The sequence below is a fragment of the Kingella denitrificans ATCC 33394 genome, assembly GCF_000190695.1.
Taxonomy (GTDB): Bacteria; Pseudomonadota; Gammaproteobacteria; order Burkholderiales; family Neisseriaceae; genus Kingella_A; species Kingella_A denitrificans.
The window spans coordinates 472,059-529,729 of record NZ_GL870929.1; the positions used below are offsets into that span (position 1 = coordinate 472,059).

Below are 57,671 nucleotides of genomic sequence, written 5' to 3' on the forward strand. Positions count from 1 at the left end.
TCTCAGGATGTTTCGGACAATACAAAAGCAGTCTGCACCTTGGTGTCGGGTGTGCAGGCTGCTTTTCGCATCCGTTCTTGCTGCGCTATTCCGCCGTCCAGCCGCCGCCCAGCGCCTTATACAGGCCGACCAATGCCTGCGCGCGGGCCAGCCGCGATTGGGTGAGTTGTTCTTGCGCCTGCGCATCGGCAATCTGAGCGGTCAGGGCGTTGTCCAGCGTTTTGTTGCCATAACGGAAGAGTTTTTGCGCGTCTTCCGCCTGCTTGGCAGTTTGACGCTGCGCCGCCTGCAACAAGGCGTTTTGCCGTGCCAAAGCCGCTTGGAATTGATAGGCGTTGTCGGTATCGGCCAAGGCTTGCAGCAGCGCGCGGTCATATTCCAGCAACGCGGTTTGCAGGCGCGCATCGGCGGCGGCAATATTGGCGCGGATGCGGCCGTTGGTGAACAGCGGCACCGAAATGCCCACGCTGAACAGGTTCGACCAGCCTTTCAGCGATTCGTCGCCGCTCAATTCGATGCGGCCGCCCTGTCCCAAAAAGTTGATGCTGAAACGCGGCAGCAAATCGGCTTTGGCGCTGGCCACCTGTGCCGCACGCGCCTGTATTTGGGCGGCACGCGCGCGCAGGTCGGGGCGGCGCTCAATCATGCTTTGCGGCGTTTCGCCCTGCGGTGCGGCAGGCGGATGTGCCAATACGTCGGCCGTGCTGTCGGCCAAACGGAATGTTTGCGGCGGCTGTCCGATTAACACGGCGATGGCGCGGATGTGCCGTTCTTCCTGAGCGCGTTCGGTGCTTTGTTTGCCGCGCATGGCCGAAAGGCGGCTTTGCACTTCGCCTTTTTCATACGCCGTCACATGTCCTGCGCGGAAACGCCCGTCCACATAACGCGCCAGCCGTTCCAGCGCGGCAATGGCCTGCGCGGTGGCGCGTTGCTGTGCCTGCATGGCGCGTGCTTGGAAATAATGCTCGGCAATGTCGGCGGCCAGCAGCATTTGTGCGCCGTAATATTGCTCCTGCACTCCGAGTGCGGCGGCTTTGGCGGCATCGGCATCGCTGCGTTTGCGCCCGAAGATATCCGCTTCCCACGATGCGGACAGCGCGCCGGTGAACATATTGCCGTGGCTGTTCAAATGCTCTTCGCCCAGCCTGCCGCCGCCGGGCAGACCGGACAAAGCGGCACGGGCGCGTTCGGGCAACGGATTGTCCACGCTGCTGCGGCTGTGCGTGGCTTTACCCGACGCTCCGACCGTCGGCCCCAAATCGGCGCGGGCAAGATTGGCTTGGGCGCGCGCTTCGGCCAGGCGACTTTGGGCGATTTGGATGTCGTAGCCATTCGCCAGGCCTTGTTCAATCAGGGCGCTTAACACGGGGTCGCGCCAATTCTGCCACCAGCGGGCAAGATTCTGTATTTCGCCGGCGGCTTGGGCTTGGCTGAAGGCGGCAGGTAGGGTGATACGGCTTTCGGTCTGCACGGTGGTGCTTTGGCAGGCGGCCAGCAGCAAAGCGGCGGTCATCACGGCGGTGTGGCGGATAGTGCGCATGGGGCTTCCTTTTCGGTAAATAGGTATCTGATTGATTTTATTGGGTGCAGGCTGCTTTTTTAGCGCGTTCAAAGCAGCCTGCACTTAACGGACGGGCAAAACGGTGTTTGTTCGGGCAGCGAACCGCGGGGCGGAAGGCGTGGGTATGGCGGCGCAACGCCATGAAAACCGCCCGATTTCTGCCGCGCCAAAGTGCAGGCTGCTTTTTATCCCTGCTGTTCCAGCATTTTGCGGAAACGCAAGAGCGCCAAGCCCAGCAGCAGCAATCCCAACAGCAGCATGGCCAGCATTTGTGGCCAAACAATTTCCAAACCCGCGCCGCGAAACAAAATGTTCTGCGCAAACTTCATAAACTGCGTCAGCGGCCAATATTCGCTGATGTCCTGCGCCACCTGCGGCATATTGACGCGCGGCGACGAACCGCCGGCAAACAGGTTGATGACGATATACACCGGCAGCACGAGCATGCCGAACTGCGCCATGGTCGGGGCCAGTGTGGCAATCATAATGCCCAGCGACGACACGGCGAACAAAAACACCGCCAGCCCGACGGCATACAGCAGCAGCGAACCGTTCAGCGGCACGCCGATGGACAGGTGGACGACAAACCACAGCGACAGCATGGCCGAAATCATGATGACCACGCCGTTGGCCAAAATTTTGCTCATCATCAACTCGGGCGCGGTAACGGGCATTACCAGCAAATGCTCAATCGTGCCACGTTCGCGCTCCCGAATCACCGCCGCGCCCGCCAGCAACATCAGCAGCAGAAACGCCATCGTACCGATTTGCGACGTGGGCATGAACCACGAACTTTCGGTGTTCGGATTGAACTCGGCGTGCACCACGGGCTTGATAACTTCGGGCAGCTCGATACCGGCAAAATCGTTGATTTCGCGGCCGGCGATTTGGTTGATGTAGGACGAGCCCAAGCCCGCCTGCGTCATGGAGGTGGCATCAATCAGCAGTTGGATTTGCGGATGCCGCCCCGCCTGCACGTCGCGCTGGAAATTCGGCGGGATTTCGATGACGAAGGTAAATTCGCCCCTGTTCATCAGCGCATCGGTATCGTGTGGGTCGATGGCTTTTGGGGATTGGAAAAACGGTGCTTGCAGCGCGTCGCGGATGCGGAAGGACAGCACGGATTGGTCATGGTCGATCACGGCGACGGCGGCGTGTTTCACATCGGTGGACATCCGCGACATATCGTACACCGGCATGGTGAAAATATAGGCAATCAGGATAATCAGCACGGGGTCGGAAAACACGCTGCGGAATTCTTTGCGCGTGAGATAGTAGATATTTTTGAGCATCTGCATGATGGGAAGCTCCATTCGTTCAGGGTGCAGGCTGCTTTTCATCGGTTCAAGCGGCAAAAAGCAGCCTGCACTTTATTTCTCCTGCTTTTTCAGTAGCAGGCACGCTATAAACGTCGCGCCGATGGCGAACAGCGAAATGGCGGCATATTCGGTCAGCAAATCGCGCGTGTTCAGGCCGCGGGCAAACGTGCCCAGCGTAACGTTCAAATACCAATACGCCGGAAATATCTGCCCGATGATGCGGCCGCTGCCTTCCATGGACGACAGCGGATACAGGAAGCCCGAATAGTTCATGGCGGGAATCATGGAAATGATGGAAGTGGCGAAAATGGCGGCCAGCTGCGAGCGCACGAAGCAGGAAATTACCAGCCCCAGCGATGTCGAAGCCCACACCAGCAGCATGGTGCCGAGAAACAATGCCCACAGCGAGCCTTTCAGCGGCACGTCGAACCAAAGCAGCATCATCAGCAGCATCACGGCAAAATTCACCGCGCCCACGGCGATATACGGCAGCTGTTTGCCAATCAGGTATTGCGCGGCGCTGGCGGGCGATGCGTAAAAATTGGCAATCGAGCCGATTTCTTTTTCGCGCACCACGCCCACCGCCGCCATCATGGCGGGAATCATCATCAGCGCCATCATCAGCACGCCGGGCGAAATCGAATTGATGCTGTTGAAATCTTGGTTATACAGAAATCTTGGGACGACTTCGGCGGGCGCGCGCAAATCGGCGGGCGTGCCGGTGGCGCGGATATAGTCCAGCGAATAGGCATACACTAGGCTTTGCACATAGCCACGGATATTGGTGGCGTTGAACGGCGTGGCGCCGTCGATATAAAAGCCGATTTCGGGTTTTTCGCGGCGTTCCAATGCGCGGCCGAAGCCGGGCGGAATGTCAATCACCAGCACCGCCGTGCCGTTTTGCAGCACGGTTCGGATGTCGGCTTCGCGCTCAACGGGCGGCTGCTCGATGAAATAGCGCGAGCCGGAAAAATATTCGGTGAACGCGCGGCTCTGCACGGATTGGTCACGGTCATACACGGCGTATTTCAGGTTCTGCACGTCAAACGAAATCCCCCAAGACACCGCCGCCATAATCACGATGGGGCCCATCACGGCGAAAAACAGGCGGATTTTGTCGCGCAGAAGTTCGGCGGTTTCGCGGCGGGCAAACGTGAGCACGGTGGCGAACCAATATTTCAACGAATCCGTATCGTGCGTCATAAGACCTCCTTTGTTGTGATGTGCAGGCTGCTTTTGATGGTGCGCCGAAAGCAGCCTGCATTTGTTTCGGCTACAAGAAAAAGGAAATCAGCCGCTCAATAAACGGATAAACCAGTGGAAGCACAAAAAGGCAAACCAACCCGCCATAGAGCCAGCCGCGATACCAATATTTCATTCGCCTACTCGGATTCCGTATCCATTTGGACGGGAAAAAGGCAATGGCGGTAAACGATGGGACAACAGTCAACGATAACAGCATTCCCAACAGCCCGCCGAGTACATCAATGCCCGATTTCGCTCTCATTACGATATCGACGCATCCGACCGCCAGCACCAGAGACAGCAGCGTAAACGGCGCAGTTACCACAACCCACACTATCCGCGTTATCACGCTGACCGGTTTCACATCTTCGTCCGGCCGTTCGCTGCGGTGCAGGCTGCTTTTGCGTACAGATGTCATGTCGTCTCTTCCTGTTCAAAATATGCAGGCTATTGTGCCAGCCCAACTGCGCTTCAAACCGCCACGCCTGCGGTTTTCGCGTCTTCTTCCAAATAATGGATAAACGCTTCTTCCATATTCGGCCGCCCGCTGCGGGCAACCAGTTCGGCGGGTGTGCCGACGGCCAGCACGCGGCCTTGGTGCATCAGGCTGATTCGGTCGCAGCGTTCCACTTCGTTCATAAAGTGGGTGGACACGAAAATGGTGATGCGGTCGCGGCGCGACAGTTGCAACAGCGTGCGCCAGAACATATCGCGCGCGGCAGGGTCCACGCCCGATGTCGGCTCGTCCAAAATCAGCACTTCGGGCGAATGCAGGCAGGCGGCGGCCAGTTGCAGGCGTTGGCGGATGCCGAGCGGCAGGGCGGCGGGCGCGGTGTCGGCCACGTCGGCCAAGTCAAACTGCTGCAAGGCGTTCTGCACGGCTTCTGCACTTTTGCCGCCCATGCGGTAGAGCTTGGTGTGCAGCATCAGATTTTGGCGCACGCTCAATTCTTCATATAGCGAAAACGCCTGCGACATATAGCCCACGCGCATTTTCACCGCCATGCCGCCTACGTCCACGGGCTGCCCCAAGAGTTCCGCTCTGCCTTCGGTGGCATCCAAAAGGCCGGTCAGCATTTTCATGGTGGTGGATTTGCCGCAGCCGTTGCTGCCCAAAAAGCCGAAGATTTCGCCTTTGGGAATGGTGAAGCTGACATGGTCCACGGCGGTGAAGCTACCGAAGCGTTTGGTGAGCCCGTGCGCTTCAATGGCGGGCGGCGAATCGGGGTCGGGCACGAAAGGGGTGATTTCCAAGCCGCCCGCGCCTTGGCGTTTTTCTTCGGGCAGCAGGCGGATATAGGTTTCTTCCAGCGTTTTGCCGCCGTGCTGCGCCATCACTTCGCGCGTGGGGGCGTTGGCGAGCAGCCGCCCGTCGTCCATCGCCAGCAGGTGCGGAAACTGTTCGGCTTCGTCAATATAGGCGGTGGCGACAATCACGGTCATGCCGCGGTGTTCGTGCTGCAAATCGTCCACCAGCTTCCAAAACTGGCGGCGCGACAGCGGGTCCACGCCGGTGGTGGGCTCGTCCAGAATCAGCAAATCGGGGCTGTGCACCAGCGCGCAGCACAGGCTCAATTTCTGCTTCATGCCGCCCGAAAGTTTCCCCGCGGCACGGTTTGGGAAAGGGGCGAGCCCCGTGGCTTCCAGCAGCCGTGCAATGCGCGTTTTGCGTTCGGCGGCGGAAAGCCCGAACAGCCGCGCGTGAAAGTCGATGTTCTCCCGCACGGTCAGCGTGGGATACAGGTTTTTGCCCAAGCCCTGCGGCATATAGGCAATGCGGTGCGACAGTTCGCGCCGAACGCGCTTTTGCGCCATGTCGCCGCCCAGCACGGACACACTGCCCGTTTGGATAATGCGCACGCCCGCCATCAGCGAGAGCAGCGTGGATTTGCCCACGCCGTCCGGACCAATCAGCCCGACCGCCGCGCCGTTTGGAATGTCCAGCGACACGTCGTCCAGCGCGCGGACTTTGCCGTAGCGGTGGGATAGGTTTCGGATGGAGACGGTGTTCATAATGTTTGGAATCGGTTGGAAGATGGGAAATTTGGAGGAAAAGCAGCCTGCACGTTATAGCGGATTAAAATCGGCACTTCAAAAGCAGCCTGCACTAATTCAACCTTTGGATAGCTTTCAGCCTTTCGACATGCGCGGCTTTCTTGTCTTCCGTTGCCTGCCATTCGGGCTGCTGCAAAACGGAATGGATGCGGGCAAGCGCCGCGTCATCGACAATATTTTTGGTAAAGCCCTGTATATATTCAATGAAATTATGCTGCAAGCACACATTGGCAGGCAATTCGGTTTTCAGTTGGCAGTTGCGGTGCGTAAACACGACAACGGAATGGAAACGGCTTTCAGGCTGCCTTAAAAGCCGCGCCAAGGCTTTGATATGCCCGTAATTTTGGCGGATGGGATTGGGAAAGGCGTATTTTTCAAAACGCGACAAGGTGTGTGTCCATTTTTCCTGTTTTGCGCCGCCGAAAATCCAGCCCTGAAAATATTTGGCCTCGATAACGAACACGCCGAAAGGAGAAACGACAATATTGTCAATCTGCGTCGTGCCGTTGGGCGCGGGGATAATCAGATTGGAAAAATGGCGGTATTGCGCGGCGTCCAACTTGCTCAACACGGCAACTTTGACAATCTGCTCGCCCACATCGCCCTTTTTCTCTGCCATGCTTTTGCTGTTGGTGTTGATGCCGCCCGTTTCGGCTGGTGGCTCGGCGGGGCGCGGTTCGACTGGGCGCGGCTTTTTCCTGCGCGCTGTTCTCGGCGACGGCTCGTCCTTGTCCTGATTCGTCAGGATGTTGAGCACGGCAAATATTAGGGCAATGAAGACCAGGGCGTATGCGAGTTTTTCCATTTGGAAGCAGCTTTAATGGGATGCGCGGTATGTGCAGGCTGCCTGAAACCCCATTTGCCGAAGCCCAAAAGCAGCCTGCACCCTTTTCAATTCACTGCGGCAGCTTCACCGCCAGCTCCGCCGGCCAGCCGCTTTGCGCATTGGTGCGGACGTAGCCGTTGCCGGTCATGCCGCCTTTGAGCAGGCGGTTGTATTTCAGGGCGATGTCGGCGGGGATTTTCAGCTTCACTTTAAACATGAGCTTGGCGCGTTCGTTGGCGGTTTCCACCGCTTTGGGCGTGAACTGCGCATTGGTGGCGATGAAGCTGATTTTGGCGGGGAACACGGCATCCAGCCCGTCCAGCACAATCCGCGCTTCGTCACCCACTTTCAGCACGGCCGCCTGCGCGTTGGGCAGGAAGATGTTCATGCTGGCATCGGACGGGTCAATCAGGCTGATGACCTTGCTGCCTGCGGCAATCACGCTGCCCGTTTCGGCAATGCGGTATTCCACGCGGCCGTCTTTCGGGCTGGTGATTTTCATGTCGCTTTGGGCGGATTCGGCGGTTTTCACCTGCGCCTGACGTGCCGCCACGCCCGCTTGCGCTTCCGCCACACCGGCCTGTGCCTGCCGCACCATGGCCAGCGCCTCCGATTTCGCCGCCTGCGCCGCTTTCACCGCTGCCGCCGCACCGTCCCGTTGCGAACGCCGCCGCTGGGTTTCGGCGGGCGACACCAAATCTTCGCTTTGCAGCCTGCCTGCGTTGTCCAATTCCATCTGCGCCACTTTCTGCTGCTGTTGCTGCGCGGCAATCTGCGCATCGGCACGCGCCACGGCTTCCTGCGCCTGACGCACGGCAGCCTGCGCGCGCAATACGGTTTCACGCGCCGCCGATTCGCCCGCCATCGCCTCTTCCACCTTGCCCGAAGCAATGTCGGACGACAATTCGGCCAGCACGTCGCCCGCCTTCACTTCGCTGCCCTCGTCCACCAGCACGTTCTGCACGCGGCCGGCATACAGGCTGGCCACATCGTAGCGCTCTAACTCCAAGCGCCCGTTGGATACGGCGATATTGTCAGGCAGCGTGTTACCGTTCTGGTGGCGGAAATAGGTGGCGGCACCGGCGGCCAATGCGGCAATCACGGCGGCGGGAAGCAGGAGTTTTTTCATGATTCGTCCTTCCATATCCATCACTATTGGGGTGCAGGCTGCTTTTTAGCGCACCTTGTCTTTCCATTCGCCATAACCTGCGGCATCCATTTGCGCCAACGGGATGAATTTCAGGCTGGCGCCGTTAATGCAGTAACGCAGGCCGCCGCGGTCTTGCGGCCCGTCGGGGAACACATGCCCCAAATGCGAATTGGCGGCGCGGCTGCGGACTTCGGTGCGTTTCATATTGTAGCTGTTGTCTTCATGCTCGGTGACGGATTGCGGCGTTATCGGCTTGGTGAAGCTCGGCCAGCCGCAGCCCGATTGAAATTTGTCGGCGGAAGAAAACAAGGGCTCGCCGCTGACGATATCCACATACAAACCCGGTTGGAACAGATGGTCGTATTCGTGGCTGAACGCGTATTCCGTGGCGGCGTTTTGGGTGACTTCGTATTGCTCGCGCGTTAGAGTGCGGCGCAATTCCGCATCGCTCGGTTTGCGCCAAGTGGCGGCATCGAAACCTTTTTGCGGTGTGGCGGGTGTTTTTCCCGGCAGCGGTTCGTCTGCCTTGCGGATGTCGATGTGGCAGTAGCCGTTCGGATTTTTAATCAAATAGTCCTGATGATACTCTTCCGCTTCATAAAAATTGTCCAACGGGCGGTTTTCCACCACAATCGGGCGGCTGTATTTTTGCTGCTCGCGCGCAATGGCTTCCGCGACCACGGCTTTTTCGGCCGGGTCGGTGTAATACACGCCGCTACGGTATTGCTCGCCCCTGTCGTTGCCTTGTTGGTTCAGGCTGGTCGGGTCCACCACGCGGAAATAATATTGCAGGATGTCGTTCAAGCTTAATTTGTCGGCGTCGTAGGTCACTTTCACCGTTTCGGCGTGGCCGCTGCCCTGTATCACTTCTTCGTAGCTCGGATGCGCGGTTTTGCCGTTGGCATAGCCTGAAACGGCATCGGCAACACCGTCAATACGTTGGAAATAGGCTTCTAAGCCCCAGAAGCAACCGCCGGCAAGATAAATGGTTCGCAGGTTCATGGTGGAAGTGTCCTTATTGGCAGTGGGTCGGTAAAACGGTGTTTGCAGGCTGCCTAAATCGGCATTCGGATTTTGCAGCAGCGCCAGTGCCTGTGCCTCGTTCAGACTGCCTTTCACAATGCGCTCGACATTACCGTCTTTGCCCAGCAGCGCCCAAGACGGATAAACGGCGATATTCAAACTTTTGGCAATTTGGCCGCCCGCATCGGTATAAACCGGCAGATTCCGATATTCCGTGCCGGCAAACCATTGGCGGAACTCGGCTTCCGGTTTTTCATGCAGATAGCCCGGCGAAGCGATGGTAATCAGATTGGCCGACTGGAATCGCTTGTCCTGCGCCCATTGCTCCGTGCGGCCAAGTTCGGACAGGCATAACGGACACCAGCTCGCCCAAAATTTCACCAACGTGGGTTTGCCGCCGTGCAGACGCTCGGCAGCCGGCCGGTTGTCCGCACCATGCAGTTTGCCGATTTGTGCCGCCACTGTTTCCGCCTGCGCACTTTTGAAAGACGGCAATCCCAGCGTCAGCAAAAGTCCGCCGCAAGCCGCGCCCAACAACACGCCGCCGATACGCGGCAAGATTTTTTTTGATTTCATTTTGATGATGCTCCTCGTAGATGTTTATCAGAATGACGTTTGGATTATATGCCTATTATTGTTATTGCGCGACGGGTTGAAAATGGGCAATTAAATGCGGCTATTAAGGTGCAGGCTGCTTTTTTATCGCCTCAATCTCCGTTTTGTTGTTTTTTTATCTATTGCTCATGCATTCCTGCAAGCCAAAAGCAGCCTGCACCCTAGACAAAAATATAGGCTCATGAGAATTTTATATAAATTATTGTATAAAATATATATTTTAACATCACATCATAAAAAACAACTGGCAAGGGCAACGTTTTATTAAGCGATTAAAATTCCATTCTTAATAAATAATTTTTTAAATCATCATGAATAATTTTTATGAAACACGTCCATAAAATTTCAAAATTCAGCAATTCATGATAAAATTTGAGGTTATTTTATTTGCAGAAAACTTTGGCATTCTCACAAAATTTTCTTGCAAATTTTTACTATTTCGACACATGTCACAATTGGAGCAATCAATGAACAAAATTTATAACGTTGTATACTCGGAAGAGCACGGCACTTGGGTGGTGTGCTCCGAACTGGATAAACGCGGCCGCAAAAAATCTTCACGTGCAAGCACCGGCAAACTGCTGGCTTCTGCCGCCGTTGTGGGCGCAAGTTTGGCCTCCCTGCCGGCGCAAGCCTCTACTTGCGGTGACGGTAGCACAGTCACTAGCGGCGGAAGCTGCGACATGGGCGTTTACACGGCTACCGTTAATGACCGCAAAGTTGGACAAGCAGTGGTAGATAACGGCGACACCGTTACGCTAACTACTCCCGACATCAATAATATTACGAGTTTCGACAACGGCCCCAACAATGACCGCCCATTTAGAACCGGTACACTGCGCAACCTGTTTACCGACCCCGACATTCTGCGCCAATTGGGTGAGCTTGAGCGCCTGAATCCTAACCAAAAAGGTGAAACACGCACCGTTAGGGATCCTATCAGCGGCAGTAACCAAACTGTAAACGTATATAACAATATTCTTGGACAGTCTGCGCTGGATATTGAAGGCGTTGTTACTACCGGCAACGATGTCTATGTCGATATGCGTTTGGGTACAGCCACAGGTAACGGCAGCAAAATCATCGCGTCATTGGGCGATGCTAATGCAACAATGGTGGATGAATCCGTTGCCACCAACCGTACAGCCATGCTGCTTTCCGTAAAAGACTCCCGTTTGGTGCAAGCTGAAAACGGCGCATCGGCAGAATGGACATCCAAAAACCGAATCCGTTTTAACCAAGGTGTCATTGCCTCTGACCGATTAAGGATTACCCAGTCATTATTTGAGCCTAAAACCGTCACTTTCATGGGCAACACATACAGACTAAATACAGTACAAGACCTCATTGATTACAATAACAATATTTTGAAACCAGCCATTGGTACTGCCGGTTTTGCTAATCCTGGGGAAACGCAACAAGCCGCTTATGACCGTTGGTTTAATGAAGCCGCACGCAGAAAAGACTATACATTTGATCAAGCCAACCCGATTACTCCAACAGCAGATTCCCAACTGCCTGTCGGAGAGGTTTGGGTTTTGGCTGCGAAAGGCAACGGGTCAACCGCCACATTGAAAAACGGCGGACAAATCGACCACCGCACAGCCCAAAACATGGGCGGCGGCATGCTGGCTGAAGAAGGCGGCAAGGCCATTATCGAAGAAGGTGCGAACTTATCAGGCGCCTTCAACAGCCTGACCGTACGCGGAGCAGGCAGTACAGCTGAAAATCATGGTGTGATTTCTGGCGGTTATTATGCCTCCGATAATTTCGATACCAGCAAAAATGCACAAGCCAAGAAAAACGATTCGTATGTCGAAGCGACAACGGTTAATGCAACCAACAGCGGTGTATTCAAAAATAGCGGTATCATTAACGTTTCTGGCTTCACCTACCCTAACTTGAACTTTACCAACTACGGTATCCGTGTAAACAATAATGCAACCGCCGTAAACCAAGCGGGCGGCATTATCAACGTGGCTGTCAACAAAGCACCCGACAATGCTGTACACGGTGTACGCGTAGAAAATAACGGTACGTTCACGACTGAATCAGGCAGTGAAATTTTCATCGGCCGTACGGCGCAATACGACAAAAATGCGCCAACAACCCTGCTGGGTAACACTTCTGACCAAGTAGGTATCCTCGTCAATGGTAACAATGCCGTTTTAGAAAACAACGGTACAATTACTATTGGTAAGGAAACCCAAGGTGCAACTGCTGTCCGCGTCAGAAATGGCAATGCATCGACTAAAGTTAACTTGGGCACGACAAGCGTTATCAATGTATCCGGTAATGCCACGATGCCTGCAGGCAGCCAGCCGAAACAAAATATTGGTATTCAAGCACAAAATTCCGATAATGCAGAAATTACCAATGCCGGCACAATCAACGTAAATGGCACTAATGGTGTCGGTGAAAATGTTGTGGCAGAAGCAGGACGCACAGCCAAAATCACCAATACCGCCACCAGCAAAATTACCGTAGAAGAAGCATCTACCAACCAAGTGACTCGTAACTATGGTATCTATGCGGAAGGTAAAGGTACCGGTAAAGCAGATGTTGTTGCAGACGGTACATTGACCTTGAAAGGTGACAACGTCATCGGCGCCCACGCACGCGGCAATTCAACAATGGATGTCAATGCGGGTATGAAAACCGTATTCGACAATTCCACCAATGCGAAAAACCAAATTGCCTACCACATCAACGGTGGTAATGCAGTTGCCAATGTTGCCGCTTTGACCAATAGTAACGACATCACTACCGAGAACTCCACCATGTTCCGTGCGGATGCCGGCGGTACGGTTAATGCGACTGACCTCAATGTGACTGCATCCGGCAAAGATGCTGTGATTTTGGCCAGCGATGGTGCTGATGCATCAGGTAAAGCTTCTGCCATCAATGTAAATAACGGTACTTACAACCTGACCGGCAACGGTTCTAGTGTTGCCTTGGTATCCGGTGGTGCAACGGCCAGCCTGAAAGGTACTGCCAATATCGCCGATTCTGCTACTGGTGCGACTATTGGTACCGCAGACGGTAAAAACCACGGCTTAAACAACCAAACAGTTGCCGGCAGCTCGCCGAACAACAAAACCAAATTGGTGTCCGAACTGAATACGACAACCAATGCAGCCAGCGTAATCGGCTATACCGCACAAAATAGCGGTACGGTGGAATATGCAGGCAGCCTGCAACTGAACGGTAGCAACAGCGTTGCCGTACGTACCCTTGATAATGGTACTGCCACACTGAACGGTGCAACAGTAAAAGCCAACGGCACTGCCCTTCTGGCCAACGGCGGCACCAACAATATTACAGTGAACGGCGGCACAGTCAGTGGTACCAACAATGTGTTCAATTCCGTTGCCGGTGTCAACACGCTGAAAGCTGAAAACGGCGCAGTATTGAACGGCACAATGGCTGTTGCAGCTGGCACTTCCAATGTCAGCCTGAACAATGCCACTTGGAACAACAACGGTAACTCGACTGTTACGACCTTGAACAATGCCGGTACTGTAGCCTTTACTGCACCGACAACACCTGCGGCTGGCAACTACAAAAACATTACCGTAAACGGCAATTATACCGGCAACAACGGTAAATTGGTTGTCAATACCCTGTGGAACAGCGATGCGGATAAAGACTCCGACCACCTGATTATTAAAGGTACGGCCAGCGGTAAAACTGTTGTCAGCACGCCAAACGGCATTATCGGCAACATCACGAAAACCACTGCGCAACAGTTCTCCTCTGATGTGGTGACTGTAGAGCAGCCTGCAGCCAATGCTGCAGGTCAGCAAGTTGGTCAACCGGATGGCAATGCCATCTTTACAGGTACTGCCGATACTACCAATGCCGGCCAAGCCCAATTGGTATTGAAGAGCACTGCAGGCGGTAAAAACGTGTACGCATGGACGCTGTATGCTACACCGACACCTGCACCGGCACCAACTCCGGCACCAACTCCGGCACCAACTCCGGCACCAACTCCGGCACCAACTCCGGCACCAACTCCGGCACCAACTCCGGCACCAACTCCGGCACCAACTCCGGCACCAACTCCGGCACCAACTCCGGTACCGGCAGGCCACTACATTTTTGCGCCTGTTGCATCAGCCTACATACTGATGCCGCAAGTGAACCAAGAAATCGGTTACAACACGTTGTCTGCTACATTGCATGAACGCCGTGGCGAAAACCAAATCATGGCTTGGGATGAGTGTGCAACCTGCGGCGACCAGGCCAAAGGCCAAACTTGGGCACGCCTGCTGGGTCGCCGTCTGAACAGTGACGGCAAAGAGCGTTTCAACTTTGAAACCAAAATGGCTGGCGTACAAATCGGTCATGACTTTGCCATCCGCCGTAACGACAAAGGTGGTCATAACCTGACCGGCGTGTTTGCAGCATATACTCGTGCCACAACCGACTTCTTCGACCGTTACCGTGCTGTCGGCGGCGTTGTGGTGGACGACAAATTCACCGGCGAAGGCAAAACCGATGCCGTATCTTTGGGCGTGAGCAACACTTACTACGCACAAAACGGCAGCTATCTGGATTTGGTCGGCCAAGTAAGCTGGCTGCGCAACAACTATAAAGCCCGTGATTCCGTTTCCGTGAAACAAAACGGTTGGGGTGCAGGCCTGTCTGCCGAAGTTGGTCGTCCGTTTGCCTTGGGCGAGCGCGCCGAAAACGAGGGCGGTTGGATGATTGAGCCGCAAGCTCAGTTGATGTACCAATACGTCGGCCTGAAAAACTTCAACGACGGTATCCGCCAAGTAGAACAAAACGGCCAACACGGCCTGCGTGGCCGCTTGGGTGCACGTTTGGCCTACAATGCGCCAAACAGCAACCTGCGCACCAACACGTTCTATGCCGTTGCCAATGTGTGGAATGATTTCATCAAGCCGCGCAACATCCACATCGGTGCGGACTCCGTCAGCGAGAAACGCAACACTACGTGGGGCGAACTGGGCTTGGGTGCGCAACTGCCGCTGGGCAAAAATGCCTACCTGTACGGCGATGCGCGCTACGAACGTAACCTGGGCGGTGCAAAACGCGACGGTTACCGTGGCACAGTCGGCTTCAAATACACTTGGAAATAACCCCCACCGTGCAGGCTGCCTGATTTAGGGCAGCCTGCCCAAAGGAAAACATCAATGAAAAAAACATTTTTATTTGCTGCCTTGGCAGCTTGCTTAAGCACTCCCGCATTGGCAAAAGACTACATTCACAGATGGTGCGCGCCTGAAGAACCTGCCGCTCCCGTTGTGGTTGCAACTCCTCCCGCACCGCAAGTCGAACGTATCAATCTGGCCGCCGATGCCTTGTTCCAATTCAACCGCTCGTCTGTGAAAGACCTGCTGCCGCAAGGCCGCGCAACGTTGGACGAACTGGCCGCCCGTCTGGTCAGCCGCCAAGCGCAAATCGACAGCATTGCCCTGGTGGGCCATACCGACCGCTTGGGCAGCGAGCAATACAACTACAACTTGGGCTTGAAACGCGCAGAAACCGTGAAAGCCTACTTGCAGGAAAAAGGCGTGCAAGACCCCATCAGCACCCGCAGCGCTGGTGAAACGCAACCGGTAACCACCGACTGCCACGGCACCCGTGCAACAGCAGCTTTGAAAGCCTGCCTGCAACCTGACCGCCGCGTGGTGGTGGAAATCACTGGCACAGCCCCTGTTGCGCAATAATCGCGCGCTCAAATCCCTTGGCTTGCTTTTGCTTAAGCCAAGGGCTTTTTATTGACACTCAAAAAGCAGCCTGCAACGCACTCAACACACTTCATCACATCATGCAAAAACACCTCATCCCCCTCGTCCTCGCCCTCATTTTCATCGCCCTCTCCCTATGGGCCGGCATCGCCCCTGCCGACCGTGCCGTTTGGTGGGCGGAAGCCACGCCGCTGCTCATCGTATTCACCGCGCTGCTCCTCACTTATCCGCGCTTCAAATTCAGCAACACCGCCTATGTGCTGATGAGCCTGTGGCTGTTCATGCACACCGTCGGCGCGAAATACACCTTTGCCGCCGTGCCGTTCGACTGGGGCAACCGATTGCTCTCGCCGCTCTTGGGCGAAGGGCGCAACCATTTCGACCGCGTCGGGCATTACATCATCGGTTTTTACGCCTATCCGATGGCGGAATGGCTGTTGCGCAAACGCAAGGCGACCTTGGGCATTGCCTTGTTTTTTGGGCTATTTTTCATTATGAGCGTGGCAGCGGCCTATGAGATTATCGAATGGCAGTATGCCGTGATTGAAGGCGGCGATGCGGGCGTGGAATTCCTCGGCTCGCAAGGCGACGTGTGGGACGCGCAAAAAGATATGCTGGCCGATACGTTGGGCTCGGCCACGTCGCTGCTGCTATTCCTGATGGTTCGCCCCGACAAGCGTTTGGGCGAACGCTGAACGTTTCAGGGATAGAGATAATACAAAGCAGCCTGCACTTTGAAATGCTGAGTGCAGGCTGCTTTTCCAATGGAGATGCGTGGTATTATTGCAAGGCGCAGGCGATGATTGGTGGCGGATGATGGGACTTCACACGGGAAACCAAGCTTAACTTTGGGATTCCGCACAGTCGGCAGCCTGCACCTTTGGCAGCACAAACTCAATAGAACCGCCCTGCCTCGCCTGCCGCACAAAGCCCAGTTTTTCGTGCATTTTCAGGCTGGCGGCATTATGCGGCAATACGCGTCCGACCACCTGCCGCGCGCCCAAATGTTCAAACGCCCATGCCAGCGCCTGCCGCCCCATGCGCGAGCCGGTGCCGCGTTCGGCATCCGGTGCGGCATAGAAGCCCCATTCCCATGTGTCAGCAGGTGCAGGCTGCTTTTTGAAGCTGACGTAGCCTTTGGGGCGGCCGTTTTCGCGGTACACCAGCATTTTGAAATCGGGATTGTCCAACTGCCGCGCGAACCATGCGGCGTGTTCCGCCCACACCAAGGGCTGCGGGTTGAACATGAAGCGGCGGATGTCGGCATGGTTGCGCCATTCGTATAAGAGACGGCAGTCTTCGGCGGCAGCGGGGGCGATGCAGCCTGCATTCGGATAGGCAGACAAATAATCCGCCACGCGGGCCGCGCCCAATCCGTCGCACAAGGCGGCGGCCTTTTCCGCCATCTGCGCGCGGTGTGCAGGCTGCCCGAACCAGTCGAGCGCCTGCCGCCATTCGTCTCCGTGCAGCCGTTCTATCGGCAAAAACCGTGCCGCGCCTGCCGCTTGCAGCTGTTCGGCAATGCTGCGCTGATTGTCGGCAATGACCAGCAGCAGCGTCGGCAAACCCAAGGCGCAGCGTTCCCACGAAGTACCGCCCGCCGCGCCCACCGCCCAATCGGCTTGCGCCATCAGTTCGGCCATATTGGACGCGCCCACCAGCACGCGGCAATCAAACGGCGCGTGTTGCGCGAAGGCGCGGATGCTGTCGGTGTGCGGCGCGGTGTTGCCCATCACCACGGTCACCACCCAAGGGTGCAGGCTGCTTTCCGCCAGCCGCTGTAACAGTGCGAGCGTGTGGTTGTCTTTGTCCACGCCGCCCAGGTTCACCAACACGTTTTGCAGGCAGCCTGCACTTTTCTGCGGCTTGTTCAATGCGGCGGCGCGCCATCGGGCAAATTCTTCGCGCAACAAGGCGTATTGCGTGCCGGCCAGCACATAGCAATCCGGTGGCAGGCAGCCTGCATAATCGGCGGCGGTGTGGCCGTAGTTTTGGTCGAGCAGCACATCGGCATCGTGCGTGCGGTCGTGCAAATCGTCCAACACCATGATGTTGCTGCCGCACACGGCACGCGCCTGCCGCTGCCAAATATCGGACAGCGCGTAATGGTCGCAAATAATCCAATCGGGCGACAGGGCGCGGATGTGCGGCAAACAGTCGGCCACGTCCTGCGCCTGCGTGCAGCCGAGCCATGCGCTGTGTGCCAAACGCGGTTCGCCCGCCGCTTCTTGCGCCGCGTCCGGATGATGCGGCAGCAGCACGCAATCGAATCCCTGCACACGCACGAAATCCGCCAAATGCCCGTCGTGCGCGCGCATGACGAACGTGCTGCGGTGCCCCCGCCGTTGCAGCGCGTGCGCCAGCGTTATGCAGCGCATCACATGCCCGCTGCCGATGTGTACCGATGCGTCCGCACGAATCAAAAATTCCATAGCCCTTCCTTAATGCCGATACCGAATACCGGTTCCTGTTCACACCGCACGATGGGGCGGCCGCAAAAAACCGCGTATCGCACCATCGGCAATACGCGGATTGTATCTGATTGGCTATACGGCCGCTGCAAAAAAAGCAGCCTGCACATCAATCGTCGTCATGGTCGTCATCATCATAATCGTGATAATGGCCGGAACGATGGCCGCGGCGCGAAGGGCGGTGGCAATCGTCGCTGTCGCCCGTGCGGCGCACCGAAAGCACGCGGCCGGTGGTTGCCTGCACGCGCACTTCGTATTCGCCGCGGCAGTTGTCCACATCCACGTCGTAATACGCGCCGTAACGGCGGCTGTGTTCCAAATCGACATCATCGATTTTACCGCCGCCCACTTTGGCCTTGGCAATGGCCGCCGCGCGCTGCCCGCCAATGTAGCCGCCCTTCGCATGGGCAGGCACTACGGCCACCGACAACGACAAAACCAGCGTTGCAATAATGCTTTTTCTCATGGATTGACTCCGTGTTTGTGTTGGAAGGGGAATGGGGATTGTAGCTTTGCCCCGCACCAAAAACCGTTAATATTGTGTAAACAGGCGTAAGGTTTTGCCCGAAAAGCAGCCTGCACCTATTCCTGCCCCGCCAAATGCGCCGCCAACGCTTCCACGGCTTCCTGCCGTTTGCGCGACTGCGGTTCGTACGACGGATTGAGCGCCGACCATTTCGGCTGCAACCGCGCCTGCTGCAACACTTTGGGCAATGAATCCGCCTTCCACGGCAAGGCAACCTTGTCCTGCAACACCACGGAATTGGTGGCGGCATGTCCGCGCGATTTGAGCGTTTGCAGCAAATGCAGGCTGCGTGCCGCCAGCAAAGTGAGCGTGGCATTGTCAATCATCAGCGTTTCAATGCCCTGTATTTTGTCGTACAGCACCTGCCAGTTGCCCGCCAAGCCGCCCAGCACGCCGCCGATGGTCGCACCCAGTCCGAGCGATGTGCCCAGCGTGAGCGCGTCCACACCCAAGCCCAGCAATGCGCCCGTTGCCGCCGCCTTGCCCGTGCGGATGCCGTAATCTTTCAGCAGCTCGGCATCGAACGGGTTTTGGCGGAAGGCGCACAACACTTGTTGCCCTTGAATGTCCGCGTCCGAATAATAAAACCGGTACAGCGCGAAGAGTTGCTGGTGCAGGCTGCTTTCGTGCGCCGCCACGGCCGCCTGCATTTCTTCCAGCACCGCCTGCGAACGGCTTTTGTCTTCAAACTGGCGCACGCAGGCGGCCGCGTCCACCAAAAACTGCGCCACCAACACATACGCCTGCCGTTCCAACTGCCGCCATTCCTGCTGCCGGAACGCCGTGAGCGCCGACAATGCCGGCGGCTGGCCGAGCAACGTGGCCAGCTGCTGCCACAACACCATTTCACCCGAGAAATCAAACGCCACGGTATCGAAGCGGCTGCTGACATGCAGGCTGCGGCGCGCCAAAAGCGTCTGCCATTCGTCCATGTTCTGCCCGTGGATAAAATTAAACACCGGCATCACCGGCTTCGCGCACCACGACAACACCATCAATTCGTCTTTATATTTGGGCAACACGTCTTCGCGCGCGTCCACCACATACAAAGCCGCATCGCTGGCCAACACCTGCCGCAGCACCTTCGCCTCCTGCGCCCATTCGTTTTGCGCGGCCGGGCTGTCCAAAAACTGTTGCAGCCGCTCAATGCCCTCGTGCTGCGGCGAAGTGTTTTCCTCCAGCCAATCCAGCACGCCGCCCGCATCTTCCAAGCCCGGCGTATCGTGCAGATACAGCCACGTTTCCACGCCGTCGCCCAAAGCAGCCTGCTCGACATGGCGCGTGGTCGCCGCCGCATTTTTCACTTCGCCGAAGCGGCTGTCGCGCAGCAACGTGCGCATTAACGAAGTTTTGCCCGTGTTGGTATGCCCCACCACCGCCAGCGATAATGTCTGCATCATCTTTCCAAAATATCATTCATCATTATTCAAAGGTCTCATGGCGTTGCGCCGCCATACCCACTTGACGGCCGCCGCACGCCCTAAAAAGCAGCCTGCACCCGATTGCCTTCTTCAAAACCGCAAAATTGTAGCGAAAACAAAAAGGTTTATAAAGTGCAGGCTGCTTTTTCCCATCCGAAAGCAGCCTGCACAAACAAAAACCCCGCTGCCGAAGCAACGGGATTGAATAAGGAGGCGAGCCGAACCCTTGGCACTGACTTTTTCCAGTGGGCTGCTGACTCCCGTCCCTGACCCGTTGCTGAAAATCACCATGCAAGGCGACCCGCCGTTGAAGTGGTCCATTATAGCAAGCGCCTGAAAATTAGCAAGCCTTTTATTGATTGCCCGCCGTGTTTTCCTGAAAAGCAAAACAGTTTTTTCGCGCAAAAAAGCCAAACGGCACGCCGCCGCGCAAAATTTCCCTTATAATGCGCCGCTTGAATCAAACACATAACCACTAAGGAACACTTATGCAAGACACCCCTCAATATTACGGCACCATTTCCCGCCTGCTGCACTGGCTCATGGCCGCCGCCTTCGCCTTCATGCTGTTCACCGCCATCATGTGGAACATCAACGAAGATTATTTCAGCCTGATGGGCTACCACAAATCGGTCGGCACCATCTTGGCCGTGCTGATTGTGCTGCGCGTGGTTTGGTCTGCCATTAATGCGTCCCGCCGCCCGCTCAGCGCGCCCGTTGTCAAACTGGGGCACGCCGCCCTGTACCTGCTGATGATTGCCGTGCCCTTCATCGGCCTCATCCGCCAATACGGCGCAGCCCGCGGCCCGCTTAACGTATTCGGCATCGAAGTGATGACCGGCTCGCCCGAAAAAATCGAATGGATGGTGAACTTGGGCAACGCGGCGCACGGCAAACTGGCCTTTTTGCTGTTCTTCCTGGCGGCCGGACACATCGTCATGGCCGTTATCCACCAGCTGCGTGGCGAAAAAATCATCAACCGCATGATCGGCCCGCGCCGCTAAACCCCGTGTCCAACACGCCAAAAGCAGCCTGCACTTTGGAAAACCCAGTGCAGGCTGTTTTTTTGAAATAAAATCACAGAGGCATTTATGTTTAACTATTTTTAACAAAACACAGACTACACCAATCATAACCACTTAAAAATCGCGTAATGTCCTCCGCATTTTTTGACCGATATCAATGTTTATTTGCCCGATTCACGCTCCAATCCGATACAAACAGCCCGTCAGAAGCCGGAAAACCGAATTATGTTGCTAAATTACATAAAATATCCTGCAAATAAGACTGTTCAAAAAGTGATAAACGCGGTAAATTATTGCTTGTGTAGGTTAAGGGCGTTTTGGGCTTAACCTGCGCTTTTTTGAGTTTTGAGTTTATTTGATTGACAAGAGGAACTGGTAATGCAGACAAAAAAAAGACCTGTATATCTGGATATGCCGACCATTATCAGACACCTGCCCATTCCCGGCATCGTGTCTATCCTGCACCGCGCTTCCGGCGTGATGCTGTTCCTGCTGCTGCCTGTATTACTGTCGTTGCTGGCAGGCTCTTTAAGCAGCGGCCAGGCGTTTGCCGAATACAAAGCCTGGGCCGACAACTGGTTCATGAAGCTGATTTTAATCGGCGTATTGTGGCTGTTCATCCACCATTTGTTCGCCGGCATCCGCTTTTTGCTGATTGACGCACATATCGGCGTGGAATTGCAGCCTGCACGCAAAACCGCCAAATGGGTTCTGTACGGCGCACCTGCAACAGCATTTATCCTGGGGATTGCATTATGGTAAAACGTAAACTGGCAGGCGCACATTACGGCGTGCGCGATTGGGCAATGCAACGGGCCACCGCCGTTATCATGTTGCTTTATACTGTATTCTTTTTCTTCTTCCTGCTCGGCCTCATCGGCGCGGACGATTACACCGAATGGCAGGCATTCTTCGGCAAAGTATGGGTGAAAGTCTTTACCCAGGTTACCTTCCTTGCACTGTTTTTACACGCATGGGTCGGCGTACGCGATTTGTGGATGGACTACATCAAGCCCTTCTATCTGCGCTTATTCCTGCAATGCGCCACCGTCACTTGGCTGGTCGGCTGCACCATCTACTCATTCTTTGCTATCTGGGGCTAATCCACTATGACTTATCCTATCCGTAAATTCGATGCCGTAGTCGTCGGCGCGGGCGGCGCAGGCTTGCGTGCGGCCTTGCAATTATCCAAAGCCGGCGTCAACACCGCCGTATTATCCAAAGTATTCCCCACCCGTTCGCATACCGTAGCGGCGCAAGGCGGCATCTCCGCATCGCTGGGCAACGTGCAGGACGACAACTGGGAATGGCATATGTACGACACCGTGAAAGGTTCGGACTGGCTGGGCGACCAAGACGCCATCGAATTCATGACCAGCAACGCCGTTGAAGCCGTAGTTGAATTGGAGCACATGGGTATGCCGTTCGACCGCGTGGAAAGCGGCAAAATTTACCAACGCCCGTTCGGCGGCCACACGGCAGAACACGGCAAACGCGCCGTGGAGCGTGCCTGTGCCGTTGCCGACCGTACCGGTCACGCCATGCTGCACACGCTTTATCAACAAAACGTCCGCGCCAACACTCAATTTTTCGTTGAATGGACTGCGTTGGATTTGATTCGCAACGAAGATGGCGACGTGGTCGGCGTTACCGCCATGGAAATGGAAACCGGCGAAGTGTACATTTTCCACGCCAAAGCCGTTTTGTTTGCCACCGGCGGCGCAGGCCGTATTTACGCCTCCTCCACCAATGCCTTTATGAACACCGGCGACGGTTTGGGCATTTGCGCGCGTGCCGGCATTCCGTTGGAAGACATGGAATTCTGGCAATTCCACCCGACCGGCGTGGCAGGCGCAGGCGTGCTGATTACCGAAGGCGTGCGCGGCGAAGGCGGCATCCTGTTGAACGCACAGGGCGAACGCTTTATGGAACGCTATGCTCCGACCGTGAAAGATTTGGCTTCGCGCGACGTGGTTTCCCGCGCCATGGCGATGGAGATTTACGAAGGCCGCGGCTGCGGTCCGAACAAAGACCACGTTTTGCTGAAAATCGACCACATCGGCGCCGAAAAGATTATGAGCAAACTGCCGGGCATCCGCGAGATTTCCATTCAGTTTGCCGGCATCGACCCGATTAAAGACCCGATTCCCGTCGTCCCCACCACACACTACATGATGGGCGGCATCCCTACGAACTACTTGGGCGAAGTGGTTGTGCCGAAAGACGGCAATCCGGAAGCCGTCGTCAACGGTCTGTATGCCGCAGGCGAATGCGCGTGCGCTTCCGTGCACGGTGCAAACCGTTTGGGCACCAACTCCCTGCTGGACTTGGTGGTATTCGGCAAATCGGCCGGCGACAGCATGATTAAATACATTGCCGAAACCGAACTGAAACCCTTGCCGGAAAATGCGGGCGAATTCACCAAACAGCGCCTTGACCGCCTGAACAATCAAACCGGCGGCGAAAACGTCGATGCGCTGCGCGGCGAACTGCAACGCACCATCCAATCGCATGCGGGCGTATTCCGCACAGATGCCATCCTGAAAGAAGGCGTGGAAAAAGTATTGGCTTTGGTCGAACGCTCCAAAAACACCCAAATCGGCGATAAAAGCATGGTGTGGAACACCGCGCGTATCGAAGCGTTGGAATTGGACAACCTGATGGAAGTGGCGAAGGCAACCATTATTTCAGCCGAAGCGCGCAAAGAAAGCCGCGGCGCACATGCCTCGGACGACCATCCGGACCGCGACGATGTGAATTGGATGAAACACACGCTGTTTTATTCTGCCGACAACCATCTGGAATACAAACCTGTCCACACCAAACCATTGACTGTGGATTATATTCCGCCGGCCAAACGCGTTTACTAAAACAAAAACACGCAGAAAGCAGCCTGCACCCATGCAGGCTGCATACACAACCATATAGGAACACCCAACATGGAAAAAATCCGCCTACAAGTGTACCGCTACAATCCCGACAAAGATGCCAAGCCGTACATGCAAGATTACGAACTGGAAATCCAGCCGTCCGATGTAAAACTGCTCGACGCCATCATGAAACTCAAAGCGCAAGACGACACGCTTTCCTTCCGCCGCTCCTGCCGCGAAGGCATTTGCGGTTCTGACGGCATGAACATCAACGGCAAAAACGGCTTGGCCTGCCTGACCGACATCCGCAGCCTGCAACAGCCCATTGTCTTGCGCCCGCTGCCCGGCCTGCCCGTGATTCGCGATTTGATTGTCGATATGACGCAATTTTTCAAACAATACCACTCCATCAAACCCTATGTGGTGAACGACACACCCGCCCCCGAGCGCGAACGCTTGCAAACACAAGAAGAGCGCGCGGAATTGGACGGCCTGTACGAATGTATTTTGTGTGCCTGCTGCTCTACTTCCTGCCCGTCGTTCTGGTGGAATCCTGACAAATTCGTCGGCCCGTCCGGCCTGCTCAATGCCTACCGCTTCATCGCCGACAGCCGCGACACCATCACCAACGAGCGTTTGGACAACCTGAACGACCCATACCGCCTGTTCCGCTGCCACACCATCATGAACTGTGTGGACGCGTGTCCGAAACACCTGAACCCCACGCGCGCCATCGGCAAAATCAAAGAAATCATCTTGGAGCGTATGGTTTGATGATGTGCAGGCTGCTTTTTGCGTTTCCGAATCCAAAAAGCAGCCTGCATTCAAACAAAGAATCGCCACCATAACAAAAACAAATACCCGTTTGAATTGACAAAAAACATGGCACAATTTGACGAAACCGCAAAACGGCGCATCCGTTTTCAGACACGCCGCGGATTGTTAGAACTCGACATCGTGTTGAGGAAATTCATGGCAAACCATTTTGACCGGTTAAGCGATGACGAATTGGAAATCTTCACAGCGATTTTGGCTTTGGAAGACCAAGAATTTTTGGCCTTAATCAACCAGACCGAAACCCCGCAACGTTCCGATTTCGAACCGCTGCTGGCAAAAATCCGAGCCGCATGACGCATGCGCTTCGACCGCAGTAACCACCCCATCAATCAACAACCACCGAGGAGTAAAACATGGCTAAATCCGTCCAATTGCAAGGTGAAGGCTTTGAAACTGTCGAATTGCCCGTATTGAGCGGCACACTGGGCAATGATGTTGTCGATATTCGCGCATTTACCAAAGGCACGAATATGTTTACTTTCGATCCCGGCTTTGTTTCAACCGCCAGTTGCGAATCGAAAATCACATTTATTGATGGCGAGAAAGGCTTGCTGTACTACCGCGGCTATCCCATTGAACAATTGGCAGAAAAAAGCGACTATCTGGAAGTATGCTACCTGCTGATTTACGGCGAGCTGCCCAATGCCGAACAGAAAAAACAATTTGTCGATACCGTGACCAAACACACTATGGTACACGAACAGCTGACATGGTTCTTCCGCGGTTTCCGCCGCGATGCGCACCCGATGGCGATGATGGTCGGCGTAGTCGGCGCATTGTCCGCTTTCTATCAAGACAGCTTGGAAATTGCCGACCCGGAACACCGCAAAGTCGCCATTTACCGTCTCATCTCCAAAATCCCCACCATCGCCGCCATGTGCTACCGTTACTCCAACGGCCTGCCGTTCAACTTCCCGCGCAATGATTTGAGCTATGCCGCCAACTTCATGCACATGATGTTTGCAACGCCATGCGAAAAATACGAACCCAACCCGGTTTTGGTGCGCGCGCTGGACCGCATCTTCACGCTGCATGCCGACCACGAACAAAACGCTTCCACGTCCACCGTGCGCTTGGCCGGTTCTTCCGGTGCCAACCCGTTTGCGTGTATCGCAGCCGGTATCGCCTGCCTGTGGGGCCCATCTCACGGCGGTGCGAACGAAGCCGTGCTGAAAATGCTGGACGAAATCGGCGACGTATCCAATGTGGCGGAATTTATGGAAGGCGTGAAAGCGAAGAAATACCGCCTGATGGGCTTTGGCCACCGCGTGTACAAAAACATGGACCCGCGTGCCGCCATCATGAAAACCACCTGCGACGAAGTATTGCGCGAATTGGGTTTGGAAAACGACCCGAAATTCAAGCTGGCGATGGAATTGGAAAAAATTGCATTGAACGACCCTTACTTCATCGAGAAAAAACTGTATCCAAACGTGGACTTCTATTCAGGCATCGTATTGAGTGCATTGAATATTCCGGTTTCCATGTTTACCGTGATTTTCGCACTGGCGCGCACTGTGGGCTGGATTTCCCACTGGAACGAAAGTTTGAGCGACCCGAATGCGAAAATCGGCCGTCCGCGCCAATTGTACACCGGCGCAGCACGTCGCGATTTCGTGCCCGTGGATAAACGTTAATCCGCCATCAACCAAAAGCAGCCTGCACGTTTCAAAATGTGCAGGCTGCTTTTTATGATGAAAAATCTATATATTTCAATGTTCGCGCGCATGGTTGATGGTGTATTTCGGAATTTCCACCACCAAATCTTCTTCGCCCACCAAAGCTTGGCAGCTCAAACGCGAATCCGCTTCCAGCCCCCAGGCCTGGTCGAGCAAATCTTCTTCCAGTTCCGAAGCTTCTTCCAAGCTGTCGAACCCTTGGCGGATAATCACATGGCACGTGGTGCAGGCGCATGATTTTTCGCAGGCATGGTCAATATCGATATGATGGTCCAAAAGCACATCGCAAATGCTTTCGCCCACGGGCGCATCTTCAATCACGGCGCCTTCGGGGCAGAGCTGCTCGTGCGGCAGAATGGTAATTTTTGGCATGTGTGTTCTCGTATTCTGTGGAAAACGCGCATTGTAGCGCAATTTGATTTAACGTGCAGGCTGCTTTTGCACTTCGGGCAGCTGCTCCAACTGCTGCAAAGTATGCCCCGCGGTAGGATGCCCTTGCGTGGCGGCGGCGCGATACCATTTCAACGCTTCCGCCAAATCCTTGGCCACACCCGTGCCGGTGGCATAACGCGCGGCCAGATTGTTTTGCGCGTCCGCATGCCCCTGCTCGGCAGCTTTGCGATACCAAAACGCGGCTTTCTCATAATTTTGCGGCACGCCGTTGCCGTCGCTGTACATCAGCCCGGCCATGAACTGCGCTTCGGCCTGCCCCTGCGCGGCGGCTTTTTCATACCAATACAAAGCCTTCTCCGCGCTGGCGGGCACGCCCAAACCGTCTTGATACAACACCGCCAAATTGTGCTGCGCCGTGGCATCGCCCTGCTCCGCCAAAGGCTGCAACAAGCGGATGGCCGTGGCGAAATCCTGTTTCTGATAAGCGGCGGCGGCCTGCGCATATTCCGCTTCGTGCGCGGAAACTGGCGGTTGTGCCATGGCAAAAGTGCAGGCTGCCTGCGCCAAAATCCAGAGACATTGTTTCCATAATTTCATGATATTTTTTCCTTATTTTTCGGCCGAACGGTTGATGGGCAAACGCAGCGCCCCGCCCTTCAACGGCTCGGCCGCACAAAGGGCGCAGTGTACACGCATTGGCCGAATGTGGACAGGATGAAGATGGATAAAAAATGCAACAATGCCGCAAATCACGTTATAATGCCAGCCGTTTTCCGCGCAAAAGCGCGTTCATTCCACTGCCTATCTCTGAAAGGATTTTTAATGAGCATTCAAGAACAAATCAAAGAAGTCGTTACCACACACCGCGTCGTCCTGTTTATGAAGGGCACCAAACAGTTCCCGCAATGCGGCTTTTCCGCACGCGCCGTGCAAATCCTGCAAAATGCAGGCTGCAATGATTTTGTTACCGTCAATGTGTTGGAAAACGACGAAGTGCGCCAAGGCATTAAAGAATACAGCAACTGGCCGACCATTCCGCAGCTGTATGTGAACGGCGAATTTTTGGGCGGCTCCGACATTATGATGGAAATGTTTGAAGCCGGCGAATTGGAAGAAGCATTGAAAGCATAATCCGCGCCCGTAATAAAAAACCGTTTGATTTTTCGTCAAACGGTTTTTTTGCGCCCAATCGAGTGCAGGCTGCTTTGCACGGCACGTTGCCCGAACCTGTCAGCCGCCGCGATACGCCAGCAGCAAATCCCGGAACACGTTCGGGTCTTTGATGAACGTCATTTCGCCTTCTGCGGGGAAGTGGTAATCCAACAGCCGAGACACCCAGAAGCGCAGGCAACCTGCACGGTAGGCGGTGGGCATGTAGTCCTGTTCCGCCTGCGTGAGCGGCCGCACGCTTTGATAGCCCGCCAAAAAAGCAGCCTGCAATGCCGGCACGATGTGGTGATGGGCATCGCGCGCCCAATCGTTCACGGCAATCGCCAAATCGTACACAAAGCTGCCGTTGCACGCATAATAAAAATCAATGAAACCGGCCACCTGTCCGCCGTCCAACAGCACGTTGTCTTTGAACAAATCGGCGTGGATGATGCCGCCGGGCAGGTGCGTGTCGGTATTTGCCGCCTGATGGGCGATTTCATCGTGCAGCAGTGCGGCATCGTCGGCGGTCAGACAACCGCGCAGCCGCCCTTCTGCCTCCGTCCACCATGCGTGGTGGCGCGGATTGTCCATTTTCTGCCCGAACGTGCTGCCCGCCAAGTGCATTTTCGCCAGCATCGCGCCCGTGTTAAAGCACTCTTCTTCGGTGGGATACGCCGTGTCGCCGCCCGACAGTTTTTCCACAATACACGCGGGTTTGCCCGCCAATGTGGCGGTGAACGAACCGTCTTTTTGCGCAATCGGTGCGGGGCATGCCACGCCGTTCGCGCTCAAATGGTGGGTCAAATCCATGAAAAACGGCAGCTCTTCGGCACGCAGCGTTTCAAACACGGTGAGCACATAAGTGCCCGAATCGGTATGCAGGAAAAAATTGCTGTTGGTAATGCCCTGCGCAATGCCTTGCAGCGAACGGAATCCGCCCAACGGGTAACGTGTCAGCAACTGGCGCATTTCGTCGTCGGAAACGCTGGTATATACGGACATAATCGCCTGCCTGAAAATAGTGTTCGAAAAGCGCAATCATAACAAATTTAACAGTATTAGGGCAGTCGCTTTTTGTGTTACATTTATCTTTGTGCCGCCTGTGTTGCAGGCAGCCTGCACATTCCAAACCACTGTCCGACAAGGAGCGCGAAATGCCCACCCGTTTCATTCGTGCCGACATTCTGGCACAAACCGCCTATCCCAAACCCGATATTCCCAATCATTTCATCCTATTAGACAGCGCCGCGCCGCGCTTCTCCCTGCCCGAAGACATGCGGCGGCAATGGACGGACGCATTGGCCGAAGCCCCGCTCGACCGCACCTCAAACACCGCCGAAAACGATGTGCAGGCTGCTTTGCGTGCCGCGCTTCCCATTCCCGAAAATGCACAAATCGTTTTGGGCAACGGTGCCGAAGAACTCGTGCGGCTGCTCGCATGGCTGACCGCGCAACCCGATGCCGCCGTGCTTGCCCTCGAACCGTGTTCCGGCATGTACCGCCGCGCGGCCGAACTGTGCCGCATGGCGTACACCGGCATTGCCCTGAACGATGATTTTTCGCCGAACCTGGCCGCCCTCTTCGCCGCCATCGAACAAAAGCAGCCTGCACTCCTTTTCATTTCCCACCCCAACCGCGCCACCGGCACACCGATTGCCCGCGCCGACCTTGAAGAAATCGCACGCCGCGCCGAAGGCATTGTCGTGGTGGACGAAACCTGCGCCGCAGACGCCGAACACAGCTTCATCGCCCAAGCGGGGCAGCCGGAAAACCTGGTGGTGCTGCGTTCGTTCGACAGCATCGGCTTGGGCGGCATCCGCACGGGTTACGCGGTCGGCAGCCCGCTCGTCATGAACGAATTGGCCAAACTCCTGCCGCCCCGCCCCGTGAACGGCTTGAGCCTTTGCGCCGCGCGGTTTGCATTGCAGCACGCAGACACGTTCCGGCAAAACACCGAACAGCTTGCCGCCGAGCGCACCCGTGTGGCCGCGGCATTGGCCGAATTGGCGGAAACGCAGGTTCTGGACGGTCAAGCGCATTTCCTGACCGTGCGCCTGCCCGATGCGCCGAGCGCTTTCGAACGGCTGAAAGAAAACGGCATTTTGGTGAAAAACCTGCACGGCCGCCACGCGCTGCTGCACAACTGCCTGCGCATCGCCGTCGGCACACCCGAGCAGAACGACGGTGTGGTGCAGGGCGTGCAACAGGCGGTGGCCGAATATCTGGCGCGCAAAAACGGCGGCCATTGCCCTGCCGATTTGTCGCAAAAGCTGTTTTACGCGACTTTGTGCTATGTGGCGGCTTTGAGCCTGCTCAGCCTGTGGATCGGTTTGGCGTTCGGGCATATTTGACGGATGCCGCAAAAGCAGCCTGCACCCCCGTTTTGGCAAGTGCAGGCTGCTTTTTTATAAACAAAAGTTATATCCGAAAGAAAAAAACCGTCTTTGGCAAAACGGCGGCAGGCTGCTTAAAATCATGGCTTTACAGCATTCACATCCCAAGAAAGGACGCTTCATGGCGCTGCAAACCCTGCTGACGCAAATTGCCGCATTGGCACAAAAAGAACTCGCCCCCATCGTGCAGGACATCGACCGCAAAGGCGTGTATCCCGAACAATTCATGCGCGAATTGGGCAAAATCGGCGGCTATCAATCGGTGGGCACGGTGGAAGAAGGCGGCAACGGTTTGGGCTTGACCGCGCAAATCCTGGCCATCCGCGAAGTGGGCAAAATCTGCGGCGCCACCGCGTTTTCCGTGTGGTGTCAGGCAGCCTGCGCGTGGTATCTGCACAAAACGCCGAACGCCGCCGTCAAAACGCGCTATCTGGCGGATGTGTTGCAAGGCAAAGTATTAGCCGGCACGGGCATGTCCAACACCGTCAAACACTTAGCCGGCATTGAAGGGCACAACCTGCGCGCCGAAAAAATCGAAGGCGGCTATCGGGTGAACGGCGTGCTGCCTTGGGTATCGAATTTGGGCGACACGCACATTTGGGCCAACACGGCGGCGGTGGACGGCGGCTACGTCATGTTCATCACCGGCGCGCAACGCGAAGGCGTGACCCTGAACCCCTGCCCCGAATTCTGCGCCCTGGAAGGCACGCGCACCTTCGCCCTGAAATTCGACAACGTCTTCGTGCCGCATGAAGACGTGTTGGCCGAACCGGAGCAGTTTTCCGCCTATATCCAATCCATCAAAGCGGGCTTTATCCTGCTGCAAATCGGCATCGGCGCAGGCATTATCGACGGCTGCCTGAAAGAAATCGAAGCGGCAAACGTAGGCTGCGGCGAAGTGAATTTCTATTTGGACGACCAGATTGACGATTTGCAGGCGCGTTTCGACACCTTACTGCAAAAAACCGCCAAGTTGGGCGATGCGGCATGGCAGGGCGAAGCCTCCATTCTGGAAACGCTGCAAACGCGCTTGGCGGCGGCGGAATTGTGTCTGGCGGCGGCGCAATCGGCGGCTTTGCACGCAGGCGCGAAAGGCTATTTGCTCCGCAGCCCCGTGCAGCGGCGCGTGCGCGAAGCCATGTTTGTCGCCATCGTTACGCCGGCCACCAAACATTTGCGCAAAGAAATTGCCGATTTGGAATTTTCGGGCGAATTCTCCATTTGACCCGACGGCCGCACCATGCCCAAAAGCAGCCTGCACTTTGAACCTCCGAAGTGCAGGCTGCTTTTCAATACCGAAAGAGCCGCCGAAACCCGTCCTCCCGAATCGCCAAAGTGCAGGCTGCTTTTGCTATAATACCGCTTCTTCCGTCACCCTTCGGACTTCCCCATGAAATGGTTTTCCCGTTTTGCCACCATCAGCAGAATCGTTTACCGCTACGGCCTGCGCGATATGCTCCTGCCCCACGTCCATGCCGACTGGCTGCGCCACATCGTGCGCAGGCTGCCTGCTTCCGCGCAATTCGCCAACCAGCCCCTGCCCGTGCGCCTGCGCTTGGCGTTGGAAAACCTCGGGCCCATTTTCGTGAAGCTCGGCCAGGTGCTCTCCACCCGCCCCGACCTGCTTCCGCCGGACTATGCCGCCGAATTGGCCAAATTGCAGGACAAAGTGCCGCCGTTTGACGCCGAATTGTCACGCCGCCAAATCGAACAGTCGCTGGGCAAGCCGATTGAAGAACTGTATGCCCGCTTCGACCCGCAGCCCGTTGCCAGTGCTTCCATCGCCCAAGTGCACCGCGCCGCCCTGTTCAGCGGTGAAGAAGTGGCCGTGAAAGTGTTGCGCCCGAATCTGACAAAAGTCATCGAACAGGATTTGGCGCTGATGCGTTTTGCCGCAGGCTGCATCGAGCGCCTATTTGCCGACGGCAAGCGGCTGAAACCGCGCGAAGTGGTGGCCGAATTCGACAAATACCTGCACGACGAACTCGATTTGATGCGCGAAGCCGCCAACGCCAGCCAGTTGCGCCACAATTTCATCGACAGCGACATGCTCATCGTGCCGCAGGTGTATTTCGATTATTGCAGCCGCGAAGTTTTGACCATCGAATGGATGGACGGCACGCCCATTTCCGACATCAACCGCCTGAAAGAACAAGGCATTGATTTGCAGAAACTCGCCCAATACGGCGTGGAAATCTTCTTCACACAAGTGTTCAAACACGGCTTTTTCCATGCCGACATGCACCCGGGCAATATTCTCGTCGCGCCGGACGGCCGCTATATCGCGCTGGATTTCGGCATTGTCGGCAGCCTGACTGAATACGACAAACGCTATTTAGCCATCAACTTTCTGGCCTTTTTCAACCGCGACTACCACCGCGTCGCCACCGCACACATCGAAAGCGGCTGGGCGCCTGCCGACACCTGCGCCGAAGACTTGGAAGCCGCCGTGCGCACCGTGTGCGAACCGATTTTCAACAAACCGCTGGCGGAAATTTCCTTCGGCATCGTGCTGATGCGCCTGTTTGAAACCAGCCGCCGCTTCCATGTGGAAATCCAGCCGCAGCTGGTGCTGCTGCAAAAAACGCTGCTGAACATCGAAGGCCTCGGCCGCCAGCTCGACCCGCAACTGGATTTGTGGCAAACCGCACGGCCCTTCCTCGTGAAATGGATGGACAGCCAAATCGGCGTGCGCGCCCTGTGGCGCAACCTGAAAAACGAAGCCCCCGACTGGGCGGAAATCCTGCCCAGCCTACCGCGCAAAATCAGCTCGCTGGTCGATGAAAAACGCCGCCACGAAATGCGCGACGCATACGCCCACCTGATTGCCACGCAGCGCCGCCAAAATTTCTGGCTGGCCGCCATTGCACTGATTTTGCTGGTGTCGGTTTTACTGAAATAACGCCGCAGCGGCAACGCCCGCCCGAAAGCAGCCTGCACATCCGGCCACAGTGCCGTGGAATGAATTTTTTACGCGGATAAGATAAAATTTATTCGATAGACAAATCATTCGTTTAACATTATCCTTTGTGCAAAGCGCTGCCGTTTGCAAAAGCAGCCTGCACTTTATACCTATTTGATTTTAAGAAAGAATCACTATGAGCGAATACCTGTTCACTTCCGAATCCGTATCGGAAGGACACCCCGACAAAGTTGCCGACCAAATTTCCGATGCGATTTTGGACGCGATTTTTGCCCAAGACCCGAAAGCGCGCGTGGCCGCCGAAACGCTGGTGGCCACCGATTTGTGCGTTCTGGCCGGTGAAATCACCACCACCGCCAAAGTGGATTACGAAAAAATCGCCCGCGAAACCGTGCGCAAAATCGGTTACAGTGACCCGAAACTGGGCTTTGCCGCCGACACGTTCAAGCTCATTTTGAACTACGGCCAACAATCGCCCGACATCGCGCAGGGCGTGAACGAAGGCGAAGGCGTGGATTTGAACCAAGGTGCAGGCGACCAAGGCCTGATGTTCGGCTATGCCTGCGATGAAACCCCCGCGCTCATGCCCTTTGCCATTTACTACAGCCACCGCCTGATGCAGCGCCAAAGCGAAGTGCGCAAAAGCGGCCTGCTGCCCTGGCTGCGCCCCGATGCCAAAGCGCAATTAACCGTTGCCTACGACAGCGAAACCGGCCAGGTAACACGCATCGACACCATCGTCCTCTCCACGCAGCACGATGAAAACGTGTCGCGAGAAGAATTGATTGCCGCTGTGAAAGAACACATCATCGCGCCCGTGCTGCCCAAAGAGCTGATTACGCCCGAAACCAAATACCACATCAACCCCACCGGCAATTTCGTCATCGGCGGGCCGCACGGCGACTGCGGTTTGACCGGCCGCAAAATCATTGTCGATACTTACGGCGGCGCAGCTCCGCACGGCGGCGGCGCATTCTCCGGCAAAGACCCCAGCAAAGTGGACCGTTCCGCTGCCTATGCCGGCCGTTATGTGGCCAAAAACATTGTGGCCGCAGGCTTGGCGACCCAATGCCAAATCCAGATTTCCTACGCCATCGGCATTGCCGAGCCGACCTCCATTGCCATCGATACCTTCGGCACGGGCGTTTTGAGCGAAGAAAAACTGATTCAACTGGTGCGCGAACACTTCGACTTGCGCCCCAAAGGCATTATCCAAATGCTGGATTTGCTGCGCCCGATTTACAGCAAATCCGCCGCCTACGGACATTTCGGCCGTGAAGAACCCGAGTTCACCTGGGAACGCACCGACAAGGCTGCCGCCCTTCGCGCCGCCGCAGGGCTGTAACGCCTGAAATATCAAGTGCAGGCTGCTTTTGAACGCACTCAAAGCAGCCTGCACTTTATCTGTTAAAATACGTCCGTTTTCATTGGCTTTCCACACGATTATTGATTTTATGAAAAATATCCGCAATTTCTCCATCATCGCCCACATCGACCACGGCAAATCCACTCTCGCCGACCGCTTCATCCAACACTGCGGCGGCTTGGAAAACCGCGAAATGAGTTCGCAGGTTTTGGACAGCATGGACATCGAAAAAGAGCGCGGCATCACGATTAAGGCGCAAACCGCCGCGCTGAACTACAAAGCTAAGAACGGCGAAACCTACCTGCTGAACCTGATTGACACCCCGGGACACGTCGATTTTTCCTACGAAGTGTCGCGCAGTCTGTCCGCCTGCGAAGGCGCGCTGTTGGTGGTGGACGCATCGCAGGGCGTGGAAGCGCAAACCGTGGCCAACTGCTACACGGCGATTGATTTGGGCGTGGAAGTCGTGCCCGTGCTGAACAAAATTGACCTGCCCGCCGCCGACCCCGACCGCGTGGCGCAGGAAATCGAAGATATCATCGGCATCGACGCGGTGGGCGCGGTCACCTGCTCCGCCAAATCCGGCTTGGGCGTGGAAGACGTGCTGGAAGAAATTGTGGCCAAAATCCCCGCGCCCGAAGGCGATGAAGATGCGCCGCTGCAAGCCGTGATTATCGATTCGTGGTTCGACAACTATGTCGGCGTGGTGATGCTCATCCGCGTGAAAAACGGCCGTCTGAAACTGAAAGACAAAGTACGCTTCATGTCCACCAAGGCCGAAAGCCAAGTGGAACAGCTCGGCGTGTTCACCCCGAAATCGGTAAACAAACAAGAGCTTAAAGCAGGCGAAGTGGGCTTTTTGATTACCGGCGTGAAGGAGCTGGGACAGGCCAAAGTGGGCGATACGGTAACGCTGGTGCAAAACCCCGCTTCCGAGCCGCTGCCCGGCTTCAAAGAAGTGCAAAGCCAAGTGTTCGCCGGCCTGTATCCCGTGGAAAGCCACGATTACGAAGCCCTGCGCGACGCGCTGGAAAAACTGCAACTCAACGACGCTTCGCTGAAATTCGAGCCGGAAGTGTCGCAAGCATTGGGTTTTGGCTTCCGCTGCGGCTTCTTGGGTTTGCTGCACTTGGAAATCGTGCAGGAACGCTTAGAACGCGAATTTGACATGGATTTGATTACCACCGCGCCGACTGTCGTTTATGAAGTGATTCTGAAAAACGGCGAAAAAATCGACGTGGAAAACCCGTCCAAACTGCCCGACATCGCCACCATCGACACGATTATGGAGCCGATTATCACCGCCACCATCCTCGTGCCGCAGGATTACGTCGGCAACGTGATGACGCTGTGCAACCAAAAACGCGGCGTACAGCGCAATATGCAGTACATGGGGCGGCAGGTGATGCTGACCTACGATTTGCCGATGAACGAAGTAGTGATGGATTTCTTCGACAAACTCAAATCCACCTCGCGCGGCTACGCTTCTTTGGACTATGAATTTAAAGAGTTTATGCCGTCCGACCTCGTGAAACTGGACATTATGGTGAACGGCGACAAAGTGGACGCGCTGAGCCTGATTGTGCACCGCCAAACCTCCGTGCAGCGCGGCCGCGAACTGGCGGCGAAAATGCGCGAACTCATCCCGCGCCAAATGTTCGACATTGCCGTGCAGGCTGCCATCGGCGGGCAGATTATCGCCCGCGAAAACGTGAAGGCGCTGCGCAAAAACGTATTGGCGAAATGCTACGGCGGCGATATTACGCGTAAGAAAAAACTGCTGGAAAAACAAAAAGCCGGTAAAAAACGCATGAAACAGGTGGGCAATGTGGAAATTCCGCAGAGCGCGTTTCTGGCGATTTTGCAGGTGGGGGATAAGTAAGGCAAAAGCAGCCTGCACTTTGGGAATGAAAGTGCAGGCTGCTTTGAACGTCCGCCCCGTTTTTACCAAACCATTATCCATATTGCCCCATATTCAGGAGTCCCCATGAAATCCTTATTACCGATTGCCGCCGGTTTGGTTGCCCTATCCGCGTGTTCCCCTTTCGACCAGGCACTATTGTCCCCCAATGCCAGCTTTTTAAACGGCCAAAAAGTGGGCAGCGTGCCGCGGGAAAAAAGCGTTACATTTGTCGGCTCACAAACGAATGAATACGGCGAACGTATGCCGGTTTATCCGGAATCCTCCAGGAGTGCCCATAAAATCCTTCACGTCTCTCCGCCCCCGCAATTTATCTTTGCCGCATGCGACGGTGCAAGGGGCCGTGGCCGCCAAATGGTGGAGGGCGATTTTCAGGCAGGGAAAACGTATCAACTGTATTGCAACCTACACTATGACGACCGCTATAAAATCGTTGCCCGCGAAGTCCCAAACGGCACAACCATGAATACGAATCATGTGATGAACATTTATTATCAAAACGGGCAACCCACCGATGCCAACCGCATACGGTTTGTATCTACCGGGGCGGCGGACAGTGGCTTTTTGGAAAAAATCGGTTTGTATTGGCACGATAAGATGCGTATTTTGGGCTGGAACGGCAAACTTTCAGGCACCGCAGAGCTGGCTGCCCCCGCAAACCGCGTGATTGTGCATTGCTACCATCCGTTAAAATTCGAAATGGTCGATGTGAAAAGTGATTTTCAAGCCGGAAAAACCTATCGCTTGGATTGCAAAATGGGCGACGACAAACAAATGTCCGCTTTTATTGCGGAAGTGATGTAACCGATTGGATAACGGCAAGCTGAAAAAGCAGCCTGCACCCGCTATTTAGAAAGGCATGAAAATGAAAAAACTCTTCCTGACCCTATTCTTTCTCTCCGCCGCTTCCGCCCATGCCAGCCATGTGTACGAAGACATCGACAGAATCTGCACCTATCAAGACTTGACCGCCCAAAACAGTCGGCCGAAGCAGTCGGTGTGCGGCTGGTCGCAATGGGAAAGTTCGCATGTGTACGATAAACAGCGCGGCGGCTATATGGCGGGCAACGGCGAAGCATACCGCCTGCCGGGTGGCAAAACCGTTACCTTCTCCTACGAAGCCTTCATGAAATCGGAAGGATCAGGACCGGAAATAGGCAAATGGACACATTCCCCCAAACAGATGAACGGCAGGGCTTACCGAACGACACAACGCCAAATTCAAGGCAAACACTGGACCTGCCACCGTTCGGCAACGGAAGAATTGTGCGTGCAGGCTGCTTTTTAAGGCAGATACCGCCATTCAAAAGCAGCCTGCACCCTATAACGCAAAACGGCCGACAGCGGGCATCCCTTCTGTCGGCCGTTTTGTATGGCGGGCGAGAACAGCCGCGCTATTGCATAGTGTATTGAAACACCGTCTCATTCAAACCAGTGCCGCTTTTTACGCGTTCTGAACGTCCAAACTTCCTTTTTCTCCCCACCGTCCGCCTGATAGCGGAACTCTGCGCGGTATTCGGTGTCGAAGGCCAGCGGTTTCAAGGCGAACAAGGCAAATTCGTTTTTACCCAGCAAATGGTTCGGGTCGTTTTGATGCGTGAGGATGTGGGTATCCTTCACTTCGCCATCGGGCGCGAACAATTTAAACGACACCAGCCGCACATCGCCCACCAGGCCGTAAATCGCCACGCTCACGGGGTTGCCCGTTTTTTTGTGGCCGGGCATGGGGTTCGGCACTTCCGAGCCGTCGTATTCGGGCTCAATCTGGCTGCCCACCGGGAATTTCACCACTACCGGCCACACATACAGCGGCCTTTGGGTGGGAACGCTGGTCATCACGCCTTTGCACGGGATTTTCATGATATACGGCGCGTTGCTGTTGGTGGGCGGCTGTTCGCATAGTTGGCGCAAGCGGCTGCTGCCCTGCACCACCACAAACGCGTGATGGCGGCCGTTGACCCATGCCGCGCCCGCTTCGTCGTGGCTGGGCGTGAGCAGCGCCAGACGGTGGTAAAGCGCGGTCATCAGGCTGTTGACATTGGCATTGCCCTGCCGCGCGAAATTGCCGACCGACAGGTTTTCCACCACCGGGCCGGCATAACCAGCGGCGGCGGCGCGCGTCTGCGGGTCTGCGCCCGTGAAATACGGGTTGCTGCGGTTGTGTTCGTCATGGCCTTCCGCGTCCTTGCTCAAATATTGCGCGTGTTTTTGTGCGGCCTGTTGCAGGCTGGGCGAATGTGCCAGCGGCTCCAATCCGGCCTGCCTGCGCCATAAATTCAGCTGCTCCAAACCCTGTTTGGCTTCGCGTTCGGGGTTATACCGTGCTTGCGACCAATACACGAGAAGAAGAATACCGGCCAGCAACGGCAACCAAAACCGCTGTATCCGGCGCATGGTGGATGATGATGAAGATGCGGAAGAGCGTCTGCCCATGATGTTTCCTTTTTGAAAAGCAGCCTGCACCCAGCCGTACCGCACCCGTGTGCAGGCTGCTTTTTCCGTTGATTTAAATGATTGGTGGATTCAATGCCTGCGCCCAATAACGACCGTGCAGGCTGCCCCGCATTGCCCAATACAAAAGCAGCCTGCACCCTTATTCTTCGCGGTTTTCCTGACCGCTGCGCGCCGCCTTTCTCGCTTCGCGCTCGGCTTTCCGTTCAGCTTCTTTTTTGCGGGCGGCTTTCAGCCATTCTTCCCACTGGCGCGGCGTTTCCAGCGTGATGCGGCCAATCGCGCCCTCGCGGAAATCCGTCAGCACGTTTTCCGCCGCTTTTTGGTAATTCACACGGCCGCCACCCAACAGTGCGCCGCGTTTTCGGGCAATCCATTCCAGCCAAGACGTGTCGTCCCAATGGCTGGACGGGTCTTTGTCCGCCGCATAACGCGCCTGCAACAGCGGCAGGTAATGGCGGCGCAGGTAGTCCAAAAGTTCCAGTGCCACTTCTTCTTCGTCCAGCGCGTTGCGCCCCACCGCGCCCGAAGCCGCCAGATTATAGCCCGACTGTTCCACAATGATTTTCGGCCACAACATGCCGGGCGTGTCGTAAAGCCAGAAATCGTCCGCCAAAAACAGCCGCTGCTCGGCTTTGGTGATGCCCGGCTCGTTGCCCGTTTTCGCTGATTTTTTGCCGACCATGCCGTTAATCAGCGTGGATTTGCCCACGTTCGGAATGCCGCAAATCAGCACGCGCAGCGGTTTGTCGATACCTTTTCGGTTCGGCACGAGGGCGCGGCAGGCGGCGGTGATTTTGGGCGCGGCGGATTTTTCGGAGCTGTCCAGCGCGATGGCGTTGGTCTGTTCGCGGCTGTTGAAATAGTCCAGCCACGCGGCGGTGCGTTCGGGGTCGGCCAAATCCTGCTTGTTCAGGATTTTCAGCTTTGGCTTGCCCTTGGAAAGCTGCGCCAGCAATGGGTTTTCGCTGGAGGCGGGCAGCCGTGCGTCCAGCATTTCAATCACCATATCGACGCTCTTCAGGCGGTCGGCGATGGCTTTTTTCGCCTTGTTCATGTGGCCGGGAAACCATTGGATTGCCATGTTGTTTGCCTTTCTTAAATCGGTGCGGGCGGGTGCAGGCTGCTTTCAGAAGGCAGCCTGCACTTGGGTTTATGCGCCCACGTTTTCCCACCAGTTGTGCGTTTCGCTGTCCAGAGTAAACACCTGCCCCAGCGTGGGCGTGAGCGTGGCGATGCCGCTTTGCCGGACGAGCGGGATGCTGCGGCGCACGGGTTCGTCCCACTGGTGCAGCGCAAGGCTGAACATGCCCCAATGTATCGGCATGAAGCGGCGTGCCTGCACGTCGGCTGCTGCTTGAGCGGTTTGTTCGGGGAACATGTGGTTGTCGCGCCAATGTTCGTTGTATTGCCCGTTTTCCAGCAGGGCCAGGTCAATGGGGCCGAAGCGGCGGCCGATGTCGGCAAAGTGGCTGCCGTAGCTGCTGTCGCCGGAAAAATAAATCTTGTGCCGCTCAGTTTCCAGCACGAAGCCCGCCCACAGGGTTTTGTTGAAATCGCCCATGCCGCGGCTGCTGTTGTGCCGCGCGGGCACGGCGTGAACGTGCAGGCTGCCTGAAAGTTCGGCGTGCTGCCACCAGTCCAATTCGGTAATGCGTTCTCTGGCAATGCCCCAGTGTTGCAGCAGCGTGCCCAAATTCAGTGGCACGATAAAGCGCGTATTGCTACCGACAAAGCGGCGGATGGTGGGCTTGTCCAAATGGTCGTAATGGTTGTGGCTGATGAGGATGTAGTCAATCGGCGGCAATTCGTCCAGTGCGGCGGGCGGCGGTTGGTAGCGGCGCGAAATGCCGCGTATGGGCGAAACGCAGTTGCCGAACACGGGGTCAAGCAGCAGCGTGATGCCCGACAGGCGCGCCAACACCGTGCTGTGCCCGAACCAGACGAAACGCGACGTGCCGTCGTCTTGCAGCAGCGTCTGCCAACCGGGCGTTTGGGACGGCATAGGCGCGGGCGGCGCGTATTGGGCGTAATCCAGCGTCATTGCTTTGAGCCAGCGCAACACGGTTTTGCCGCCGCCTTGCACGGGGGCTTGCGGCGGGGTCACGAAAAACCGCCCTGTGGCTGGGTCGTAATGGTCGCTGGCGGGAAGGACGGGATAGGGAAGTCGGAACATAAGGTGCGTATCGGCAGGAAAACGGAGTGCAGGCTGCCTGCAAACAGCCCAAAAATGCGCGATTATAGCAGTTTCACGCCGCAAACGCGCCCCGCACTGCCGGACTGTATTACGCAGGCGACACTAATTTGCGCTAAAATAACCGCCTTAATTTCAAGCAAGGAAATCCGAAATGAACGAGCAAAAACCCCTCATCGCCTTCCCTACCCACTTCGACCTGAAAATCATGGGCGCGCACCATCCCGATTTTGCCGCCGAAATCTTGAAAGCCGTGCAAACCCACGCGCCCGACACCACCGAAGAACATGTGAAGCTGCGCCCCAGCACGAACGGCAACTATCTGGGTGCAACCGTTACCGTGTACGCCGAAAACCAAGAGCATTTGGACAACATCTACCGCAGCGTTACCTCGCACCCGATGGTAAAAGTGGTGTTTTAACGGCCGCCCGAACGCTGAAAAAGCAGCACCAAGGGCACGCACATCGGTTGGCTGAATCAAGATTCAGACCGATGGCAGCCTGCATGCAAAATGGCAGCAAGCCCCATCGCCCCGCTAACCAAATAGCAAACAGGCAGCCTGAAACGCAGCCCAAAACAAAAAACCAAAGTGCAGGCTGCCTTTTCGCCGTTCAGCCCGCAAAAAGCAGCCTGCACCCGCACCCATCCAAAGGAAACCCCATGAACACACTCGGCATTATCGGCGGCATGTCGCCCGAAAGCACCGCCGCCTATTACCTGCACATCAACCGCCGCGTCAACCAAATCAAAGGCGGCAACCACAGCGCGCCCCTGCTGCTGCACAGCGTCGAATTCCAGCACATTGCCGACTGCCAGAAAAGCGGCGACTGGCCGCAGGCCGGCAGCCTCCTCGCCCAATCCGCCCGCACCCTGCAAAACGCCGGCGCACAAGGCATCCTGCTCGCCACCAATACCATGCATAAAGTCGCCGTCCCCATTGCCGCCGCCGTCAGCGTCCCCTTCCTGCACATTCTCGACGCCGTCGCCCAAGCCGTGCGGGTACAGGGGTTCGCCACCGTCGGCCTGCTCGGCACGCGCTTCACCATGCAGGACGGCTTCTACACCGACGGGCTGGCCGAACGCGGCATCCGCACCCTCGTCCCCGACGAAGCCGAACAGGCCGAAATCCACCGCATCATTTTTGACGAACTGTGCACCGGCCAAATCCGCGAAGACAGCAAACGCCGCTACCTGAATGCCATCGCCGCCTTGGCCAAACGCGGCGCACAAGCCGTCATCCTCGGCTGCACCGAAATCGGCCTGCTCGTGCAACAGGGCGACACCCCCGTCCCCCTGCTCGACAGCACCGAAATCCACGTGCAAAAGGCGGTGGAATTTATAGTCGATTAAAATAAAAATGAGACAAGGCGGCGAGCCGCAAGGCGTACAGGTAGTACGTTAAGGCGAGCCAACGCCGTATCATTGCAATTTTAATCGACTATATCGTGCAGGCAGCCTGAAACCCAAAAGCAGCCTGCAACCGCCCCTCTCGCGGGAGAAGGCAAACCTGAACGGGCGGCAGTAATTTCAAAGGCGGAACATGGCGTATCGCCGCCATACCCACTCTGAAAAGCAGCACCACGGGCACGCACATCGGTTGGCTGAATCACAGATTCAGACCGATGGCAGCCTGCACCCAAGATGACAGCAAATCCCAAAACTCTCCCCCGCAGGAGAGAGCAGATTGCCGAAGCCCCGCCGGTTGCCGCATAGAATGAAAAGTGCAGGCTGCTTTTTGAATTTGAATTTCGTTGAGACCCCCGCTTCCAGATATTGCCCAGAATGCCGTCTGAAAGGCAGCCTGAAAACGAGCGAAGCGAATTTCTGCGAAACTAAAACCCAAAAAGCAGCCTGCACCCCAATCCAACCCCAAACAAAGGAAACCCCACCATGAAAAAACTCCTCCTCCTCCTGCTTGCCGCCGCCATCCTGCCCGCCCAAGCCGCCGACTACTTCCTGCCGGATGCCGAATGCGACGGCAGCGCCAACGTCCGCGCCGCACCCGACACGCGCAGCAAAATCCTCGCCGAGCTGGATTCCGAAAGCCCGCAACGCAAAATCCTCGGCAGGCAGGGCAAATGGTTGCGTATCCAACTAAACGGCGGCCGCACGGGCTACGTCCACCAAAGCCAGGGCTATATCGTGCAGAACTACATTGTCGCCAGCCCCGACGGCTCAGCCAACGTCCGCCACAACGTAATAGATGAAGGCCAGCCGATTACACGGCAGTCCGAAATCCTCACCACCCTGCCCAACGGCACGCGCGCACAGATTATTCCGAAATTGAACAGGGGCGACTGGCTGTATTACACCAATCAGGGTGCCTATACCGAAAAAAACGAATACGGCAACAACGTACATATTGAGGGCTATATCCACAAAAGCCAGCTGCGCCGCGCCGATTAGACAGCCTGAAAACGAGCGAAGCGAGTTTCTGCGAAGCTAAAACGAGCAAAGCGAGTTTCTGCGAAGCCAAAACACAAAAAGCAGCCTGCACCCGCCCCCTCCAAAGGAAACGCCATGAACATCAAAAAACTAGGCAAAGCCGACTACGCCCCCACCTTTGAAGCCATGAAAACCTTCAACGCCGCGCGCACGCCCGACACCGAAGACGAAATCTGGTTGGTCGAACACCCGCCCGTGTTCACCCAAGGGCTGGCCGGCAAACCCGAACACCTCCTGCTACGCAGCGACATCCCCGTCGTCCAAATCGACCGCGGCGGCCAGATTACCTACCACGGCCCCGGTCAAGTCGTCGCCTACACCATGATTGACTTCAAACGCCGCCATGTGAGCGTGCGCAAAATCGTCTCCGCGCTGGAAAACGCCGTCATCGCCACACTGGCCGAATACGGCATCCCATCCGCCGCCGACCCCGACCGCCCCGGCGTGTATGTCGGCGAACGCAAAATCGCCTCACTCGGGCTGCGCATCAAAAACGGCGCGGTGTATCACGGCCTTGCCCTGAACGTGGACATGGATTTGTCGCCCTTCCGCCAAATCAACCCCTGCGGCTATGCCGGCATGGAAATGACCCAAATCGCCGACTATGTCCAACCCTGCCCTGCCTGGGACGAAGTGGCCGACAAACTCGCCGCCCATTTGACGCGCGAACTGGATTTTCAGGCAGCCTGAACTATGAAACCGCCTATTCTGCCGCTTGCCGTGTTCCTGCTCGCCGCCTGCCCCGCGCCGCAGGCCGCCGATAAAGCCTCAAGTCCAGCCGAAAACCCCGCCATGCCGAACGAAGCCGTTTCCATACCGCAAATGCGCGCCAACGCCGAAGAACGGCCGGCGGCCTACGATTACCATAATGCCGCCTATTGGGCATACGAACTCAAACGGCGTGGCGAACCCCTGCCGCCGCATTTGCAGAAAGTGCTGGACGAAGAGCAGTTCGTCCCCGACCAGCCCGTTTCCACCGCCTCCACCTATTACCTGCGCCCCGAACGCGTTGCAGAGCTGACCGCCAAAGCCGAAAACGGTGACCGCCGCGCCGCCGAGCGGCTATATTGGTTCTACCTGTTTGTCGGGCCGGAACCAGGCAAAACCGACCCCCAAGCCGTCGAATACTGGCGCAAAAAGGCGGGGATTGAAGAATAAGGTTTCAGGCAGCCTGCAACGAGAAACAAGCCGTTTGGCAATCGCTTTTTGGAAGCCGGCATGGTTGGGCGGAAATACCGCAGTTGGCATAACGATTGATATAGTCGATTAAAATGGCAATGATACGGTGTTGGCTCGCCTTGACGTACTATTTGTACGCCTTGCGGCTCGCCGCCTTGTCTCATTTTTATTTTAATCGACTATAAAAAGCAGCCTGCACTATGGACAAACTCCACCTTCCCCAATGGCATAGCCCCGAACACGTCCGCGACATCCTGCTCGCCCTGCCCGAAAAAAAGCGCAACCGCGCCCTATACGAGCTCATCTGGCAGTTCGACCACTATAATCCGCAAGGCGTTCTGGAAAGCGAAGCCCAGCTCGCCACCCTGCGCCTGCTCTGGCACGACCCGCGTTTTCAGGGACTGGAAAACATCGAATGCTGGCTGAGAGAAGTGCTTTATTTGGACGAAGACAACGGCTCATGGCTTGCCCTGCAACCCGAAATCGAAACGCTACTGGACGTGCTCCACCCCGAAACCTGCGGCGAATATGGCGAACACGGCGGGATGCATCACAGCGCGGCCACGCTCGAACCCTTTGTCGCCCGCATGATTGCCCGAAACACCGAAAACGCACGCTACACCGCCCGCTGCTGCCTGTATTGGAGCAAATCCCTCTGCCGCCAGCGCCCCGATTTTGACGAATGGCTGAAAAATGAAATCCGCAGGCTGCATGGGAAATAAGGCAAATGAGTGCAGGCTGCTTTTTAAATCGTGAAAAAGCAGCCTGCACATTTATATTGAGAATGTTATCTGGTTAATCTACGCACATGATATGAAAAACATATTAAATAACATTATTAATATCTAAAAATCTGTTTTAGAGATAATAAAAGTTTATTAATATTAGCTATATAAATATTATTATACTGTTATTTTAATAACTAAAAGACTTTTAGTACCTATCTGATTCCACCTTAACATATAACATATATATCAATTTCGATTATGCAAAAACGTGGATATTGGGATATTCAAAAAGCTGCATGCTGCTCAGCTAAAGTGTCGAGTTAAATTATTTGCCCTAATACTGAGTTATCTAGAAGTGGCTACGCATTATCTGCCTTTACACCAAATTTTCATATTCCAGTACACGCTTATTTATCCAATTTATCCGCCTCCATGTCGTTTCAATACAGCAACCCGAAGGTGGTTGGTCGCATATTTGTTCAAAATGGCGCGAATCAGGGTATTTCAACACACGGCCGCCTGAAGGCGGCTGACGATTAACGATGTGCGTAAAAATATCCAGCGGTTGTTTCAACACACAGCCGCCCGAAGGCGACTGGCGGTATGACAACGATTACTTTTGACGGTATCCGGTTTCAACACACAGCCGCCCGAAGGCGACTGCATCGCACAGGCGGATGGCGCTGTTATCGCCTTTGTTTCAACACGCAGCCGCCCGAAGGCGACTGTTTTTCCGCGCAGTGGGCCAGCTGCCACAAACCAGTTTCAACACGCAGCCGCCCGAAGGCGACTGTTTCGGGCAGTACGTCGCATTGGTAGCGCTGCCAGTTTCAACACGCAGCCGCCCGAAGGCGACTGTCCAAAACCATGTTGTGTGCACGCAGTTTTTCAGTGTTTCAACACGCAGCCGCCCGAAGGCGACTGGCTGTCCTCTTAAACCATGCTCTACTGCCTGAAGTTTCAACACGCAGCCGCCCGAAGGCGACTGGCGGCAAACCCAGTTCAAAAGAGAGTTCGACTAGGTTTCAACACGCAGCCGCCCGAAGGCGACTGGGGCGCAAACCGATACCCATATCGCCGTAACCCGCGTTTCAACACGCAGCCGCCCGAAGGCGACTGCCGAAAGTCTTATCCTTTCGGGGGTTTTATCATGTTTCAACACGCAGCCGCCCGAAGGCGACTGGGCAGCTGAAAGGACGAAATATGGTAACACTGGAAGTTTCAACACGCAGCCGCCCGAAGGCGACTGTCCACCTTGCCCAAACCCAAGAGCCGGGCAAACTGTTTCAACACGCAGCCGCCCGAAGGCGACTGCGGAGATTGACACCATGGCAAAAAAAACAGGGCTGTTTCAACACGCAGCCGCCCGAAGGCGACTGAGGGAAATGGTGAGCGGGATGGCGGATAAGAAACGGTTTCAACACGCAGCCGCCCGAAGGCGACTGCGCATCCATACGGATAAGGCTGTGCAAATCGACTTCGTTTCAACACGCAGCCGCCCGAAGGCGACTGGTGGTACATCGGCTATAACAAAGACATGGCGCTGGTTTCAACACGCAGCCGCCCGAAGGCGACTGTTGGACTGGCTGCGCGATTGGCTGGCGCGGATGTTGTTTCAACACGCAGCCGCCCGAAGGCGACTGCTGATGGATTTGACCTGGCCGCCGTTGCTGTGCGTGTTTCAACACGCAGCCGCCCGAAGGCGACTGTTCGGTTTGGCCGCCGTGCCTGATACCATGCGCGGTTTCAACACGCAGCCGCCCGAAGGCGACTGGCTTGATATTCGCCAAAGGGATAAGGTTGCCTTTGGTTTCAACACGCAGCCGCCCGAAGGCGACTGATGACCATCCAGAAAATCCGTGATAGAGCCGCCGCAGTTTCAACACGCAGCCGCCCGAAGGCGACTGCAAAGCGCAACCGCTGTTGCAACTGGTGCTGTGTGTTTCAACACGCAGCCGCCCGAAGGCGACTGGGCAGACCTTGCCGCATTGGAAAACATGGGCGTGGTTTCAACACGCAGCCGCCCGAAGGCGACTGTGATTGATTCGGTTAATGCGGTAATCCAAGGGGTGTTTCAACACGCAGCCGCCCGAAGGCGACTGAGCCTCTCTCAAAAGCCTTGCTCCATCAGGTTTCGCAACCCCAATTTCGCTAAGCTCTCAAGAAAAGCGCGAACGCGAGTATAACACAGCCTTTTCCGTTACACCCGCATTCGCAATATCCTGATTGTTAAAGAACAATCCCCATTCGCCAACCCTGCCGCATTTTCATGAGAACCGCAGGTTGGCGATTCACACAATCAACGTATCCTTAAACACATCCACCGCCGGTTTCGCGCCGTGGTGTTCCACTTTGCGCCGCCATTTGCTGCCCAGATGGTAAAAGCGCAGGCTGTCGGTTTCGGGGTTGTAGGTTTTCAAAAGTTTGTCTTTTAAAACAACCCACTGGTCGGGTGCGATGTCGCATTCAAACACCGAATACTGCACGCGCACGCCGTAGTCCAGACACAATTTCGCCACGCGCCGCAACCTTGCCTGCCCTTCCGCGTCTTCCAGCGAAATATCGTAAGTAATCAGCATCAGCATTTTGTATTCCCATGTGCAGGCTGCTTTATAGGTCGTCTGAAAATGTCCAACCCGTTTTCAGGCAGCCTGCAAACCTATCTCATCAAAAACGGCGGATATTCCACCAAATCTCCGCGCAAATGCCGCGCCAACAGCATTGCCTGAATATACGGCAGCAGCCCGATTTCCACTTCTTCGCCTAAAAACGGATGAACGATTTTCTCCTGCTTTTTAGCCTGCAAAGCTTGGAACAACAGCTTACGCGCCTCTGCTTTCAAACTTACCGCGCCGCTTGCCTCGGTAACAAAATCCTGCGGTTTGATTTGCCCGCGGTTAATCAGCGACAGCACCAACCTGTCCGCCCACCACGCGCGGAATTCTTCCAAAATATCCTGTGCCAGACTGTCGCGCCCCGGTCGGTCGGTGTGCAGAAAGCCCACCTGTGGGTCCAGCCCCACGCCTTGCAGCGCGCCGCTGATGTCCTTGCCCAAGATGCTGTACACAAACGACAGTAGCGCGTTCACCCCGTCTCTGGGCGGACGGCGGTTGCGCCCGTCAAAAGAAAAGCCGCTTTTTTCGCTCAAAAGCTGCCCGAATACGCCAAAATAATGCGCCGCCGCATCGCCCTCAATGCCGCGTACCACGTCCAGCTCCGCCGCGCCCTTCAACTGCCGCAGCGAAATATTCAAAGCATTGACCGCACTTTGAATCGCCGCATTCTCGCCATAATTGCGAATCTGCCGCTGAAGCACCCGCTTACTCGCCTGAATCTTCGCCGCAATGATATTGCGCGCAACCGGTACGGGATTTTGCTCCGACACCCGATACTGCGCCCGACGCAACAGCACATTGCCGCTCTGCCGCCCCTGAAGCCGCCCCAAGAAACGCCCGTTTTCGGTAAAAAACGCCAAATTCACATTATTTTCACCGCAAAACCCCAGCAGAAATGGCGACACCAGCACATTCCCAAAACAGAAAATATGCCCGATGGAATGCACCGGCAACTGCGCCACCTTCTTACGCTCCTGTTCCACCACCAGCGTCTCACGCTCCTTATGCAGATAGCTGCCTTGGGTGGTGATGTAGAGCGTGTTTTGCAGTTTGCGCATGGGGAAACTCCTTGGGTTTTGACCGCAGTTTTGAAATTAATGGATTGGTTGGGCTTCCTGAAAAGTAGGTGGGTTAGGTTAATTAGAATACTATAACGCAATAAATCATTAATTCTTCTTCATAATATCAATTAAGAATTTTCTAACCTCTGGATATTTCTTATCAGCATCAATTAGTAAATCGGTTATTTTTCTATTACCAGAAAGATTAAAGTGAGAAGCTAACCCTCCTTTCATACTTATAGAACAAAAACTGAGTGATCCTATACCACCAGGATTTTTATCCTTTAATAATAGATCCATTGAAGCTAATATACCATCATCGGCAAATCCCTTATTCTTTAATTTTCTATCTAATTCCTTAAAAGAAAATTTTGATATATTTTTTCTAGAAAGCAATAATGATGATAAATGAAAAATTAGCTCTGGGTAGATAAAATCTTCAATTTCTAAATTACTTTTAACATTCTGTAAATTACTTAAATCTGGTAAATCTCCAGTTCTGGTAGGAATAAACTTACAATCCACTTGGATATTCTTAAATTTTTTTCCTTTAATCAATTTATAACATTTTCTTCCTTCCTCATCATTATCAAATAGTAACGTAATTTTGGGTTTTTTAGTTGAGTCAGAATACCAATCATCATAAAACTCTAACTCTCTATCATATTTATTAACGCCATCAATAGAAATTATCCTTTTAGTCTCTATTTTAAACAACTTACATAATTCGGAAATATATTTTTTATCACATTCTCCTTCGACAAATATATTATAATTATCTAAAAGATCAGTTTTATCTTCCTCTAGACCTAAATACTCTCTAATTTTTCTAGCTCCATCATCTTCTGATAGATCTATAGATATGGTATTAATAGAATTAATATATGTGTTAGTTCGTTTATAAAGCTTTTCTTCACCAATTTCCTGATCTAGCAAAATGACATTTTTTAAACTGGAAGAATCAATAAATTCTGGTGAGTGAGTAGTAACAATAACTTGGTGTTTATTTGATATATCATATAAAACATCTCTTAACTTTAATTGAAGCCCACGATGCAGAAAAGCATCTGGTTCATCAATACAAAATATTATATTCTTCTTTGTTCTTGATAATTTTTCAATAATTTTCTGATGTAAGAGTATAAATCCTAATTTCTGCAATCCTGATCCTTTTCCTTCATTATTAAATCCTGCTTTATCATCAATATGAAAACTAATATCTTCTGAAATTAGATCTTGAAATTTTTTTACTTTGGCATTGCTTTTAAATTCAACAGACCAATTTTCATTAAACTGCTGGAATAATGGGTTGATTTCTTCAGCTAACTGATTTAAAACACCCACCAACCCATTATTATAATTCTCAAAAGATGATTTTAATTCTCCTTTTAAACCTGAAAATCTAGATTTATCAAATTCAATTGCATATACATCATTAATAATCAGGTTAATCAAATCAGGGAATGAAATATTGATTGCTGGAATATAAAAAAATACAAAATTTTTAATTAGATCATTGATGTGAGATTCAGTTAATTCTTTCTTGGGTTTTCCTCCTCCTATACCTTCTGGATAAAGAAATCCTTTATTATTTATAGAAACCTCACCTTCTATCATCTCTATTCTTCTAATTAATTCATATAGCTTACCTTTTGAATCTTCAAACTGAAGATTAATTTCAGTTGCTACAGAACCTCCTCTTGTGTTTTGTTTTAAATGCGGAGCATCTTTATTAAAAACATATTCATCTGGATTAAAAAATAAATTTAATGCTCGTAGCACATTAGTTTTCCCAACGTTATTTGGACCGCATATACTAATAAAATTATTATCCAAATCAATTTCTAGCTTTAGGTCATTTATAGATCTAAACCTCTTAATATCAATTCTTTTAAGCTTCATACAATACCCTCAATTCAATAATTAAAATTTAAAAATTTTATTCAGCATCTTGCCTAAACAACCCCTCCACATACCCCACACTTCTATCCCGTTTCCCCAACAACTCCGGCTGGCAAATCTCCATCAGTGAGCAGGCTTTGCAGCGTTTGCCGTAGTTGGGCGGCGGGGTTTGGCCGCTGTTTAAAAGTTCGCGCACGGCGGCGATGGTGGAGAGGGTTTGGGCACGCAGGTCGTCTGAAAACACAATAGGAACGCGGTGGCGGGTTTGCATATACCACAGCGCGCCCTCGAAGATGGTTTGCCCCGTCATTTCTTCCAAGCACAAGCCTTGGGCACAAAGTTGGATTTCATCCATCGGGTCGGGTTTGGGCTTACCGCGTTTGTATTCCACAGGTTTCAGACGGCCTGTTTTTGTTTCGACTTCCACCAAATCCAACACGCCGCTGATGCCTAATTTCTCCGCCGACACATGCACCGCCCGCTCAAAGCGTACGCCCTTGCGTGTTTCAGGTTCGCCCGAATCCACCCGTTCATGCAGCGCCTTTCCCTGCGCAGTCAAATAGTTCTCCGCCCACACCTGCTCGTTGTGAATCAACGCGCATTGGCGCGGGCAGAAGGCGTAGTGTTGCAGGGCGGAAAGGGGAATCAGGCGAGGGTCCTGATTTTCCCCTTGGGTTTCGGTTGAAAGTGCGGTCATTTTTTTAAGTGTTTTTACAGCAACTCTTCCACACTCACGCCATTTAGGTCGTCTGAAACCACGCTGATTTTGTAATCGCCAAAACCGCTTGCGGGCGTACCTGATTCGCCGTTTACGCGTTCGACTTTCACGGCGTCAAACAATTTATGTGCAGGCTGGCTGCCGAGCGCGCTGTCGTGTTTGAACACAATCAATTTGCGCGCCGCCATTTCGCCACGGGCGGCGGAGCGGTCGTGTTCAAACATCAGCGTCAGGGCTTGCCAGAGTTTGGCTAAGTCCTCGTCTGAAAAACCGGTTTGGGAGGCAAGGTTGGCGGAGATAAAGCCGTGCACGCGGTAGAGCGCGTAAGGGACGATGTATTTGCGCCCCATCATAGTGTCTTTCCCCTCTTCTTTTTCTGCTTCAGAAGTTACAGCTACGCGTGTAATACTTAATTCCAACGGTACAATGGGGTCGATAGATTGGGCGAATGCCAGTTGTACAGGACCACGTACTTGACCTGCTTTTTTAGCAATCTTGCTTTTTTCACCATTTTCATCGGTTTCTTCTTTTTCCTTCCCTGTACTCATTACCGCACCAAAAGTACGAACGTCAAAAAAGTTTTCGCACATCCAATCGCGTGCAATGTCTTCATAATGTTTTTCAGGTTTGGAAATATTTTCTCCTTCCCCTCCTTTTTTCTTATTCTTCCGCTTTTTCTCGTATTCTTGCCAAGCCTTGAGATTAGCTTTAACTTCTTCGCTTTCCGTATAAGCTCGTTCAATTTGACGGTTTAATACACCTTTTTCTCTTACAAAAATCTCATAGCCAGCCTGACCTGATGAAGTCATATCCACAAAATTACGAATTTTGCGTTTCAGGCAGACGTCAGTTACCAGGCCTTTGCTGGATTCGGGGTCAAGACGCGGCATATTGCCCGCATCGGGATCGCCGTTGGGGTTGCCGTTGGTTACGTCAAAAAAGTAAACAAATTCATAGCGGTTTTGAATGGCAGACATTTTCTGGCTCCTTAGTTTTCTTCATTTTCAGAATCGGCTTCATCAGCCAAATAATTTGCTTGTTCAATATCTTCAGGGATATTACCGTCTTCTTGCTTATTGTATTTTTTGAATCGTTGCTGGTAATAACCGACAACAAAACGTCCTTGCTCTTCCAGCGACAAATGGCGTGGGAACGGTGTTTCTGCATCGAAAACACCAATAATTTCGCCAACCTTTCCTTCCAACCAGTTTGCCAGTTTTTTGGGATCGCCTTTTACCCATTTAGCTTTTCTTCCTTTTCTCAAGGCTGAAATATGCGTGCGATAGTTATCCAGCAATAAGGGAAAAGTACTATGCGGAGAACTGGATGCACCACCGTAAAATTTATCCCTTACCCCAGCATTGAGTTCACCCAATGCGGAAGACTGCGCCAATTCGATAATGGCAAACAAGCGTCCCAAACGATAGGGAATATCGTGGGTTTCTTCATTTAATCCCATTTTAAGTTCCTCTCTGTACAAACTGTTACGGTTAATAACTGCTTTAATTACGGCAACACGCAAACCGGAAATGTATCCATCAGAACGGATACGTCCAATCATTCGTGTCAACATAGTTTTCGGATAAAATCGCCCTGTTAAAACCGAACGCATATATTCTCCAGCCAATTGTGGCGGAATATCTTTACTTTCCGATTTTTTCAGACGACCTTCCGCATCTTTTCGCTTCGGTGTCGTTTCTAGGAGAATGCGCCATACGGGAGGTTCTTTCCCCTTCTTCCATGCAGACGGTTCTATATGCAAATCCTTCCAATGCTGCGCCAAATTTTCCGCCAACTGCCCAAACGTGGTGTCCAGCCAAAACCGAACAGAAATCCGCGCAGCATTAGGGGCAAGCCCTAAGATATAAAAACGGGTATTGGGAGATAGTTCGGGCGCAATTTCTTGCAGCGGGCAACCTTTGCCGATTTGTTCTAATACATTAAAAATTTTGACGCTTTCTTGTTCGTCATTTGGCGGCATGAATACTTGCGCGAAAAAGCCTTCGGCAGCCTGCGCAGTTGCGTTATCATCAGCTTCCGCCCAAAAGACCGTGCTGGCATCGCCGATGGTCAGACAGTGATTATTTTCGCGGCGCAAGAGATAGTTCAGCGCAGTAGTGTAGGCAAAGGCGGATTGTTCGGAGACGGGCGCATTTGCGCCTTGCTCTTTACCAAAAGAGGCAAAGGCTTCTTTGTTAAACGATACAATCATTTGTTCTGCTTTACCGCCATTTACCCCTTTAATTACAGGATGTTTTTCTGCAATTTTTAATTGTTCACCGCTAATTAAGCAAAAACCATCCGTGATTTCTTCATTCTCTATTTCTTGAATCCATAGTTTTAAAGCATCTTTTCGTTGATGAATATATCCACTTGTACCACTAAGTTTAAATACCATATTGGTATCTAGTATTTCTTTTTTACATGGCTGATTTTGAAACATATCAGGTTGCCATGTTTCTAAGAATTTTCTTAGTGCTAATAAACCTTCATCTTGAGAGTCTTTTAGTAAACCCAAGTGATAGCTTCTGAAAGAGTTATAACACCGTGTGGTTCTACTAGGATCCTTTGTTTCCTTTGCAGTTATGCCTAATATATACTGGCTGTTACCCCATAAAAATTTTGGTTTTATACTATTACTATCAGAACCACCAACTTTAGGAACACTCATATATTTAGGCTGTGGTTTTTTATCTTCGGATAAATGTGGTATCACATCTTTCAGACGACCTTCTTTATCCAACACCAAAATCCAGCCGATTTTCTCCTCGCTAAAGCCATAAGGCGGCACTTTTGGGCTGCCCATTTCATCGTTTTCCGCTGCCAAACGGCGGTAATAGCGGGCAAGGGACGCAAGAATCATGCTTTCACCTCCTCGGCGTAAAACGGCGGTACATCAATCACGCTATCTTTCATTTCCGCGCGGAAAAAATGTGGTGTGTTGCCGTGATCAAAATCAATATCGTGCAACATCCAGCCTAAGTCACGGTTTGCCTCGTTTTCCAATAATGCCGACGGCGGCAGCGGCTCGCCTTCATCAATCAACGCAAAATCGGCAGGGAATTCACGCACGCCCAAACAAGGCTGCTGGAAACATTGCCCCTTTTTCGCACGGCGTTTAAACATCTCAATATGCTTGGTAACGGTCTCATCCGCCCCCGCTTTTGCCGTCAGCACCGCATGAGCTTCAATCACATAAGCCACATCTTTAAGCACCGTCGCCGCGCGCTGCTGGCGGTCGTCTTCAATCAGCGTATATAAATCGGCAACGCTCTTGCACTTCATCGCGCCGCTGACCTTGCCCGCCGAAATCTTGCCGCCCAACTCATTACGCCGCACCGACTCAAACCGAATCGGCTTTAGCACATAAATCCGGTCTATCACCCACCGAATCGCGGGCTTCCAATGCACCGCCGCCAAAATCCCGCGCGCCGCCGACGGCGTGATGACATCATAAGACACCCGTTCCACCTTCATCTCCGGACGGGTAAAACAGGCATAATCGCCCCAAATATGTAGGCGGATTTGGTTCATTTGGTTCTCCTTTTGGTTGGGAAGTGCGGTTTCAGACGACGTTTAAAAACGTTGAGGGAATTGACCGTACTTTTTGTTTATTGATGAAATTCAATTAAGACCAAATCATTTTAGCAATTTTAAATAGCAACATATGACGATCTTCCAATGCGTTGCGATCAAACTCATTAATTGCTTTTAGTTCATCTAATTTATGTTCTTTTTTAAAGCGCTCTACATCAAGATTAGATTTATAAAAATCCTCTCTCAATGTTTCATTCCAAAGCAATGTGCCAGAATAAGTTTTTAATTTTTGCTGATAGACTTCGTTACTACTAGAAATATTGTCTTTTCCTTTTAATAACAAAATTCCACCAAGTCTATTTCGTTCCACCAAGAAAGTGTCTTCATCTTCAAAATACTTTTGACTTTCTTCATTTCGAGATAAGATATGCTCAATATGGAAACCGTTTTTTGAGCCTGTTTTTGTAACTAAATCTTCATAAGTATGCCGCATCTTGACATCAAATTGTTCAGCAAGAAAACCTTCTACTCGTGCAAAGAAATATCGTTTAAAGCGCGGATTTAGATTATCTCCAGTTGCCTTAAATAAAGAGTAATTAATTGATTCATCTGATGTTGTTTTATCTTTTAATGCTTCTTTCAATTCTTTATCAAATGCGGAACGTATAATTTCATCGTTATCTACGTTGCGAATATTTGCTGCAATTCGATGTAATGCTTCTTGGAAACCGTTACTTTCATAAACATTCTGAAGTTGTAATAAAGAAAATAGTCTGTCTGCTTCTAGTGCAATTTTTTTAATTTTCTCCCCTTCTTTCTCATCATTAATCTTACAGGCTGACAGTCCCACTAAAAGTACACCATCAATGTCATTCAAGCGGTTAAACGCAAATCCACCTATTTCATCTTTTTTAAGATGAGTTGATAACTTCACATATAAATCTGCATAATAAGTAAAATCGTTATCTAAGAAATCCATAACACCTTGTGGATTATGATCCAGTTTCAAATTTTGCTGAAACTCACTTGAAAACATTAATCGATGATAATCGCCGTCATAACGTTTAGCATCACTGCGATTTTGACTAAAACGGGCTTTTAGATAAAAACGGAAAAAACGATCGGTCTCATCATCAGATAACTGATTAATTGCACGAGTTTTATCTTCCCAAAGTTGGTTATATTGCTTCTTATCCAAGATAATCTTATCAATTTGTCCAAGTAGCTTACCTTTGAGAATTTCGTAAGGCTTCAAACGTACTCCTCGGTCGTTAATAACTTCAAATACCATTGGAACATCTGTCTGTTCTACAGATAAATTAATCAACACCAAGCGACGTAAAAAATAAAATATAAATGTTTCTAATTGATGTTTTCCATCTATATTTTGCTCTAGCCAAGATTTAACTACCTTATAGTTTTTAACCATATTTTCAGCAGTTAGGCCACTATTTGTTGGCGCTTCGTCAATCCGCTCTTCAAATAATGCTTCCAGTGTTAACAAATGAGCCTCATGTCTCATCCAAAAAGTTTTCTTATAGCCTGATTGACCAAATATTTTACTTTTTACCCAATCAGATAGCTCACTCTTATTAGCGATCGCTTTATGATACAAGTTTAATAAGATCAAAGTTAAAGTTGTTAATCGTTGCTGCCCATCTACAACATAAACCCTTCCATCTATGGTATTAGTTACATAAGTATTTAAGTAATACCATGGGTATTTACTGTCAATAACCTGTTCATCAGGAGGCAAGCTACTATTCTGTTGGTAGACTTCATTAAATTTATAAAAAATATCATCTAACAACCGTTTTACTGGTTCTTGTGTCCATTTATATTCACGTTGATAAAAATCAATGTGATATTGAGTATTACTAAAAACTTTATCTATATTTTGTTTATCAGGGGAAATATCCATAATTTTTTCCTTTGGTTAAGTTAATAAATATCTAAAATAAGAGTAGTAATACATCTACCTATCTCAGCACTTAGTTTACTCAAAAAACTAAATTCTCAGTTTTGATAAAAGCATTATCCTCCCAAGAAAGCCCCGCCACTTCATCATACAAATCCAGCCCGATCAGCGTATAAAACTGTTTGCCGAAGTTTTTCTCGTTTATCGGTTCGATACGCCCTGCCTTGTATAAAGCGGCGAGGGCTTTTTCGGGGATTTGGACGGTGTAGGGTTGCAGTTTGCGTAAGAGTCCGCCGATGTGGTCGGCGTGGTGCAGGCTGCTGATGAGGCTTTCGGCCTCAACATCGAAGGGAATAATCAGCGGCTGCATATGGCTTTCAATCATGCGGAACTTGTCGGCGACGGTTTGGAATGGAAAATCAAGGCTTTGCC

At 53.4% G+C, this 57,671-nt stretch carries 50 protein-coding genes, 1 other RNA gene, 1 pseudogene and 1 CRISPR repeat array (1 of these 53 only partly in view); of the genes and pseudogenes, 24 read left to right on the forward strand and 28 right to left on the reverse strand.

Annotated features, from left to right (window positions below; genetic code table 11):
- Positions 1-85: 85 nt before the first annotated feature.
- The 9 genes and pseudogenes from HMPREF9098_RS02300 to msrAB all read right to left on the reverse strand — a co-directional run bounded on the left by HMPREF9098_RS02300 (position 86) and on the right by msrAB (position 9,755).
- Positions 86-1,540, reverse strand: coding sequence for an efflux transporter outer membrane subunit (locus HMPREF9098_RS02300; protein WP_040564192.1), 1,455 nt, complete (start codon positions 1,538-1,540; stop codon positions 86-88).
- 37 nt (positions 1,541-1,577) lie between these two features.
- Positions 1,578-1,703 carry a hypothetical protein gene (locus HMPREF9098_RS12180; protein ID WP_257004551.1) on the reverse strand — a complete coding sequence of 42 codons (126 nt, stop codon included), beginning with the start codon at positions 1,701-1,703 and terminating at the stop codon, positions 1,578-1,580.
- A gap of 43 nt (positions 1,704-1,746) precedes the next feature.
- Complete coding sequence (locus tag HMPREF9098_RS02305) at positions 1,747-2,859, reverse strand: ABC transporter permease (protein WP_040564615.1); 1,113 nt, start codon at positions 2,857-2,859, stop codon at positions 1,747-1,749.
- 72 nt (positions 2,860-2,931) lie between these two features.
- Positions 2,932-4,074: pseudogene (locus HMPREF9098_RS02310) on the reverse strand (ABC transporter permease); the annotation flags it as partial.
- 79 nt (positions 4,075-4,153) lie between these two features.
- Entirely contained in the window at positions 4,154-4,543 is a 390-nt protein-coding gene (locus HMPREF9098_RS02315) for a hypothetical protein (protein ID WP_003781606.1), read from the reverse strand.
- 53 nt (positions 4,544-4,596) lie between these two features.
- On the reverse strand, positions 4,597-6,138 hold the full coding sequence (locus HMPREF9098_RS02320; RefSeq protein ID WP_003781607.1) for an ATP-binding cassette domain-containing protein: 1,542 nt from the start codon (positions 6,136-6,138) through the stop codon (positions 4,597-4,599).
- 94 nt (positions 6,139-6,232) lie between these two features.
- Positions 6,233-6,985: a nuclease-related domain-containing protein gene (locus tag HMPREF9098_RS02325; protein WP_003781608.1), complete on the reverse strand. Its 753-nt coding sequence runs from the start codon at positions 6,983-6,985 to the stop codon at positions 6,233-6,235.
- Between the two features lie 91 nt (positions 6,986-7,076).
- Positions 7,077-8,135 (reverse strand): HlyD family secretion protein, encoded by a 1,059-nt coding sequence (locus tag HMPREF9098_RS02330; protein ID WP_040564193.1) that lies wholly within the window; start codon positions 8,133-8,135, stop codon positions 7,077-7,079.
- 45 nt (positions 8,136-8,180) lie between these two features.
- Positions 8,181-9,755 carry a bifunctional peptide-methionine (S)-S-oxide reductase MsrA/peptide-methionine (R)-S-oxide reductase MsrB gene (gene msrAB / locus HMPREF9098_RS02335; RefSeq protein ID WP_003781612.1) on the reverse strand — a complete coding sequence of 525 codons (1,575 nt, stop codon included), beginning with the start codon at positions 9,753-9,755 and terminating at the stop codon, positions 8,181-8,183.
- Between the two features lie 506 nt (positions 9,756-10,261).
- On the opposite strand from msrAB, the gene HMPREF9098_RS02340 reads away from it, so the two are divergent.
- From HMPREF9098_RS02340 to HMPREF9098_RS02350, 3 genes are all read left to right on the forward strand, one after another.
- Positions 10,262-14,902, forward strand: a complete 4,641-nt coding sequence (locus HMPREF9098_RS02340) for an autotransporter outer membrane beta-barrel domain-containing protein (RefSeq protein ID WP_040564194.1) — start codon at positions 10,262-10,264, stop codon at positions 14,900-14,902.
- 54 nt (positions 14,903-14,956) lie between these two features.
- Positions 14,957-15,493 (forward strand): OmpA family protein, encoded by a 537-nt coding sequence (locus tag HMPREF9098_RS02345; RefSeq protein WP_003781620.1) that lies wholly within the window; start codon positions 14,957-14,959, stop codon positions 15,491-15,493.
- A 101-nt stretch (positions 15,494-15,594) separates the two neighbouring features.
- Positions 15,595-16,209, forward strand: a complete 615-nt coding sequence (locus HMPREF9098_RS02350) for a DUF2238 domain-containing protein (RefSeq protein WP_040564195.1) — start codon at positions 15,595-15,597, stop codon at positions 16,207-16,209.
- Positions 16,210-16,356: 147 nt separating this feature from the next.
- Here HMPREF9098_RS02350 and pseG read toward each other — a convergent pair whose 3' ends face one another.
- From pseG to ffs, 4 genes are all read right to left on the reverse strand, one after another.
- The gene (pseG, locus tag HMPREF9098_RS02355; RefSeq protein ID WP_003781624.1) at positions 16,357-17,946 is read right to left on the reverse strand and encodes a UDP-2,4-diacetamido-2,4,6-trideoxy-beta-L-altropyranose hydrolase; all 1,590 of its coding nucleotides are present in this window, start codon (positions 17,944-17,946) and stop codon (positions 16,357-16,359) included.
- Between the two features lie 148 nt (positions 17,947-18,094).
- Positions 18,095-18,451, reverse strand: a complete 357-nt coding sequence (locus HMPREF9098_RS11135) for a PepSY domain-containing protein (protein ID WP_050781220.1) — start codon at positions 18,449-18,451, stop codon at positions 18,095-18,097.
- 116 nt (positions 18,452-18,567) lie between these two features.
- Entirely contained in the window at positions 18,568-19,911 is a 1,344-nt protein-coding gene (locus HMPREF9098_RS02365) for a DUF3482 domain-containing protein (protein ID WP_003781626.1), read from the reverse strand.
- Between the two features lie 230 nt (positions 19,912-20,141).
- An RNA gene (gene ffs / locus HMPREF9098_RS11320) (signal recognition particle sRNA small type) lies at positions 20,142-20,238 on the reverse strand.
- Between the two features lie 182 nt (positions 20,239-20,420).
- Between ffs and HMPREF9098_RS02370 the strand changes: the two genes are divergently transcribed.
- From HMPREF9098_RS02370 to gltA, 7 genes are all read left to right on the forward strand, one after another.
- Positions 20,421-20,936, forward strand: a complete 516-nt coding sequence (locus tag HMPREF9098_RS02370; RefSeq protein WP_003781628.1) for a cytochrome b — start codon at positions 20,421-20,423, stop codon at positions 20,934-20,936.
- A gap of 399 nt (positions 20,937-21,335) precedes the next feature.
- Positions 21,336-21,719: a succinate dehydrogenase, cytochrome b556 subunit gene (sdhC, locus tag HMPREF9098_RS02375; RefSeq protein ID WP_003781630.1), complete on the forward strand. Its 384-nt coding sequence runs from the start codon at positions 21,336-21,338 to the stop codon at positions 21,717-21,719.
- Positions 21,713-22,060, forward strand: a complete 348-nt coding sequence (sdhD, locus tag HMPREF9098_RS02380) for a succinate dehydrogenase, hydrophobic membrane anchor protein (protein WP_040564196.1) — start codon at positions 21,713-21,715, stop codon at positions 22,058-22,060. Before sdhC ends, sdhD begins: the two co-directional genes overlap by 7 nt.
- 6 nt (positions 22,061-22,066) lie before the next feature.
- Positions 22,067-23,827, forward strand: a complete 1,761-nt coding sequence (gene sdhA, locus HMPREF9098_RS02385) for a succinate dehydrogenase flavoprotein subunit (RefSeq protein ID WP_003781633.1) — start codon at positions 22,067-22,069, stop codon at positions 23,825-23,827.
- A 69-nt stretch (positions 23,828-23,896) separates the two neighbouring features.
- Positions 23,897-24,601: a succinate dehydrogenase iron-sulfur subunit gene (locus HMPREF9098_RS02390; RefSeq protein ID WP_003781634.1), complete on the forward strand. Its 705-nt coding sequence runs from the start codon at positions 23,897-23,899 to the stop codon at positions 24,599-24,601.
- Between the two features lie 108 nt (positions 24,602-24,709).
- Entirely contained in the window at positions 24,710-24,958 is a 249-nt protein-coding gene (locus tag HMPREF9098_RS02395; RefSeq protein WP_003781636.1) for an FAD assembly factor SdhE, read from the forward strand.
- Between the two features lie 59 nt (positions 24,959-25,017).
- Positions 25,018-26,301 (forward strand): citrate synthase, encoded by a 1,284-nt coding sequence (gene gltA / locus HMPREF9098_RS02400; RefSeq protein ID WP_003781639.1) that lies wholly within the window; start codon positions 25,018-25,020, stop codon positions 26,299-26,301.
- A gap of 75 nt (positions 26,302-26,376) precedes the next feature.
- On the opposite strand, the gene fdx is transcribed toward gltA, so the two are convergent.
- Positions 26,377-26,715 carry an ISC system 2Fe-2S type ferredoxin gene (gene fdx / locus HMPREF9098_RS02405; RefSeq protein WP_003781641.1) on the reverse strand — a complete coding sequence of 113 codons (339 nt, stop codon included), beginning with the start codon at positions 26,713-26,715 and terminating at the stop codon, positions 26,377-26,379.
- Between the two features lie 48 nt (positions 26,716-26,763).
- On the reverse strand, positions 26,764-27,333 hold the full coding sequence (locus HMPREF9098_RS02410) for a tetratricopeptide repeat protein (RefSeq protein ID WP_003781644.1): 570 nt from the start codon (positions 27,331-27,333) through the stop codon (positions 26,764-26,766).
- A 225-nt stretch (positions 27,334-27,558) separates the two neighbouring features.
- On the opposite strand from HMPREF9098_RS02410, the gene grxD reads away from it, so the two are divergent.
- Positions 27,559-27,867 carry a Grx4 family monothiol glutaredoxin gene (gene grxD / locus HMPREF9098_RS02415; protein ID WP_040564197.1) on the forward strand — a complete coding sequence of 103 codons (309 nt, stop codon included), beginning with the start codon at positions 27,559-27,561 and terminating at the stop codon, positions 27,865-27,867.
- A gap of 99 nt (positions 27,868-27,966) precedes the next feature.
- Here the strand turns inward: grxD and thrB are convergent, their stop codons facing one another.
- Entirely contained in the window at positions 27,967-28,890 is a 924-nt protein-coding gene (gene thrB / locus HMPREF9098_RS02420) for a homoserine kinase (RefSeq protein ID WP_040564198.1), read from the reverse strand.
- Positions 28,891-29,042: 152 nt separating this feature from the next.
- Between thrB and HMPREF9098_RS02425 the strand changes: the two genes are divergently transcribed.
- From HMPREF9098_RS02425 to HMPREF9098_RS02455, 7 genes are all read left to right on the forward strand, one after another.
- Entirely contained in the window at positions 29,043-30,239 is a 1,197-nt protein-coding gene (locus tag HMPREF9098_RS02425) for a pyridoxal phosphate-dependent aminotransferase (protein ID WP_040564199.1), read from the forward strand.
- 163 nt (positions 30,240-30,402) lie between these two features.
- Positions 30,403-31,506 (forward strand): acyl-CoA dehydrogenase family protein, encoded by a 1,104-nt coding sequence (locus HMPREF9098_RS02430; RefSeq protein WP_040564200.1) that lies wholly within the window; start codon positions 30,403-30,405, stop codon positions 31,504-31,506.
- Between the two features lie 165 nt (positions 31,507-31,671).
- Positions 31,672-33,183 carry a ubiquinone biosynthesis regulatory protein kinase UbiB gene (ubiB, locus tag HMPREF9098_RS02435; RefSeq protein WP_003781654.1) on the forward strand — a complete coding sequence of 504 codons (1,512 nt, stop codon included), beginning with the start codon at positions 31,672-31,674 and terminating at the stop codon, positions 33,181-33,183.
- A gap of 196 nt (positions 33,184-33,379) precedes the next feature.
- Complete coding sequence (metK, locus tag HMPREF9098_RS02440; RefSeq protein WP_003781658.1) at positions 33,380-34,549, forward strand: methionine adenosyltransferase; 1,170 nt, start codon at positions 33,380-33,382, stop codon at positions 34,547-34,549.
- Between the two features lie 109 nt (positions 34,550-34,658).
- The gene (lepA, locus tag HMPREF9098_RS02445) at positions 34,659-36,452 is read left to right on the forward strand and encodes a translation elongation factor 4 (RefSeq protein ID WP_040564201.1); all 1,794 of its coding nucleotides are present in this window, start codon (positions 34,659-34,661) and stop codon (positions 36,450-36,452) included.
- Positions 36,453-36,557: 105 nt separating this feature from the next.
- The gene (locus HMPREF9098_RS02450; RefSeq protein ID WP_003781662.1) at positions 36,558-37,295 is read left to right on the forward strand and encodes a hypothetical protein; all 738 of its coding nucleotides are present in this window, start codon (positions 36,558-36,560) and stop codon (positions 37,293-37,295) included.
- Positions 37,296-37,356: 61 nt separating this feature from the next.
- Positions 37,357-37,779 (forward strand): hypothetical protein, encoded by a 423-nt coding sequence (locus HMPREF9098_RS02455; RefSeq protein WP_040564626.1) that lies wholly within the window; start codon positions 37,357-37,359, stop codon positions 37,777-37,779.
- Between the two features lie 134 nt (positions 37,780-37,913).
- Here HMPREF9098_RS02455 and HMPREF9098_RS02460 read toward each other — a convergent pair whose 3' ends face one another.
- The 3 genes from HMPREF9098_RS02460 to HMPREF9098_RS02470 form a co-directional block, all read right to left on the reverse strand.
- Positions 37,914-38,924, reverse strand: coding sequence for a CAP domain-containing protein (locus HMPREF9098_RS02460; protein ID WP_172460029.1), 1,011 nt, complete (start codon positions 38,922-38,924; stop codon positions 37,914-37,916).
- Between the two features lie 160 nt (positions 38,925-39,084).
- Positions 39,085-40,026: a ribosome biogenesis GTPase YlqF gene (gene ylqF, locus HMPREF9098_RS02465; RefSeq protein ID WP_003781668.1), complete on the reverse strand. Its 942-nt coding sequence runs from the start codon at positions 40,024-40,026 to the stop codon at positions 39,085-39,087.
- Positions 40,027-40,095: 69 nt separating this feature from the next.
- Positions 40,096-41,118 carry an MBL fold metallo-hydrolase gene (locus HMPREF9098_RS02470; protein WP_003781669.1) on the reverse strand — a complete coding sequence of 341 codons (1,023 nt, stop codon included), beginning with the start codon at positions 41,116-41,118 and terminating at the stop codon, positions 40,096-40,098.
- Positions 41,119-41,290: 172 nt separating this feature from the next.
- On the opposite strand from HMPREF9098_RS02470, the gene HMPREF9098_RS02475 reads away from it, so the two are divergent.
- The 6 genes from HMPREF9098_RS02475 to HMPREF9098_RS02500 all read left to right on the forward strand — a co-directional run bounded on the left by HMPREF9098_RS02475 (position 41,291) and on the right by HMPREF9098_RS02500 (position 45,482).
- Entirely contained in the window at positions 41,291-41,557 is a 267-nt protein-coding gene (locus HMPREF9098_RS02475) for a YbeD family protein (RefSeq protein WP_003781670.1), read from the forward strand.
- Positions 41,558-41,796: 239 nt separating this feature from the next.
- Positions 41,797-42,486 (forward strand): aspartate/glutamate racemase family protein, encoded by a 690-nt coding sequence (locus HMPREF9098_RS02480; RefSeq protein ID WP_003781672.1) that lies wholly within the window; start codon positions 41,797-41,799, stop codon positions 42,484-42,486.
- Between the two features lie 540 nt (positions 42,487-43,026).
- Positions 43,027-43,542, forward strand: a complete 516-nt coding sequence (locus tag HMPREF9098_RS02485; protein ID WP_003781679.1) for an SH3 domain-containing protein — start codon at positions 43,027-43,029, stop codon at positions 43,540-43,542.
- Positions 43,543-43,656: 114 nt separating this feature from the next.
- Positions 43,657-44,271 (forward strand): lipoyl(octanoyl) transferase LipB, encoded by a 615-nt coding sequence (gene lipB / locus HMPREF9098_RS02490; protein ID WP_003781680.1) that lies wholly within the window; start codon positions 43,657-43,659, stop codon positions 44,269-44,271.
- 3 nt (positions 44,272-44,274) lie between these two features.
- On the forward strand, positions 44,275-44,739 hold the full coding sequence (locus HMPREF9098_RS02495) for a hypothetical protein (RefSeq protein ID WP_003781681.1): 465 nt from the start codon (positions 44,275-44,277) through the stop codon (positions 44,737-44,739).
- Between the two features lie 221 nt (positions 44,740-44,960).
- Positions 44,961-45,482, forward strand: a complete 522-nt coding sequence (locus tag HMPREF9098_RS02500; protein WP_003781684.1) for a hypothetical protein — start codon at positions 44,961-44,963, stop codon at positions 45,480-45,482.
- A 507-nt stretch (positions 45,483-45,989) separates the two neighbouring features.
- Positions 45,990-47,590: a CRISPR direct-repeat array (repeat unit 31 nt; unit sequence GTTTCAACACGCAGCCGCCCGAAGGCGACTG).
- A gap of 189 nt (positions 47,591-47,779) precedes the next feature.
- Here HMPREF9098_RS02500 and cas2 read toward each other — a convergent pair.
- From cas2 to HMPREF9098_RS02545, 9 genes are all read right to left on the reverse strand, one after another.
- Entirely contained in the window at positions 47,780-48,073 is a 294-nt protein-coding gene (cas2, locus tag HMPREF9098_RS02505) for a CRISPR-associated endonuclease Cas2 (RefSeq protein WP_003685729.1), read from the reverse strand.
- 74 nt (positions 48,074-48,147) lie between these two features.
- Positions 48,148-49,161, reverse strand: coding sequence for a type I-C CRISPR-associated endonuclease Cas1c (cas1c, locus tag HMPREF9098_RS02510; RefSeq protein ID WP_003781691.1), 1,014 nt, complete (start codon positions 49,159-49,161; stop codon positions 48,148-48,150).
- A gap of 108 nt (positions 49,162-49,269) precedes the next feature.
- A complete protein-coding gene (locus tag HMPREF9098_RS02515) occupies positions 49,270-51,066 on the reverse strand; it encodes an ATP-dependent nuclease (RefSeq protein ID WP_003781692.1) in 1,797 nt (598 codons plus the stop codon).
- A 37-nt stretch (positions 51,067-51,103) separates the two neighbouring features.
- Positions 51,104-51,763: a CRISPR-associated protein Cas4 gene (gene cas4, locus HMPREF9098_RS02520; protein WP_003781695.1), complete on the reverse strand. Its 660-nt coding sequence runs from the start codon at positions 51,761-51,763 to the stop codon at positions 51,104-51,106.
- A 14-nt stretch (positions 51,764-51,777) separates the two neighbouring features.
- Positions 51,778-52,761: a type I-C CRISPR-associated protein Cas7/Csd2 gene (gene cas7c, locus HMPREF9098_RS02525; RefSeq protein ID WP_003781697.1), complete on the reverse strand. Its 984-nt coding sequence runs from the start codon at positions 52,759-52,761 to the stop codon at positions 51,778-51,780.
- Positions 52,762-52,772: 11 nt separating this feature from the next.
- Positions 52,773-54,647 (reverse strand): type I-C CRISPR-associated protein Cas8c/Csd1, encoded by a 1,875-nt coding sequence (cas8c, locus tag HMPREF9098_RS02530; RefSeq protein WP_003781698.1) that lies wholly within the window; start codon positions 54,645-54,647, stop codon positions 52,773-52,775.
- A complete protein-coding gene (cas5c, locus tag HMPREF9098_RS02535) occupies positions 54,644-55,318 on the reverse strand; it encodes a type I-C CRISPR-associated protein Cas5c (RefSeq protein WP_003781700.1) in 675 nt (224 codons plus the stop codon). The genes cas8c and cas5c overlap by 4 nt, the downstream gene beginning before the upstream one ends.
- 94 nt (positions 55,319-55,412) lie before the next feature.
- Positions 55,413-57,242: a DUF262 domain-containing protein gene (locus HMPREF9098_RS02540; protein WP_003781701.1), complete on the reverse strand. Its 1,830-nt coding sequence runs from the start codon at positions 57,240-57,242 to the stop codon at positions 55,413-55,415.
- A 79-nt stretch (positions 57,243-57,321) separates the two neighbouring features.
- On the reverse strand, positions 57,322-57,671 hold the 3' end of the coding sequence (locus tag HMPREF9098_RS02545; RefSeq protein ID WP_003781704.1) for a CRISPR-associated helicase/endonuclease Cas3. The gene runs 1,933 nt beyond the window's last position; only the last 350 of its 2,283 coding nucleotides appear in the window; its start codon lies beyond the right edge, outside the window; the stop codon is at positions 57,322-57,324.

What these genes read in the sequence shown, in the direction of transcription:
- HMPREF9098_RS02300 (WP_040564192.1), bottom strand. Translation starts at nt 1,540, where the DNA reads ATGCGCACTATCCGCCACACCGCCGTGATGACCGCCGCTTTGCTGCTG.
- HMPREF9098_RS12180 (WP_257004551.1), bottom strand. Translation starts at nt 1,703, where the DNA reads ATGGCGTTGCGCCGCCATACCCACGCCTTCCGCCCCGCGGTTCGCTGC.
- HMPREF9098_RS02305 (WP_040564615.1), bottom strand. Translation starts at nt 2,859, where the DNA reads ATGCAGATGCTCAAAAATATCTACTATCTCACGCGCAAAGAATTCCGC.
- HMPREF9098_RS02315 (WP_003781606.1), bottom strand. Translation starts at nt 4,543, where the DNA reads ATGACATCTGTACGCAAAAGCAGCCTGCACCGCAGCGAACGGCCGGAC.
- HMPREF9098_RS02320 (WP_003781607.1), bottom strand. Translation starts at nt 6,138, where the DNA reads ATGAACACCGTCTCCATCCGAAACCTATCCCACCGCTACGGCAAAGTC.
- HMPREF9098_RS02325 (WP_003781608.1), bottom strand. Translation starts at nt 6,985, where the DNA reads ATGGAAAAACTCGCATACGCCCTGGTCTTCATTGCCCTAATATTTGCC.
- HMPREF9098_RS02330 (WP_040564193.1), bottom strand. Translation starts at nt 8,135, where the DNA reads ATGAAAAAACTCCTGCTTCCCGCCGCCGTGATTGCCGCATTGGCCGCC.
- msrAB (WP_003781612.1), bottom strand. Translation starts at nt 9,755, where the DNA reads ATGAAATCAAAAAAAATCTTGCCGCGTATCGGCGGCGTGTTGTTGGGC.
- HMPREF9098_RS02340 (WP_040564194.1), top strand. Translation starts at nt 10,262, where the DNA reads ATGAACAAAATTTATAACGTTGTATACTCGGAAGAGCACGGCACTTGG.
- HMPREF9098_RS02345 (WP_003781620.1), top strand. Translation starts at nt 14,957, where the DNA reads ATGAAAAAAACATTTTTATTTGCTGCCTTGGCAGCTTGCTTAAGCACT.
- HMPREF9098_RS02350 (WP_040564195.1), top strand. Translation starts at nt 15,595, where the DNA reads ATGCAAAAACACCTCATCCCCCTCGTCCTCGCCCTCATTTTCATCGCC.
- pseG (WP_003781624.1), bottom strand. Translation starts at nt 17,946, where the DNA reads ATGGAATTTTTGATTCGTGCGGACGCATCGGTACACATCGGCAGCGGG.
- HMPREF9098_RS11135 (WP_050781220.1), bottom strand. Translation starts at nt 18,451, where the DNA reads ATGAGAAAAAGCATTATTGCAACGCTGGTTTTGTCGTTGTCGGTGGCC.
- HMPREF9098_RS02365 (WP_003781626.1), bottom strand. Translation starts at nt 19,911, where the DNA reads ATGATGCAGACATTATCGCTGGCGGTGGTGGGGCATACCAACACGGGC.
- HMPREF9098_RS02370 (WP_003781628.1), top strand. Translation starts at nt 20,421, where the DNA reads ATGCAAGACACCCCTCAATATTACGGCACCATTTCCCGCCTGCTGCAC.
- sdhC (WP_003781630.1), top strand. Translation starts at nt 21,336, where the DNA reads ATGCAGACAAAAAAAAGACCTGTATATCTGGATATGCCGACCATTATC.
- sdhD (WP_040564196.1), top strand. Translation starts at nt 21,713, where the DNA reads ATGGTAAAACGTAAACTGGCAGGCGCACATTACGGCGTGCGCGATTGG.
- sdhA (WP_003781633.1), top strand. Translation starts at nt 22,067, where the DNA reads ATGACTTATCCTATCCGTAAATTCGATGCCGTAGTCGTCGGCGCGGGC.
- HMPREF9098_RS02390 (WP_003781634.1), top strand. Translation starts at nt 23,897, where the DNA reads ATGGAAAAAATCCGCCTACAAGTGTACCGCTACAATCCCGACAAAGAT.
- HMPREF9098_RS02395 (WP_003781636.1), top strand. Translation starts at nt 24,710, where the DNA reads ATGGCACAATTTGACGAAACCGCAAAACGGCGCATCCGTTTTCAGACA.
- gltA (WP_003781639.1), top strand. Translation starts at nt 25,018, where the DNA reads ATGGCTAAATCCGTCCAATTGCAAGGTGAAGGCTTTGAAACTGTCGAA.
- fdx (WP_003781641.1), bottom strand. Translation starts at nt 26,715, where the DNA reads ATGCCAAAAATTACCATTCTGCCGCACGAGCAGCTCTGCCCCGAAGGC.
- HMPREF9098_RS02410 (WP_003781644.1), bottom strand. Translation starts at nt 27,333, where the DNA reads ATGAAATTATGGAAACAATGTCTCTGGATTTTGGCGCAGGCAGCCTGC.
- grxD (WP_040564197.1), top strand. Translation starts at nt 27,559, where the DNA reads ATGAGCATTCAAGAACAAATCAAAGAAGTCGTTACCACACACCGCGTC.
- thrB (WP_040564198.1), bottom strand. Translation starts at nt 28,890, where the DNA reads ATGTCCGTATATACCAGCGTTTCCGACGACGAAATGCGCCAGTTGCTG.
- HMPREF9098_RS02425 (WP_040564199.1), top strand. Translation starts at nt 29,043, where the DNA reads ATGCCCACCCGTTTCATTCGTGCCGACATTCTGGCACAAACCGCCTAT.
- HMPREF9098_RS02430 (WP_040564200.1), top strand. Translation starts at nt 30,403, where the DNA reads ATGGCGCTGCAAACCCTGCTGACGCAAATTGCCGCATTGGCACAAAAA.
- ubiB (WP_003781654.1), top strand. Translation starts at nt 31,672, where the DNA reads ATGAAATGGTTTTCCCGTTTTGCCACCATCAGCAGAATCGTTTACCGC.
- metK (WP_003781658.1), top strand. Translation starts at nt 33,380, where the DNA reads ATGAGCGAATACCTGTTCACTTCCGAATCCGTATCGGAAGGACACCCC.
- lepA (WP_040564201.1), top strand. Translation starts at nt 34,659, where the DNA reads ATGAAAAATATCCGCAATTTCTCCATCATCGCCCACATCGACCACGGC.
- HMPREF9098_RS02450 (WP_003781662.1), top strand. Translation starts at nt 36,558, where the DNA reads ATGAAATCCTTATTACCGATTGCCGCCGGTTTGGTTGCCCTATCCGCG.
- HMPREF9098_RS02455 (WP_040564626.1), top strand. Translation starts at nt 37,357, where the DNA reads ATGAAAAAACTCTTCCTGACCCTATTCTTTCTCTCCGCCGCTTCCGCC.
- HMPREF9098_RS02460 (WP_172460029.1), bottom strand. Translation starts at nt 38,924, where the DNA reads ATGGGCAGACGCTCTTCCGCATCTTCATCATCATCCACCATGCGCCGG.
- ylqF (WP_003781668.1), bottom strand. Translation starts at nt 40,026, where the DNA reads ATGGCAATCCAATGGTTTCCCGGCCACATGAACAAGGCGAAAAAAGCC.
- HMPREF9098_RS02470 (WP_003781669.1), bottom strand. Translation starts at nt 41,118, where the DNA reads ATGTTCCGACTTCCCTATCCCGTCCTTCCCGCCAGCGACCATTACGAC.
- HMPREF9098_RS02475 (WP_003781670.1), top strand. Translation starts at nt 41,291, where the DNA reads ATGAACGAGCAAAAACCCCTCATCGCCTTCCCTACCCACTTCGACCTG.
- HMPREF9098_RS02480 (WP_003781672.1), top strand. Translation starts at nt 41,797, where the DNA reads ATGAACACACTCGGCATTATCGGCGGCATGTCGCCCGAAAGCACCGCC.
- HMPREF9098_RS02485 (WP_003781679.1), top strand. Translation starts at nt 43,027, where the DNA reads ATGAAAAAACTCCTCCTCCTCCTGCTTGCCGCCGCCATCCTGCCCGCC.
- lipB (WP_003781680.1), top strand. Translation starts at nt 43,657, where the DNA reads ATGAACATCAAAAAACTAGGCAAAGCCGACTACGCCCCCACCTTTGAA.
- HMPREF9098_RS02495 (WP_003781681.1), top strand. Translation starts at nt 44,275, where the DNA reads ATGAAACCGCCTATTCTGCCGCTTGCCGTGTTCCTGCTCGCCGCCTGC.
- HMPREF9098_RS02500 (WP_003781684.1), top strand. Translation starts at nt 44,961, where the DNA reads ATGGACAAACTCCACCTTCCCCAATGGCATAGCCCCGAACACGTCCGC.
- cas2 (WP_003685729.1), bottom strand. Translation starts at nt 48,073, where the DNA reads ATGCTGATGCTGATTACTTACGATATTTCGCTGGAAGACGCGGAAGGG.
- cas1c (WP_003781691.1), bottom strand. Translation starts at nt 49,161, where the DNA reads ATGCGCAAACTGCAAAACACGCTCTACATCACCACCCAAGGCAGCTAT.
- HMPREF9098_RS02515 (WP_003781692.1), bottom strand. Translation starts at nt 51,066, where the DNA reads ATGAAGCTTAAAAGAATTGATATTAAGAGGTTTAGATCTATAAATGAC.
- cas4 (WP_003781695.1), bottom strand. Translation starts at nt 51,763, where the DNA reads ATGACCGCACTTTCAACCGAAACCCAAGGGGAAAATCAGGACCCTCGC.
- cas7c (WP_003781697.1), bottom strand. Translation starts at nt 52,761, where the DNA reads ATGTCTGCCATTCAAAACCGCTATGAATTTGTTTACTTTTTTGACGTA.
- cas8c (WP_003781698.1), bottom strand. Translation starts at nt 54,647, where the DNA reads ATGATTCTTGCGTCCCTTGCCCGCTATTACCGCCGTTTGGCAGCGGAA.
- cas5c (WP_003781700.1), bottom strand. Translation starts at nt 55,318, where the DNA reads ATGAACCAAATCCGCCTACATATTTGGGGCGATTATGCCTGTTTTACC.
- HMPREF9098_RS02540 (WP_003781701.1), bottom strand. Translation starts at nt 57,242, where the DNA reads ATGGATATTTCCCCTGATAAACAAAATATAGATAAAGTTTTTAGTAAT.